This is a genomic window from Rhodococcus sp. NPDC003348, assembly GCF_053589375.1.
This window is the reverse complement of sequence record NZ_JBSFRT010000007.1, coordinates 57,263-113,802: the sequence shown is the minus strand read 5'-3', so window position 1 is coordinate 113,802 and position 56,540 is coordinate 57,263. Positions and strand designations below refer to the sequence as shown.

Genomic DNA, 56,540 nt, shown 5'->3' with positions numbered 1-56,540 from the left:
TGACGAAGGTCGGCCCGAGGAACTCGAACCCGTTGACCACGCCCTCGGACGCCGCATCTGCCCACCCCATTCCGCGGCGGGTGAACGGCTTGGTCACGGTCGCGTACAGGGCGCAGGCGAGCAGCACGACCCCGACCACCAGCGCCCGCCACAGCTGCGCCGGACCGAACCGGTCCAACTCGGGCACGTGGACGGACAGTGCGTCCGCGGGCGGCCCCGACGAATACGGGCCGACCGGGTGGGGCAGGGGTTCGGTCACGTTCACCTCGCTTCGGGTCCAGCCCGACACACTAGGCGGGCGACACGCGTACGTCGATGCCTGTTCGGCGGTTGGGGTCCGGATCGGGCACCCTGACACCCGAGGAGGTGCCGATGTCGAAGCGGGTTTCGGTGGTCGCGGCGGTGTTCGCGGTGGTCGCGGCGGGCGGAATGGTCGGGGGCGGGTCCGTCGCGGGCGCGCAACCGGTGGTCGGGACGGGGCCGTGCGCGTCCGATCCGCCGGTCACGCACGAGTCGGTGATCCCGAAGAAGCTCGACATCCCGATCCCGTACCCGTGGGTCGAACCGGTGCCCTACCCGGCACCGGAGCCCGCCCCCGTGCGGATCGATCCGGAGCCGCTGCCCGCGGACCCGTGCCAGAACCCGTGCCCGGACCTGACCGACGTCCCGGATCCGCCGGGCGGCCTGTCCAGTGCGATCGGGTTGCCGGAGATCGGCCTCGACTTCAATCCGTTCATCTTCGGGATCCCGGTGCCCGGACCCGACCAAGGCCCGCAGCCCGAACCGCCGGCGGAGGTGCACCCGCCGACCGAGACCGCGCCGCGGGCACCGCAGCGCCCCGCCCCACAGGTGCGCAACGTCAGCATGGTCGCGAAGGTCACCGGCGCGAGCTCCACCAACCGCACCGACAAGCGCTGGCAGGTCAACGGCACCGACCTCGGAATCATGTGGGAGAGCGAACCCGGAAAGGTGGCCGTCGCGTTCGGGGACACCGTCGGCCGCGGCTTCCACCCGCCGGGCGGGCAGGGGGAGGACTGGCGCAGCAACGTCCTCGGGTTCAGCACCGACCGGGAGTTGTCCGACGGCCTGACCATCGACACCTTCGTGCAGGACAGCCGGTGCCACGCCGCGGAGGTGCTCAGCAGCCGCAAGAAGGACAACGTGGAGATCACCACGATCCCCACGTCCGGCTTCGCGATCGGCTCGCGCCAGTACATGAGCTACATGTCGATCCGCACCTGGAACAGCATCCCCGCCACCTGGTTCACCAACCACGGCGGCATCGCGTACTCCGATGACGGCGGCCAGACCTGGACCAAGGATCCGTATGCCCGGTGGGACAACATTTTCGGGGTGTCCCAGTTCCAGGTCGCGGCGATGGTGCCGCAGGGCGGGTACGTGTACATGTTCGGCACCCCCAACACCCGGCTCGGTGAGGTCGGCCTGGCCCGGGTGCCCGAGGACCAGGTGCTGAACAAGTCCGCCTACCAGTACTGGAGCAACGGGAACTGGACCGCGGTCGGGGGCCCGCACGCGGCGACCCCGATCATCCGTGGCACCGCCGGCGAACTGTCCGTCGACTACGACGACGCCCGCGGCGTCTGGCGCATCGGCTATCTCGACACGCTGCGTACGGGCATCACCATGCGTGAGTCCGACGCGCCTCAGGGCACCTGGTCCGAGCCCGTGCGGATGGTGGGCGTCGAGTCGTACCCCGAGTTGTACGGTGGGTTCATTCATCCGTGGTCGACCGCCGAGGACCTGTACTTCACGATCTCGACGTGGTCCGACTACAACGTCTACCTGATGCGCGCAGAGCTGGACTGACTCGGCGCCCCGACCCGAGGAGTACCGCCGTGCAGCAGTGGCCTGCGGACTGGCCGCGTCCCGCGAAGGACATCGCTACCGGCACTTCCGACGCCGCCGCCGCGGCGACGGCCGGTGACGCCGCGGCGTACGTCGACGCCGTCGACCGGCTGCTCACCGCGGATCCCGATCAGGTGCGGTCGGTCCATTCGGCGATGGTCCGGGAGTTGCTCGAGGACACTCACGCCGACGGGTTGACGGGCGAGGCGGTGCAGGACGTGCTCGAACGCTGCGCCCGCGCCGCCGCGGTGTGGCTGCCGACCCTCGACGTCAGCGCGCTCGCGGTCGTGCTCACCGGATCGCTCGGCCTCACCGACTACGACGAGGACACAGTCCGCGTCGGCTGGCCCGTCGTCCTGCGGCACGCGCTGCTGGTGATCGCGGACCTGCTCGCCGTCGCGCAGGCGCCGGTGGACGGTTACCTGCGCCGCGCGATCGGGGAGATCGCCCGTGCCGAGACCGTCGAAATGCCCTGAGAAGCGAACTGTCTCGGCTGCCGGATGGGCCGAACCTAGGCGCGGTGTCGTTCCCTGGCGCGGCGTCGGTCACTGCTCGAGAACCATGCGGCTGCGCCCAGCACAGGAAACGCGATGACGAGTGTGGAACTTCCGCGGTTGGATGGTTGGTCTCGGCGGTGGCTTGGAACTAATTCCTCCTTATCGTCGGGCGTGCGATCGCAGGGTTCCTTGTACCGGTGTTGTTCCTGAGCACCCGCTGATTCGCGACGTTGGATCCTGGTCGCGGTCAGCTTCGGCCCGGCCTGGAGCTGGGCCAGCAGTTCCACGCTCGGATTCCTGGTCGGTGGCCTGGCGTTGCTCGTCGGTTGGTACATCTCCGCGCGCGCGGTGCGTGAGCCGCTGGTGGATCTCGACGTCCTCAAGGTACGGGGTGTGTACCTGACGACGCTCGGCGCCGGCCTCGCCTACGGCACCACCGGTCTCTTCACGATCCTGCTTCCGAAGCTGGTGATGACTCCCGCAGTGCTGGGCCTCGACTGCGGGTTCGGTGTCAGCCCTGAGGGATTCGCGATGTTCCAAGCCTCGCTCAGCGCAATGATCGTACATTCGCGCTGCCTCGCCGCGTCAAGCAGGTGGAAGTTCCGGCGGCGCTGTCGAGAGGATCGACGACGCTGTCCTCGTATCCGAGACCGGGGGTGGCTGCCCGACGAGAAGCAGACGCGGACAAACGATACCGTGAACCGAATCATGTTCAAGGGCACTCTCACTCGCGCGATCAGCAAACGTCCTCGGCGGACGATGGCTGATCAGCTACCGCGAACTGACCCGACTGCGTGAGGTCACGGCGCCGTCGTTCCACGAGTCCCGGTAGCCGCTGTGAACACGCTGTTCGCGAATCGGCACACTGAGCGGCACGGTTCTCCGCTGTCGGGCACTCATGCAGTCATGGTTGTGTGAAACGCAAAGATGCTCTGTACCAGAATCTTTCAAAGCTTGTCCGGGAATCGTGGGCGCTGGGTACGCTGGCGCCGCGCGCATTCGGGGTAGCGAAGAATCGCCGACCGGGGCGTTGCGACAGCCTTCCTCTCGAATGGAGTTTGCGTATGTCTGTTTCCACGATGCGGCGGTGTGCCTCCGTGGTGCTGGCTTTGGCGATGGTGGCCGGAGGTGTCGCGGTCGGGTCCGGGGCTGCGAGTGCAGCAGAGGCCACCGGGTTTTCGGACCGCTACCCCCGCTTCGAGAACGTCTTGGTCTCCAGGTCAGCGCCGAGCCGAACGCTCACCCCCAACAGTGTTATGGGTGAGGATTCGCCTTACGTCTATGCGGGTCAGGAGTTGAAGATCAGCACCTGGTTCACCATTGTGACTCCAGATGTCACGTACCCCGGGGACCGTCATGAGGAACGGGTGATCACCCGCATCACCGATCACGTGTATGCCGGCCTCGAGTACGTTCCGGGGACCGCAACGGTCGCGGTGGTTCGGGGTGGAGGCACGGGCGCGGTCCGGACGGTTCAGGACGTCGTGCCCGAGCTCGGGGACGGGACGGTCTCGGTGACTGCGCCTGAGGGTGGCTGGCACGTCTACACCAGCAAGAATGGGGCCTCCTACAGTTCCCAGGGGGTGTCCTTCACCGCGACGTACCGGGTGCCGGACAACGTCCCGGACGGTACCCGCTACCCGACCGGCATCACGTTCGGGGTGGACGGACACGGAGGCAGTGTGGGGTGGCCGGACCTCGATTGGGACGTCGTCGTCGGGCCTCCGCCGGTCGACACACCCCCGGACTTCTGGGGTAGCAGCGGCAGCAGCGGCGGGAAGGGCTACCCGCAGGGCAACCTGGAGTAGGTCGGCCCGTGGCCCGAGGCCCTGTGCGTGATCATTACTCTTACCAGGGTGAGATCACGCACAGGGTGTAAGCCGTGCAGCATGTTGGCGCCGGCCGGCGGTCATCGCCTCGATCGATGATTCGGTGGCGTCGGCGCCGAAGCCGAGCGCCCAGTGGCGCTGGCCGTCGTGTTCGCACAGCAGGAAGGTCGCGGTGCGGTCCGCGGCGATGTGCAGCTGGTGGAACGAGAGGATCTCCATCTGGAACCGGGCGATCGCGGTGCCATGACTACGAGATGGCCTGCTTCACGAGCGCGTGCAGCCTCTCCTCCACCGCATCGGTCACGGCGACGACGGCGAACGACGTCGGCCACATGTCGCCGTCGTCGAGGTTGGCCTTCTCGTCGAAGTTGACCGTCGGATACCGCGTGTCGAACTTGGACTTGGGCTGCACGAACATGACCACCTTGTCGTCGGCGTCCGCATAGGCCGGGAACCCGTAGAACGTCTTCGGCCGCAGTGCGGGAGCTTCCTCGGCGACGATCCGATGGAACGCCGTCGCGACCTCGCGGTCGATCCCCGCGAGCGCGTCGATCGCGTCGACGCATGCCTCGAGTTCGCGGGCCTGCTTCGCGGCACCCTTGAGGCCCTTCGTCGAGCGCAACTCGTCGGCACGCTGCTTCATCGCGGCCTTCTCGTCGGAGGAGAATCCCGAACCTTCACTGGTTGTGTTCATGACAATCACGCTACGTCGGGACGGCGCCGCCCGCTTCTCGAATCCTGATCGGTTCGTGGGGCGCAAGCGCAAGTTCCCTGATGTCACATTGGATCACCTGAGGTGACCCAATGTGACATCAGGGAACCAGGGAACGGCGGGCAGAGTGGGCAGCGTCAACCGCCGTGCACGGAGACGGCCTCCGGGTCCTCCTCGATCGGCCCGGTGAACTGGCTGACGTACAGGTCGCGGTAGGCGCCGCGGGCGGCGAGCAGTTCGTCGTGGGTGCCCTGCTCGACGATGTGGCCGTCCTCCATGACGACGATGACGTCGGCATCGCGGATCGTCGAAAGTCGGTGCGCGATAACGAAACTCGTCCGGTCGGTGCGCAGGTTCGCCATCGCCTTCTGGATGAGCAGTTCGGTTCGGGTGTCGACGGAGCTCGTCGCCTCGTCGAGGATGAGGACGACGGGCTTGGCGAGGAAGGCGCGGGCGATCGTGATGAGCTGTCGCTCACCGGCGCTCACTCCGCCACCCTCGTCGTCGAGGACGGTGTCGTACCCCTCGGGCAGGGTGCGCACGAAATGCTCGACGTGGCTGAGCTCCGCGGCCTCCATTACCTCCTCGCGAGTGGCGGACGGGTCGCCGTAGGCGATGTTCTCGTAGATGGTGCCGCCGAACAGCCACGAATCCTGCAACACCATGCCGGTACGTTCGCGCAGGTCGTCGCGGGTCATCTCCTGTGAGTCGACGCCGTCGACGCGGATCGTCCCGGTGTCGACGTCGTAGAACCGCATGATGAGATTCACCAGTGTCGTCTTGCCCGCACCGGTCGGTCCGACGATGGCGACCATGTGTCCGGGTTCGGCCACCAGCGTGAGGTTCTCGATGAGCGGCTTCTCGGGTACGTACCGGAACGAGACGTCCTCGAATTCGATGCGCCCGCAGTTGGTCTGCGGTGTCAGCGGCTGCGTCGGGTCGGGTGTCTGTTCTTCGGCGTCGAGGATGTCGAAGATCCGTTCCGCCGACGCCACGCCGCTCTGCAGGAGGTTGAACATGGCGCCGATCTGCGCGAGTGGCTGGGTGAACTGACGCGAGTACTGGATGAATGCCTGCACCGACCCGAGGCTGAGCGAGCCGGATGCGACCTGCAGTCCGCCGACGACGGCGACCGCCACGTAGTTCAGGTTGCCGAGGAACATGATCGCGGGCTGCACCAGACCCGAGATGAACTGGGCCCGCCAACTCGACTGGTAGAGCTTGTCGTTGCGTTCGTCGAACTCGTCCTCGACCTCACGCTGGCGGCCGAACGCCTGCAGGAGTTCGTGTCCCGTGAAGGCCTCCTCGACCTGTGCATTGAGCTTGCCGGTCGACGACCACTGCGCGGAGAAGTGCGGTTTGGACCTGCGCGCGATCAGCATCGTCGCGACGAGGGCCAGCGGGATCGTCACCAGCGAGATGAGCGCCAGCAGCGGCGAGATCGAGAACATCATCACGAGGATCGCGATGACGGTGAGCACAGAGTTCAGCAGCTGGGAAATGGTCTGCTGCAGGCTCTGCGAGAGGTTGTCGAGGTCGTTGGTGACGCGGCTGAGGAGGTCTCCGCGGGGGATCGTGTCGTAGTACCGCAGGGGGAGCCGGTGCAGCTTCGCCTCCACATCGGCGCGCAGTCGCCGAATCGTTCCGACGACGACGATGTTGAGGAGGTAGGCGCCGATCCACGACAACAGTGCCGACCCCACGTACAGGGCGAGGACGATCAGCAGGACCCGACCGACGGCGGTGAAGTCGACCCCGACACCGGGGATCACGTCCATCGAACTCACCATGTCCGCGTACGTGTCCTGGCCCTGTGTGCGGAGCCCCGCGACCGCCTGGTCCTTCGTGACGCCCGCCGGAAGGGTCTGTCCGATGACGCCGTCGAAGATGAGGTCGGTGGCGTGGCCGAGTACCCGCGGGGCGATCGCGGTGAGAACGACGGCCCCGACGATGGTCAGCAGGACGGTGACCATGAAGCCGCGGTAGGTGAGCAGCAGGTGCACCAGGCGTTTCATCGACGGTCCGAACGACCGTGCCTTCCGGACCGGCGCCGTCATCGGTCCCCGCGGGCCCGTCACGACTGCTCCGCGATCGCGAGCTGGGACTGGACGATCTCGGCGTACGTCGGACAGTCCGTGACCAGATCGTCGTGTCTCCCGAGGCCGACGATGCGCCCGCGGTCGAGGACGACGATCTGGTCGGCGTCCATGATCGTCGAGACACGTTGCGCGACGATGATCACCGCGGCCGTCATCGTCTCGGGTCGCAGTGCCGATCTCAGGCGGGCGTCGGTGGAGAGGTCGAGTGCAGAGAAGGAGTCGTCGAACAGGTAGATCGCCGGCCGGCGGACGACAGCCCGTGCGATCGCGAGGCGCTGACGCTGACCGCCCGAGACGGTGGTGCCGCCCTGGGCGATCGGGGTGTCCAACCCTTCGGGCATCGCCCGGACGAACTCGTCGGCCTGGGCGATGCGCAGCGCCTCCCAGACCTCGTCGTCCGTCGCGTCCGGTTTCCCGTGCCGCACATTGGAGGCGACGGTCCCCGAGAACAGATACGCCCGCTGTGGCACCAGGCCGATCACGGAACGCAGGACGTCGGGGTCGAGGCGGCGGACGTCGGTGCCGCCGACCGCGACAGAACCGGCGGTGGCATCGATCAGGCGCGGCACCAGTCCGATCAGCGTCGTCTTGCCCGATCCGGTCGACCCGACGATCGCCGTCGTGGTGCCGGGCTCGACACGGAAGGTCATGTCCTGCAGCACCGGAGTGTCGGCGCCGGGATACCGGAACTCCGCCCCCCGGAACTCCACGACACCGGGATTGCCGGTGAACCCGAGAGGGGTGACGGGGCGCACCACCGACGACTCCGTGTCGAGCACCTCGGAGATCCGCTCCGCGCAGACCGCCGCGCGCGGCGCCATCATCGCGAGGAACGACGCCATCATCACCGACATCAGGATCTGCATGACGTAGCTGATCATCGCGGTGAGTGCGCCGATCTCCACGGTGCCGTCGGCAACCTTGTGGCCACCGACCCAGATGATCGCGACGATGGTCACGTTCGTGATGAGCATGACGACGGGGAACATCAGCGCCATCATGCGACCGACGCTCAGGCTGGCGTCGGCGAGGGAGTCGTTGGCGACGGCGAACCGGCGCATCTCGTGGCGTTCCCGGACGAACGCGCGCACCACCCGGATGCCCGTGATCTGCTCGCGCATGACTCGGTTCACGTTGTCCAGGCGTGTCTGCATCGCCCGGAATCCGGGGATCATCACCCGGATGATCAGGGCCATCACGATTCCGAGCACGGGGACCGCCACCACCAGGATCCATGCCAGGCCGGGTGCTACGTGGAGACCCATCACGATCCCACCGATGCACATGATCGGTGCCATCACCAGGATCGCCGCCCCCATCACCAGCAGCAGCTGAATCTGCTGGACGTCGTTCGTGGACCGGGTGATCAGCGAGGGAGCGCCGAACGTGCCGACTTCGCGTGCCGAGAAGGTGTTCACGCGGTGCAGCAGGTCGTGCCGGAGGTCGCGGCCGACGCCGAGTGCGCCTCGGGCGCCGAAGAACTGGGCGATCACCATGCAGAGCACCTGCACGGAGGCGACCACGAGCATCCAGCCGCCGATTCGCAGGATGTACTCGGTGTCGCCCTTCGCGACGCCGTTGTCGATGATGTCGGCGTTGAGCGTCGGCAGGTACAGCATCGCGGCGGTGGCGATGAACTGCAGGACCACCACCGCGGCGACGTACCGTCGATAACGCGACAGGTACGTGACGATCAGATTGGTCAGCATGTCCGGGTTCCCCTTCCGGTCACTTCCACACCGCTCGCACGACGGCCTTGCGGATCTCCTCGATCACGACGATCGACGATGCCACCGCGATGGCGAACAGCCACTGGCTCCCCGTTGGAGACGAGTGCACTGATCGCCGCCGCGACCACGAGGACGAGGGCCATCTTGTCCGCGAGCGGACGAATGATCTTGCGCAGCGCCGACTCTCCGGCCTCCTCCTGCAGCACGTCCTCGCCGTACTCGGCGCGGCGGCGGCTCACCTCGGTGTCGGACAGGCCCCGGTCGACGTCGACTCCCAGCGATGCGAGGAGGTCCTGCGCGGTGGGAGTGTGGACGTCGTCGGGCGTGGTCGCGGTCATGCGTGCTCCTGCCGAAATGCCTACACGGGTGGGTCGGAGGGTGCAGGTTTCACTGTAGGAGCGGGGGAGTCGGGGCGCAGGAGGAGCGATGCGCGGCGCGTCGCCGTCAGCCGTGCAGCAGGTTCGCGCCCGCGATCATCGCCTCGATCGACGACTCCGTCGGGTCGGCGCCGAACCCGATCGCCCAGTGCCGGTGACCGTCGTGCTCACACAGCAGGACGGTCGCGATCCGGTCGGCCGCGATGTGCAGCTGATGGAAGGAGAGGATCTCCATCTGGAAGCCGGCGTCGTAGAGCATCGTGGTCAGCGCGGACACGGGGCCGGACGCGATCGTGGAAGCCTGTGCGATGGTGTCACCGATGCCGAGGGTGGCCTTGAACTCGCTGGTCCCGGCACCGAGTGGGGTCACCGACCAACTACCGAAGCGGATCGGACCGTTCGACGGCGAGTAGGTGGCGAGGAAGGTGCGCCAGCTCATGCCCGCGCAGTCCGCGCGCATCTCCCGGGGCAGCGGCATCCCGAATCGTGCCGAGAACGGGTCGGCGATGGGGTGGGTGGTGTTCGCGGTGGCATTCATGGGGGTGGTCTTCCTGAATGGAAAGGGAGGACCAACGCGTAGCTCAACGACCCGCAGCGAGGGGTCGGTCCGATTCAGACCCCGCTACGGCGGCGAACTACGAGAATGCGCGTCATAGCGCCCCACCTTAGGTATGCGAAGCGTTTCGTGCAACCCGCGCGCGGGCTGATCATCGGAATGATTTCCCCGAAAACGGACCTCTAGTTGGACGCTTGACCTATAAAGGGTGCGCGTGACGGGCGAATGGCCGAACGGACGGCAACTGGTCGCGTATCCGAGTGACATCTACTGGAGGATCTGCATGTCCCGTACTTCGCTTCGCCGCACCGCGTCCGCCCTGGCCGCGACCGCCCTGATCGCCGGCGGCCTCGCCGTCGGTGCAGGTCCCGCCGCTGCCGTCGGCTCTTCCGATCTGGGCAGCTCCAGCGAGGGCGCGGCTGCACCCGTCGAGCAGAAGCCGACCTCGGCGACCGCCGAGACCAGCAACCTGCGCATCACCAAGTCCGTCGTCGGCGACGGCACCGTCATCCCCGGTGGGCAGGTCACCTACCGGACCACGGTCTCGGTGCCGAGCGGCCTGGACCGCGGGATCACCAAGATCTCCGATATCCACCCGGCGGGGTTCAAGTACGTCGACGGCAGCGCGAAGCTCACCGCGTGGTACCTCGTCGGCGGTACGCAGACGTCGTCGGTCACTCCCACGGTGGCCGACGACGAGAACCGCGTCACCGCCGCGAACCTGCCGCTCGGCTGGATCGCCTCCTCCGCGGGCGCGAGCGTCACCCTCGAGGTGACCTACGAGGTGCCGGCGGATGCCACGCCCGGGACCGCCCTCGACAGCGGTGCGTCCTTCGACGTGCTGACCTTCGCGAGCACCCAGAAGTTCGATCCGATGGGCGTGTGGGTCACCGTGCGTAACCCCAACCTCGGTGAGGCCGTCGGCTCCGCCGAACTGGGCCTCGGCTCGTCCGATGGCGAGGACCCCGCAGCCTTCGTCACCGGCCTCCTCGGCAACGGCAGCTAGCTCCGGTTCCGCAACGCGAGGGCCGCCCGGGAAACCCGGGCGGCCCTCGTTTGTGTTGAACGCAATTATCCACGGCCGCAATTGTTTTGATACGTCAGTCGGATTGGTGTGGATGACCATAGGATCCGATGCGATCGGGGCGGAGCGCCCTGTCGTGAGCCGTGAGGGGTGGAGATGATTCGTTCGATTGTGGGTCGGGTGGTGGCGTCGGTCGCGGCGACGGCGCTGGCGGTCGGCGTGGGTGTGGTGGCCGGTGCCGGCACCGCGTCGGCTTCAGGAATATTCGATATGGGCGTATCACTCCAGCATGAGACGGTGGAGAATATTCTCGTCGAGAGGTACGCGTGGGGGAAGCCCACCGGCACGATCGCGAAGGGCACAATGGTTCGTGCCGGAGACGAGATCGTATTCACGACCTCATTCCGGCTGGTCGGCGAGCCGGATGAGCGGCTGGTCACCAGGATCACCGAGCACGGCCCGGACGGGTTCGAGTACGTCCCGGGGAGCGCCACACTCACGGCTGCGGATGCCGCCGGCGTGGACTACAGCGAAACCGTCACGCCCGAGGTGGGTGCGGACGGCATCACATGGAGGGCGCCCGGTGCCGGATGGTCGCTCGGCAACGTCAATATCAGTGTCAGGTATCGCGCCCCGCAGGTCGTGATTCCCTCGCGGGTGAAGGGCGGGGGGGTCACCTTCGACGTGGCCGGGCTGGGGGAGAATCTGGGCTGGCCGAAGATGGGTCCGTCGGTGCTGGTCTACTTGCCGGAGAGCGTCGACCCCTCGGGTTCATTGTCGTCGTGGGCCGGCCTGGCGCTCGGCAGCTCCGCCAGTTGACGGCTGCCGATCCGATCGTGGGCCGCCCGGGTATTCCGGGCGGCCCTCGTTTGTGTTGAACGCAATGTTGCACGGCAGCAATAGTTTTGAGATCTTCGGTGGGTTGGCGCAGGTGACTTCGGGATTCGGTGCGGCCGGGGCGGAGCACGCCCCGTCATGACCTCGGAGGGGTGGAGGTGACGACCGGCTCGTCACCAAGATCACCGATCACGGCCAGCCGGGTTCGAATACGTCGACGCCAGCCTCGTGTATTTCGATGCCGCCGGCGGGGACACAGAAATAGTCAATCCCTAGGTGGGTGCGGGCACCGTCACGTTCAGAGCGTCCGGGGCCGGATGGTCGCTCGGCAGAGTCATTCTGCATGTCAGGTATCGCGCCCCGCGACTCACGATCCCCTCCCAGGTGGACGGAGGTGGGGTCACCTTCGACGTGGCCGGTCTCGGGAAGATCTGGGGTGGACGAGCATGGGACTGCCGGTGGACATCGGCGTGCCGAGCATTGTCGACCCCTTCGGTTCGTCGCAAAACGCCTTCGGTAGCTGACGGCTGCTGATCCAATCGTGGGTCGCCCGAGTGTTTCGGGCGACCCTCGTTTGCGTTGAACGCAATTATGAATGGCCACAATTGTTTTGAATCGACGAAGGCTGGTGTGTGGGGGCTCTAGGATCTGGCGCAGTCGGGGCGGAAGCGCGCCTCGCCATGACCTCGGAGGGGTGGGAGTGATTCGTTCGGTGGTGAGTCGCGGAGCGGCTGCGGTCGCGGCCGCAGTCCTGTTGGTCGGTGTAGGTGTGGCGGCCGGGTCGGGTGTGGCGACGGCAGACCAGGCGTCGGGTTTTGCCAATGTGAGGAAGACCTTCGAGAACATCGATGTGGAGTGGTTCGGCCCGGGCAGCCGCATGGAGGGGAGTGCTTACGTCCAGGCCGGGCAGGAGATCAGGTTCCAGACGATGGTCCGTGTCCGCGAGGGTGCTGAACGGGTGCTCACACGCATCACGAGTCACGGCCCGGCCGGCTTCGAGTACGTCCCGGGCAGCGCACAGCTGAGCGTTTACGGACCTGAGGGGACGCCGCCGGGGTCGGTGACTCAGGAGATCGGTCCCGGGACGGTCTCGGTGGCGGCGCCGGAAGACGGGTGGTTGCTCACACCCACGGGCGGGACGATCAATCTCTTCGTCACCTACCGTGCTCCGCAGAAGATACCGACGGGCACCGAGTTCCGTACCGGAGTGACCTTCGACGTCGCCGGACACGAGGGCAGTGTGGGGTGGCCGGACATGGGCAAGGTCACCATAGTGGCAGATCCGGACCCGTTCGGTCTCGGATCGCTGGCTGACCCGTTCGGCAGCAGCGGCGGCAAGGGTTACCCGCAGGGCAATCTGTAGCCAGACGACGACGCTGCATGAAGCCTCGACGAAGGGCCTCCGGGATCGATTGTTGCCGGCGGCCATTCGCCGATCAGGCCAGGTCGTCCTCGTCCCCGGCGGCGACCTGCCGTAGCCCGCGGTACGCCTCCTCGGGGGTCCGGCGTCCGGCGATGACGGCCTCGACCTCGGCCGCGATCGGCATCTCCACATCGTGGTCGCGGGCCAGTTCCATCACCGTCGGCGCGGTCTTCACTCCTTCGGCGACCTGCCCGAGTTCGGCGACGGCCTGTTCGGTCGTCAGTCCCTTGGCCAGGTACTCGCCGACCCGCCGGTTGCGCGAGGACGGACTGATGCAGGTGGCTATCAGGTCGCCCACCCCGGTCAGGCCCGCAAAGGTGCGTGGGTGGGCGCCCATGGCCTCGCCGAGCCGGATCATCTCCGCGAGTCCCCGGGCGAGCACCATCGCGCGGGTGTTGTCGCCGACACCGAGCCCGTCGGCCATGCCCGCCGCGATCGCGACGATGTTCTTGAGGATGCCGCCGAGTTCGCAACCGAGGACGTCGGTGTTGCGGTACACGCGGAACACCGGGGACGCGAACAGCGGCTGCAGCGCCTCGGCCACGCGTTCGTCCTGCATCGCGACGACCGTGGCCGCGGCCTTGCCGTCGAGGATCTCCTTGGCGAGGTTCGGTCCGGCCATCAGCCCGACCGGATGACCGGGCAGGCATTCGGCGATCACCTCGGTGGGCCGCTTCCGTGTCCCGGGCTCGAGGCCTTTCGCCAGTGAGAGCACCGGCACCCAGGCCCGCAGGTCGTTGGTGATCTCGCTCAGCGTGGCCCGGACCGCGTGCGAGGGCACGCCCACGACGAGGACGTCGGCCTCGTGCGCGGCCTCGACGATGTCGGCGGTGGCCCGCAGGCCCTTCGGCAGTGGCCGGTCGCCGAGGTAGCGGGTGTTGCGGTGCGCGCGGTTGATCTCGTCGGCGACGTCGGGTTCCCTGGCCCACACCAGGGTCGGGGTGTTGCGCGTGGCCAGCGACGCCACCGTCGTCCCCCACGATCCGGCGCCCAACACGACCACCTGGACCGGCCGGGCCATCAGCGACCACCGCACGCGTTGGCAATCATCATTCCAGGCTCCCACCGGGATCACGGCGGCACGGGTGATTGATCGAATCGAGACCGGACCGGGTCAGAACGGTGCCACGACCCCCGCGATGGGGATCCGGCCCGCGACGGCCGTGCGGAAGTCCACCATCGCCCGCTGGAGGTGGTCGGGAGAGGTGACGACAACTGCGCTCGTGGCACCTCGCTGGGCGAGGATGCCGTTGGTGTTGCGGGCGTTCTCGACCGTCGATCGCGAGGTGTTCTCCTCGGTGATCCGGAACCAGGGAATACCGTTCGCTATCAGCCACGCCCGCATCGCGCCGGCCTCGGTGACGCCGGACTGCGGTACGCCGCCGCTGACGACGATCGGCGAGAGTGGGTACCGCCTGGCGACCTGGAGTGCCGCCTGCAGCCGGGAGACGAGCACCGGGCGCATCGTCCCGTCCGGGTACAGACCCGCTCCGAGCACGACAATGTTCGTGCCCAACTGGTTCAGATCGAGGACGACGGGGAACTGGGTCGTCAGGGTCTCCATCCGGGTGCAGCCGACGATCGTGTCGCGGACCGGACTCTGGCAGCCGCCGACGGTGGACAGGACACCGTTGATCAGGGTGGTGGGGGTGATGTCGGCCTGCGCGGCCGGGGCGACGGCGGTGCCGACGGCGGCGGTGGCGGCAGCGGAGACGAGCGCGGTGAGGGCGAGGCGACGGACCCGGGCGATGCGTGAACGCGGCGGCATGACACTCCTTTTCGTGTGGAAGACTCCCCGACAGGTGGTGGTCACCGTGATCGAGTGTGCCCCAGCGCGCACGATTTCGCACGGAGCACGAGAAGTGTGTCGGGGGTTGATCGACCGGATCCTTCGGCAACTGACGATCGCCGATTCGATCGTGAGCCGGGCGGAGGGGTCCGGGGGGACCTGGCTTGCGTTGAACGCAATGATGCCTGGCCGCAATGATTCTGAATCCTCCGTGGGTGAGCGCTGGTGACTCTACGATCCCGTGCGGTCGGGGCGAACCTCGTCCCGTCGTGAACCGTGAGGGGTGGAGATGATTCGTTCGGTTGTGGGTCGGGTGGCGGCGTCGGTCGCGGCGACGGCGCTGGCGGTCGGTGTCGGTGTGGTGGCCGGGGCCGGTTCGTCGTCCGCGGTCGCCATGGGCCCCACCTTTGTGGATGAAACGGTGGAAAACATCAGCGTCAGCAGATACGCCTGGGGCGAGCCCTACGGCCTGGGCGGCGGCGCGCAGGTCAGCATCGGCGGTGAGGTCACGTTCGTGACCAGTTTCCGGGTCAAGTCGGGGGACGAGCGGCTCGTCACCAGGATTACCGAGCACGCTCCGGCCGGGTTCGAGTACGTTCCGGGCAGCGCCACGTTCGGCTACTACGATGCCGCCGGCGTGGTCCGGAACGAACCCGTCACGCCGGAGGTGGGCGCGGGGACCCTCACGTGGAGGGCGCCCGCGGCCGGGTGGTCGACCGACGGGATTTCTCTCTCCGTCACGTATCGCGTTCCGATGTTCACGATTCCCTCCATCGTCGAGGGTGGCGGGGTGACCTTCGACGTCGAGGGGCTCGGGGAGAACATGGGGTGGCCGACCATGGGGCCGGACGTGAACGTCAACCTGCCGAGCAATATCGACTTCATGGGTTCGACGTCGGGGCTCGGAGCACTCGGTTCCGCGGCGCTCGGCTCCGCCGACTGACTGCCGGCGCTTCGATCGCGGGCCGCCCGGTATTCGCCGGGGGCCCGCGTCTCGTCGAACGCAATTGCCCACGGCCGCAACAAGTGAAATCTCCGTGAGTCGGCGTGGACTCTGGCACGCGCGGCGTGCCTCGAGAGCGGCGCCGGGTCAGCCTTCGCCGCGGGACAATGCGGAGGGCCACCAGATCGTCCGGCCGATGTCGTGGGAGAGCGCGGGCACAAGCACGCTGCGGACGACGATGGTGTCGAGGAGGACACCGAACGCGACCGCGAACCCGACCTCGGCGAGGAACACCAGCGGCAGCACCCCGAGCACCGCGAAGGTCGCGGCGAGCACGATGCCGGCCGACGTGATGACCCCGCCGGTGACGGCCAGGCCGCGCAGGACCCCGGCCCGGGTGCCGTGACGTTGGGCCTCCTCGCGCACCCGCGTCATCAGGAAGATGTTGTAGTCGATGCCCAGCGCGACCAGGAACACGAACGCGAACAGCGGGAACGAGGGGTCGGCTCCGGCGAAGTGGAAGACGTGCGTGAAGAAGAATCCGCACACGCCGAGCGTCGCCGCGAACGAGAGCACCACGGTCGCAATGAGAATCACCGGTGCCAGCAGTGCGCGAAGCAGTAGGGCCAGAACCACGAAGATGACCGCCAGCACGATCGGGATGATCACGTTGCGGTCCCGCACCGAGGCGGCCTGCACGTCCGCGGTGGCCGCGGTGCTGCCGCCGACCAGGGCGTCGGCGCCCGGCACCGCGTGCACGGCGTCCCGCAACCGGTCCACGGTCGCGAGCGCCTCCGGCGAGTCGTAGGAGTCCGCAAGCGTCGCGTTCACCACGGTGCGCCCGTCGATCGGCTGGACGGTCAGAATCGGTGGGGGACAGCCGGCCTGCGGTGCGGAACCGGCGCCGGCGCCGAGTTTGGCGAGCTCTGCCAGCTTGGCGTAGTCGATCTGCAGGCACACCGCTCCCGGCGCGGTCGAGACGCCGGGCGTGGCGGCCGCCGCGGCCATCACCGCGTCCACCTGATCCGCGTTGGTGACGATCACCGCGGGCGCTCCGGTTCCGGGATCGAAGTGGGTGTCGTAGATCTGCTGCCCGGTGACGGCGTCGGGGGTGTTGGTGAAGTTCTCGGCGGAGGTCAGGCCACTGGTGTGCAGGCTGCCGATCCCGACGGCGAACAGGACGACGAGCAGGGCGGTGGCGCCGACCCAGGCCGGGCGGTCGCGCCGCCCGACCGCGGCGGCGATCCGTCCCCACCAGCCGTGGGTGGCGAGGTCGGCGGCGTGGTCGACGTGCGGAATCCGCGGCCAGAACACCCAGCGGCCGACCAGGGCCAGGAACACCGGCAGGAACGTCATCATGACCACGTAGGTGCAGCCGATGCCGATCGCCGCGACCGGCCCGAGGCCCTTGTTCGAGTTCAGTTCGGAGAAGCCCAGACACAGCAGACCGAGAACCACGGTGAGGGCGGACGCGGTGATCGCCGGGGCGGATTCGCGCCAGGCCCGGATCATCGCGTCGAACCGATTCGGGAAGTGGTGCAGTTCCTCCCGGTAACGGGAGATCAGCAGCAGCGCGTAGTCGGTACCCGCGCCGAGCACGAGGACCATCAGGATGCCCTGACTCTGTCCGGTGAGCGTCAGTACCTCCGCCTTCGCGAGGAGATAGATCAGCATCGACGACAGCCCCAGCGCGAGGCCGGCCGAGACCAGGGGGAAGAACCACAGCACCGGGGACCGGTAGACGACGAGCAGGATCGCGATCACCACCAGCACCGCCGCGAACAGCAGTGTGCTGTCGAGGCCCTCGAACGCGTCGATGAATGCCACGAGCAGTCCGCCGGGACCGGCGGGCAGCACCTCGAGTTCGGCGGTCGCCGCGGCCTTCGCGGCGTCCATGACCTCCTGTTCGGTGGCAGCGAGTTGGTCGCCGGTGACATCGGTGCCGTCCTTCTTGGCGACCAGCGGGACGTACTGGGCGGCGGTGGTGCCGTCGGCCGAATACTGGGTCGGGGTCATCCCGGCCGCGTCGACGCCGTCCACCCCGGCGACCGCCTCGCCGGCGCGCGCGATCGAGGCCCGGTCCTCCGGGGTGAGTGGTCCGTCCCGGTGGTAGACCACGAACCCGGGGATGGTCTGCACGGTGACGAAGGCCGCCGCCTGGTTCGCGGCGATCGTGGACTCGGCGGACTCCGGCAGGAACGCGGCGTTGTCGTTCTTCTGGACCTCGGTCAGCTTGCCCTGGTAGGCGCCGCCCGCCCCGCCCACGAGGAAGACGAGCACGGCGAGCACCAGGACGGCGAGGACGGGCCACCCGCGGCGCGGGGCCGGCGGCGGGTACCGGGCGGGTTCGGTGTCGAGGTCCACGTCGGTCATCGGGTCCCTGGCATCTTTCGGTTCGGAATGCGCGGTTCGGGCTCCACCAATGCGGTCCAGTACACCACGCACGGGCGGCCTTCCGCGCGGTCGTCGAGGCGGCCGATCGGATCGGACCAATTTCGATGCCACCGGCCTCGAATGTGTTCTAAGTTGTCCCGCATGACTGCTCAGGAACTCTCCCGGCGGGGTTTCCTCGCCGCCGCGGCGGCGGGGGCCGCAGCGTTGACCACCCTCGGCTGGACACCTGCGTACGCGCTCTCGTCGAGCGATGCCCGGGTCACGCTCCCGCCGCTGCCCGCCTTCCCGGAGGGCATCCCCCTCTCGCAGCAGGGCTACGAGAACTGGGTGAAGGAGATCGTCTTCGACCAGGTGTGGACCTGTGCCCCCTCGACCGCGGAGGACGTCGTGCGGGTGGCCAACTGGGCGCACGCCAACGGCTACCGGCTGCGTCCGCGCGGCACCATGCACGGGTGGAGCCCGCTGACCCTGGTGCCGGGGCAGAACGTCGACAAGGTTGTTCTGGTCGACACCCTGAGCCACCTCAACCACGTCGTGGTCAACACGTCCGCTGAGCCGGGGCGCTCGACGGTCACCGCCGGCGGCGGGGCGATGCTCATGGCCGTGCTGACCGAGCTGGAGAAGCACGGTCTGGGCTGGGCGAACTCACCGGCCATCGGCGAGCTGTCGATCGCGGGCATCCTCGCGATCGACGCGCACGGGGCCACCCTGCCCGCGGACGGGGAGACGGCGCTCCCCGGCGCCTCGTTCGGATCGATCAGCAACCTCATCACGAAGCTGACCGCGGTGGTGTGGGACACCGGGCGCGGCGAGTACGTGCTGCGCGAGTTCACCCGGGCGGATTCGGGCATCCGGCCGCTGCTCACCCACCTCGGCCGCACCTTCGTCACCGAGGTGACCCTGCAGGCCGGACCGAACTACCGGCTGCGGTGCGAGTCGTCCACGGACATTCCGTGGCGTGAGCTGTTCGCGCCCGCCGGATCCGCGGGCCGGACCTTCGAGAGCTTCGTGGCGAAGTCGGGCCGGGTGGAGGCGATCTGGTTCCCGTTCACCGACACCCCGTACCTCAAGGTGTGGACCCCGACCCCCACCAAGCCGTCGAAGTCACGGGAGGTGACCGGGCCCTACAACTATCCGTACTCCGACTCGCTGCCGAAGCCGGTCACGGATCTGCTCGGACAGATCGTCAACGGCGCCGGTGCGCTGACCCCGCTGTTCGGTCAGACCCAACTGGCCACCTTCAAGGCCGGTCTGGCCACCACCAACGGCGCCGACCTGTGGGGCTGGTCCAAGGATGTTCAGTTCTACCTGAAGGCCACGACATTGCGGATGACGGCCGGTGGCGGCGTGGTGGTTACCAAGCGCTCCAACATCGCCCGGGTCATCAACGAGTTCGTCACCTGGCACAACAAGCGGCAGCAGGAGCTCAAGGCGCAGGGGAAGTACCCGATCAACGGCCCGTTCGAGGTGCGGCTGTGCGGCCTCGACGACCAGTCCGAGGTGACGGTGGAAACCGCGGGCCCGCCGACGATCTCGGCGCTGCGGCCGCGGCCCGACCACCCGGAGTGGGACACCGCGATCTGGATGAATGTGGTCAGCGTCCCGGGGACGCCGGGGATGGCCGCGTACTTCCGGGAGATGGAGCGCTTCATGCGCGAGAACTACAGCGGTGACTACGCCACGTTCCGCCCCGAGTGGGCCAAGGGCTGGGCCTTCACCGACCAGGCCGCGTTCGTGGACGGCGAGACCATCGGCACGGTCATCCCGCAGACCTATCGTGCCGGGGTGCCGTCCGGAGACAACTGGGATTCCGCGCGCGCGGCGTTCAACGAGTACGACCCGCACCGGATCTTCACGAATCCCCTCCTGGATCAACTGCTTCCGTAGCTTCCAGGGGTCGCCGCCTCCGAAGTCGCCCGGGCTCGCAGGGTGACTTCGGAGGCGGGTTGCTATCGAGCGCGCCTGTGCACGAGCGAAGCGGTCCGGCCCGCCGGCCGGCCGGTCAGCCCGCACAGCGTCGCCACCTGTCCGATGGTGAGGGTCACCCCGTCGTGCGCCGCCAGGGCGAATCGCCCGTCGGCACGGACCCGCACCGCGACGGCCGTCCCGCGGCGGCCCGCGTCGTCCGCCCGATCCAGCAGGTACTCGTCGCCGCCCACCGGGGCCGGCGTCACCGCCCGGACCGCACCGCGTGCGAATGCCTCTTCGATGAGACCGTCGATCATGACGCTGACTCCTCACGTGTCGGGCACCCTGCCCGCCGTGAGTGTATTAGGTACGCCTAACCTAATGTCAAGCGGGTGTGCAGGGGATTTCTCCGACGTTCCGGCGTGGGTGCGGAAGAAAATCCATACTGGAAGTGACGCCGATCGCGTCGCCCTGCCCCACCGAACTCGAGGTGATCGCCATGAGGATCGGAATTCCACGCGAACTCAAGAACCATGAGTACCGAGTCGCCATCACACCTGCCGGGGTCCACGAACTGGTCGGTCGCGGGCATCGGGTGCTCGTCGAGTCCGGTGCCGGTGCCGGCTCGTCGCTGCCCGACGACGACTACCGCGTCGCGGGCGCCCAGGTGGTGCCCGCCGCCGCCGAGGTCTGGGCCGATGCGGACCTGCTGCTGAAGGTGAAAGAACCGATCGCCGAGGAGTATTCGCGGCTGCGGGCGGGGCAGGTGCTGTTCGCCTACCTGCACCTGGCGGCGTCCCGGGAGTGCACCGACGCGCTGCTCGCCGCGCGGACGACCACGATCGCCTACGAGACGGTCCGGACCGCGGACGGATCGCTGCCGCTGCTGGCGCCGATGAGTGAGGTCGCCGGCCGACTCGCCCCGCAGGTCGGCGCCTACCACCTGATGGCCCACGCCGACGGTCGGGGCGTCCTGATGGGCGGGGTCCCCGGCGTGCGGCCGGCCGATGTGGTCGTGCTCGGCGGCGGCGTCGCCGGACGGAACGCGACCGCGATCGCGGTCGGGATGCGAGCCGACGTCACCGTGCTGGACGTCAACCCGGCCCGGCTGCGGGAGATCGACGACGGCTACCGGGGCCGGGTGCGTACCGTCGCATCAAACGGCTACGAACTCGAACGCGCGGTCCTCGGTGCCGACCTGGTGATCGGTGCGGTGCTGATCCCCGGTGCGCGCGCCCCGAAGCTGGTGTCGAACGAGTTGGTGTCACGGATGCGCCGGGGTTCGGTCCTGGTGGACATCGCAGTCGACCAGGGCGGCTGCTTCGAGGACACCCACCCGACCACGCACGACGCCCCCACGTTCCGGGTGCACGACTCGGTGTTCTACTGCGTCGCCAACATGCCCGGCGCGGTGCCCCGGACGTCGACGTTCGCGCTGACGAACGCCACCCTGCCGTACGTGGTGGCGCTGGCCGATCAGGGTTGGCGCCGGGCGACCGCCGCGGACCCGGCACTCGCGGCGGGCCTGACCACCCACGACGGTGCCGTGCTCTCCGCCGGTGTCGCCGAGGCCCACGGTTACCTCGTGCAGGCGGCGTAGCCGCTCGGGCGTGGATCCGGGGTCCCGGGACCCGCAGAACGCGCCCGCGCACCGGAGGTGCCTAGGGTTGGGCGCATGAGCGACGCGATCGAGATCCGGCGGGACGGCGACATCGTCACCTGGACACTGAACCGGCCGGAAACCCGCAACGTCATCTCCGAGCCGGACATGGTGGCGGCATTCGAGGAGGCCATCGCCGCCGTCAACGCCGACCGCGCCGTGCGGGTGGTGGTGCTCGCGGCGAACGGTCCCGCGTTCTCCTCCGGCGGCAACGTCAAGCACATGCGGGACAAGGCCGGCATGTTCGGCGGGGCGCCGGCCGAACTGCGCGACGGCTACCGGCAGGGCATCCAGCGCATCCCGAAGGCGTTGTACCACTGCGAGGTTCCGGTGATCGCGGCCGTCGGCGGCCCGGCGATCGGTGCGGGCTGCGATCTGGCACTCATGTGCGACATGCGGGTCGCGTCCACCGCGGCGAAATTCGCGGAGAGTTTCGTCAAGCTCGGCATCATCCCCGGCGACGGCGGCGCATGGCTGCTGCCGCGCGCGGTCGGGTTGGCACGGGCCGCGGAGATGGCGTTCACCGGCGACGCGATCGACGCGGAGACCGCACTCGACTGGGGCCTGGTGTCGCGCGTCGTCGACCCCGACGACCTGCTTCCGACCGCGCACGCGCTGGCGGCCCGGGTGGCGGCGAACCCGCCGCAGGCGCTGCGGATGACCAAGAAGCTGCTTCGCGAGGGCCAGCACCAGAGCCTCGAGTCGCTGCTCGAACTGTCGGCGGCGATGCAGGCGTTGGCCCACAGCACCCGCGACCATCAGGAGGCGGTGGCGGCGATGCTGGAGAAGCGTCCGCCGCGGTTCATCGGCGAGTAGGTGCCGCGGTCGCGGGCGGAGGGTGGGAGATTGGCCACCTCCGCCCCGTTTGTCGGTCGTTCACCGTAGAGTGTGCAACCGTGATCATCGTCAGTACGGACGGCTCCTGCCTGCGGAATCCGGGCGGCGCGATCGGCTGGGCCTGGGTGAATCATCACGGCCCCAGCCGGTCGGGTGGTGAACGGTCGGGCACCAACCAGATCGCCGAGTTGCGGGCGCTGCTCGAGGCCATCCTGGCGCATCCCGGTGACGAGCCGATGCTGATCGAATCCGACTCGCAGTACGCGATCAAGTGCGCGTCCGAGTGGGTGACCGGGTGGAAGCGGAAGGGGTGGCGCACCTCCTCCGGCGACCCGGTCAAGAACGTCGACCTGATCCGGGACATCGACCAGGCGCTGGCGGAGCGGTCCGGTCCGGTTCGCTTCCGCTGGGTTCGCGGACATGTCGGCAACCACTACAACGAGGAAGCCGACCGACTGGCCGGTGAGGCCGCTCGCGCGGTCGCGGCCAAGGCGGCGCACACACCTTCCCGCCCCGCCGCCGTGCACACCGCGACCGCCGCTGCCGCGACCACCGGGTCGCCGGCGAAGAAGACCCGCCAGGTGCGGCGGGCGCCGGCCCGGGTGGCCGAGCCCGAGCCCGCGCTGTTCGAGCTGCCCGCCGCCGACTCGAAGGAACTGACCCTCTTCTGACCCGGGATCGGGCCCGCCTGTCAGAGACCGAAGACGCGGGCGGCGTTGTCGTGGCAGACGCCGCGCAGCCACGCCTCCCCGAGGTCGAGACGGGCGACGGCGTCGAGCGCATGCACGTACGGGTAGGGGATGTTCGGGAAGTCGCTGCCGAACAGGATCCGGTCTCCGAGGTCGCGCAGCCGTCGTGAATCGGCCGGGTCGGACGGGGCCATGTCGCCGATGAAGTCGGTGAAGGCCATCGTGGTGTCGAGCAGCACCGACTCGTACCGGCCCGCCAGGTCCAGGAACGCGTTGTACTCCGGCATCCCCATGTGCGCGATGATCAGCGGCAGCCGCGGGTACCGGGCCATCAGCGTCTCGATCCGGTCCGGCCCGGTGAACCGTCCCGGTGCCGGGCCGGAGCCGCAGTGGATGACGATCGGTACTCCGGCGTCCTGGATCTGCCCCCACACCTCGTCGAGCAGCGGATCGTTCGGGTCGTAGTCGCCGACCTGGATGTGCGACTTGAAAACCCGGGTGCCTGCAGCGAGCGCGTCGGCCACGTAGCCGGGGGCGCTCGGCTCGGGGTAGAAGGTGCTGGTGTGCAGGCAGTCGGGGTTCCGGGCGGCGAACTCGACGGCCCACTGGTTCAGCCACGCGGCCATGTCCGGCCGGTGCGGGTAGATCATCGACGTGAACGCGTGCACCCCGTACGACCGCAGCCGGTCCAGCCGGACGTCCTCGTCGTGGCGGTACTGGATCGGCCAGACCACCCCGGTCAGCGGACCGGCGGAGTCGAAGTACGCCCACACCTTGTCCATCACGCGTTTGGGCATGAAGTGGGTGTGGACGTCGATGATGCTGTCCAGTCCGTGGTCCGCGCGGAACCGGGTGACCGCCTCAACATCGGCGTGCCGGTCGTCGTCCCGGGTCGCCTGCCCGGGACCGCTGTCCGCTTCGGGGATCTCGCACATGCCCCCACCCTGTCATGTTGCTGCCAACGTCCTTCGCCCGGTCGACATCGGGGCCGGCCGTCAATAGCGTGGCGGATGGTCCGGTCTTCTCGGGCCGGACGCAGTCACGACGAAAGGACGCTCATGCTCACCACCGCGATCAACTGGATCCTCGGCTCGGTCGGGACCGTCGCCGCGGGCAGCAGCGGCTACCAGATTCCGCCGGGGACCCTGCCGTTCGGCAGCTGACGCGCTCCTCGCCTGCCGAGTGAACGCTTCCGTTCACTCGGCAGGGGGAGGTCGCTCAGGGGCCTGGTCGTGTGTGGGCGTCAGAAGCCGTCCGCGACGCGGACGACGGTGCGGCCGGACCGGCCGCCGGCGCGGATCACGTCGAGCACCGCGGCGACGTCCCGAACCGGAACCTCCCGGGTGAGCGCGTCCAGGTGCCGCGGCCGCAGGTCGGTCGCGATGCGCTCCCACAGGGCGCGGCGCCGGTCGATCGGCAACTGCACCGAGTCGATGCCGAGCAGGTCGACGCCGCGCAGGATGAACGGCATCACGGTGGTGTGCAGCGCGGCGCCGCCGGTGAGGCCGCTGGCCGCGACCGCTCCGCCGTACCTGACCGTGCTCAGCACGTCGGCCAGCGTCGCCCCGCCGACGCAGTCCACCGCAGCCGCCCACTCCGCCTTTCCGAGGGCCCGCGGTGTGGCGTCCGGATCCGCGGGCAGCCGGCCGATCACCCGGGCCGCGCCGAGCGACGTCAGCAACTCGTGGGCCTCCGGCTTCCCGGTGGACGCGACCACCTCGAATCCGGCCGCCGCGAGCAGGTCGACGCTGACGCTGCCGACGCCACCCGACGCGCCGGTCACCAGCACCGGCCCGTCGCCCGGCGTCAGTCCCCGGTCCATCAGCGCCTGCACGCTCATCGCGGCGGTGAACCCGGCGGTCCCGACAGTCGCGGCCTCCCGCGGCGTCAGCGTCGACAGCTTCACCACCCAGCCCGCGGGAACCCGGGCGTACTCGGCGTAGCCGCCGTGCCGGGCGGTGCCGATGTCGTAGCCGTGCGCGACGACCCGGTCGCCCGGAGCGAAGTCGGGGGAGTCGGAGGCGACGACCTCGCCGGCGACGTCGATGCCCGGCACGATCGGGTATTCCCGGACGACGCCGCCGCGCGGGGTGACGGCGAGCGCGTCCTTGAAGTTCACGCTCGAGAAGTCCACGCGGATCAGGACCTCGCCGGCGGGCAGCGCGGTCTCGTCGAGGGTTTCGGGGGTCAGGGTGATCGCCCCGTCGGCTTCGCGGGCGACGAGAGCGGAGAAGGTGAGGGTCACGCCGAGAACACTAGGACGTGTCCGGCGATCCGTCCCGGCGCCGGCCGGGATCGGTCCTCATGCCTCCGGTCGCACCCCGAGCATCGCCGCGGCCAGGTCGGCGTACTGCGCGGCAAGGAGTTCCGGGTCGGTGTTGCGGCCCGGCTGGTACCACCGGGCCACGTCGATGCCCATCGACAGGATCGCCCGAGCCGCGGTGGCGACCGCGGGCACGACGAAGTCCCCGCTGTCGACGCCGGCCTGGATCTCCTGTCGCACGAACCGTTCTGTGTCCCGCCGGATCTCGGCGACCTCCGCGTAATGCTCCGCGGTGAGCGCCGCGATCTCGTACTGGGCGACGCGGCAGTAGGTGTGGTACTGGACGTGCCACGAGGTGAAGGCCCGCATCAGTGCCCGCACGCGTTCCGTCGGGGTCGACCCCGCGGCGGCCGCGGCGCGGATGGCGTCGAGGACGCCGAGGTGCCCGGCATGGCTGACCGCGTAGAGCACGGCTTCCTTGGATTTGAAGTGCACGTACAGCGCGGCCGGGCTCAGCCCCGCACCCTCGGAGATGTGCCGGGTGGTCGTGGCGTGGTAGCCGCGTTCGGCGAATGCCTGGACCGCGGAGCCGATCAGCCGGCGGGCGACCTCGGAGCCGACGTCCGGGAACAGTGCGGCGAGCTCGGTGCCGAGGGCGGGTTCGTCGACCTCGGTCGTGGTCGACGACGGCTTGCTCATCTCGGGCCTCTCGTGTGCAGGAATGTCTGGTGCCTTGACATCATGCACCATCACCGGTCTACTAAGTGAGCGCTTAGTAATCCCGTATTTCTCCCGAGAGGTGACGCGATGAGCAACATCTCGTTCGATTTCGCCGGGCGGACCGTCGTGGTCACCAGCGCCGCCCGCGGCGTCGCGATGTGACCGGCGGCGAACCGCCTGATTCGGAGCTGCCGCAGCCACTTTCCGGAAGGATGTACTCATGACCACCGCCCCGCTGTCACGTCGCGACCTCGACTTCCTGCTCTACGAGTGGCTCGACGTGACCACGCTGACCGAGCGCAAGCGCTTTGCCGAGCATTCGAAGGAGACCTTCGACGCGGTGCTCGACCTGAGCGCCGAGATGGCGATCAAGCACTTCGCCCCGCACAACAAGAAGGCCGACGCCAACGAGCCGCACATGCTGCCCGACGGCACGGTGGAGATGATCCCCGAGGTCGCCGACGCGCTCCGGATCTTCGGCGAGGCGGGTCTGATCGCCGGGCAGTTCGACGAGTCGTTCGGCGGCATGCAGCTGCCTGCGGTGCTCGCCCGCGCGTCGATGGCCTGGTTCCAGGCCGCCAATGCCGCCACTTCGTCGTATCCGTTCCTGACCATCGGCAATGCGAATCTCATTGTCGCGCACGGCAGCCAGGAGCAGATCGACACCTACGTCCGGCCGATGCTCGAGGGTCGGTTCTTCGGCACCATGTGCCTCTCGGAGCCGCAGGCCGGATCCTCGCTGGCCGACGTCACCACCCGGGCGGTCCGCCAGGGCGACGGCACCTACCGGCTCACCGGAACCAAGATGTGGATCTCCGGTGGCGATCACGAACTCACCGAGAACATCGTGCACCTGGTGCTGGCCAAGGTCCCGGGCGGTCCGGCCGGCGTCAAGGGCATCTCGCTGTTCGTGGTCCCGAAGAAGCTGGTGAACGCGGACGGTTCGCTGGGCGAGCGCAACGACGTCACCCTGGTCGGGCTGAACCACAAGATGGGCAACCGCGGCACCACCAACACGCTGCTGAACTTCGGCGACGGCACCCACACTCCCGGCGGTGAGGCCGGCGCGGTCGGCTACCTGGTCGGCGAGGAGAACAAGGGCCTGTCCTACATGTTCCACATGATGAACGAGGCCCGGATCGGTGTCGGTTTCCTCGCCATCTCGCTCGGCTACGCCGGATACCTGCAGTCGGTGGAGTACGCCGCGACCCGCACCCAGGGCCGCGCCGCCGACGACAAGGATCCGACGTCACCGCCGGTACCGATCAACCGGCATGCGGATGTGCGCCGAATGCTGTTGGCGCAGAAGGCGTACGTCGAGGGTGCGATGGCGCTCGGGCTGTACTGCAGCAAGCTGTTCGACGACCAGGAGACCGCCGAGGGCGAAGAGGCCACGCGGGCGGCACTGCTGCTCGACACCCTCACCCCGATCGTCAAGAGCTGGCCCTCGCAGTGGTGCCTCGAGGCCAACAGCCTGGCCATCCAGGTGCACGGCGGCTACGGCTACACCCGCGACTACGACGTCGAGCAGTTCTACCGGGACAACCGGCTCAATCCGATCCACGAGGGCACCCACGGCATCCAGGGACTGGACCTGCTCGGCCGCAAGGTGACCATGCGGGGCGGGGCCGGGCTGGCGCTGCTGGCCGAGACGGTGCACGCGACGATCGCGCGGGCCGACGCCGTCGGCGGGGCGGCGGCCGAGTATGCGGTGCAGCTCGGCAATGTGCTCGACCGCGTCGTGGCGACCACCGGGAAGCTGTGGGGCACCGGTGATCCCGCGATCGCGCTGGCCAACTCCTCCGCCTATCTGGAGGCATTCGGGCACATGGTCGTGGCCTGGATCTGGCTCGAGCAGCTGCTCGCGGCCGACGGCAGGAGCGGCGTCTTCTACGAGGGCAAGCGCGCCGCGGCCCGGTACTTCTTCCGCTACGAACTGCCGAAGACCGGCCCGCAACTCGACCTGCTCGACAGTCTGGACCGGACCCTGCTGGACGTGGACCCCGCCTGGCTGTGAGCGCGGCCCGATCGGTGACCGGTCCTGGCGGACACCGCTCGCGGAAATCGCCCGTGCGGACGACCTTCTGAGGTATGAACGACGAGAACTGACGTTCACTTCAGGAGGTCGTTTCGTGTACGTGGGGAACTTCGCCGCCACCACGCCGGACAAGCCGGCGATCATCCGTCCCGCCACCGGCGAACAGCTGACCTACCGCGAGCTGGACGAACGCTCCATCCGGCTGGCGAAGTATCTGCGCGCCGCCGGGGCACGGCGCGGGGACCACCTCGCGCTGATCTCCGGCAACGACCTGCGCGTGATGGAGGTGTACTGGGCCGCGCTGCGGTCCGGGCTCTACATCACCGTGGTCAACTGGCACCTCACGCCGGCGGAGGCGGCGTACGTCGTCGACGACTGCGGCGCGTCGATCCTGGTGGTCTCCGCGGACGCCGCCACCGCGATCGACGTGGCGCCGGGCGCATTCCCGAAGGTCACCCACCGCCTGGTGTTCGGCGGTGCACTGGACGGGTTCGAGGACTACGAGCAGGCGTTGTCGCGGTACGACGCGTCCCCTCTCGACGACCAGCCGCGCGGTCAGGACATGCTGTACTCGTCCGGCACCACCGGCCGACCGAAGGGCATCAAGCCCAGGCTTTCCGGCGGACAGGTGCACGACACCATGGACCCGTACACCGCGGTGTTCGCGCCGTTGTACGGCTTCGGCCCGGACACCGTGTACCTCTGCCCGGCGCCGCTGTATCACGCAGCGCCGCTGCGGTTCTGCGGCACCATCACCTCGGTGGGTGGAACGGTGGTCCTGATGGACCGGTTCGACGCGGAGCGGTCCCTCGCCCTGATCGAGCGGTACGGCGTCACGCACAGTCAGTGGGTGCCGACGATGTTCGTCCGGATGCTCAAGCTGCCACCCGAGATCCGGGACCGGTACGACGTGTCGAGCATGAGGGCCGCCGTGCACGCCGCGGCGCCCTGCCCGCCCGAGGTGAAGCGGGCGATGATCGACTGGTGGGGCCCGGTGATCCACGAGTACTACGCCTCCACCGAGGGTGCGGGCGCGACGTTCATCGACAGCGCGCAGGCGCTGGCGCGGCCGGGATCCGTCGGTCGGGACGGGGCGCTGGGGGTCGTGCACATCTGCGACGAACTCGGGGTCGAGGTGCCGGCCGGACAGACCGGCACCGTCTGGTGGGAGCGCGACGAGCGCCCGTTCGAGTACCACAACGCGCCCGCCAAGACCGAGGAGGCGACGCATCCCGCGCACCCCACCTGGACCACCAGCGGCGATATCGGACACCTCGACGAGGACCGGTTCCTCTATCTCACCGATCGGGCCGCGTTCACCATCATCTCCGGCGGCGTGAACATCTACCCGCAGGAATCGGAGAACGTTCTGACCCTGCATCCCAAGGTGTTCGACGCCGCCGTCATCGGGGTCCCGAACGAGGAGATGGGGGAGGAGGTCAAGGCCGTCGTACAGCTCGCGGCCGGTGTCGAGCCGGGCCCCGAGATCGAACGCGAACTGCTCGACCACGTCCGTGCCCGGGTCGCGCACTACAAGGCCCCGGTCAGCATCGACTTCACCGACGACCTGCCCCGCACGCCCACCGGCAAGCTGGTCAAGCACCGGCTGAGGGCGCGCTACCTGTCCGCGCCGCCGACCGGCTGACCGCACGGTGAAGAAGCCAAATATTCATTGATGGAAATGCGGTTCTCGCTGTAGTAACCTTGTTACTGAGCTCGACGGCACCTCTGCCCACCCGACAGCGACACGTGAACCGAAGGCGACCCGCGATGACCTCCACACCGATCCTGACCGACGTGATCGACGACCTCCGCAACCGTCGGGGAACCGGCGAGACGGTCCCGATCATCGACCCGGCGACCGAGGAGCAGATCGCCGAGTTCGCCGACGGCGGCGCGGATGCCGTCGACGAGGCCGTCGGGCGCGCCCGCAGTTCGTTCGACTCCGGTGTCTGGCAGGGCCTTCCTGGCAGCGAGAGGGCGAAGGTCCTGTGGCGCGTCGCCGATCTCATGGACGAGAGCGCGGACGACCTCGCGGAGCTCGACTCGGTCAACACCGGCATGCCGTACGTCCAGGCCCGGTCGATCACGACCACGTGCGCCGAGGTCTTCCGGTACTACGCGGGGTGGTGCACGAAACTCGACGGGATCGCGCATGACGTCCACATGGCCGGTGGTATCACCGGCGCGCATTCGAACATGCACGGGTACACGCTCAAGGAACCCTACGGCGTCGTCGGCCTCATCTTCCCGTGGAACGGACCGCTGTTCAACGCAGCCGCCAAGATCGCGCCCGCACTCGCCGCCGGATGCAGCAGCGTCGTCAAACCCGCCGAGGAGACACCGTTCTCGGCGGTCCTCCTGGACCGGATCCTCACCCGCGCCGGCGTCCCGGACGGGGTGGTCAATCTCGTGACCGGGAACGGTCACACGGCAGGCAAGGCGCTCAGCGAGCACCCCGACGTCGAGAAGATCGCCTTCACCGGGTCCACCGAGGTCGGCAAGCAGATCGTCCAGGCGTCCGCGGGGAACCTCAAACGTGTCATGCTCGAACTGGGCGGCAAGTCCCCGGTCCTCATCTACGACGACGCCGACCTCGACATGGCGATCCTGGCGGCCTCGATGGGGATCTTCATCCACTCCGGTCAGGGCTGCATCTGCGGGTCGCGGGTGTTCGTCCAGCGAGGCGTGTACGACCGCGTCCTCGAGGGCATGTCCACGATCGCGCACTCGCTCCAGCTCGGCGGCCCGAAGGACGAGGGTTCGCACATCGGGCCGCTCATCAGCCGAAAGCAACTCGACCGCGTCATGGGGTTCATCGACGGCGGCCGCAGCGACGGCGTCGAGGTCGTCGCGGGGGGCCACCGGCTCGACCGGCCAGGGTACTTCGTCCACCCGACGATCGTCACCGACGTCGACCCGGCGATGCGGTTGTACCAGCAGGAGATCTTCGGACCGGTCGTGGCGGTGCTGCCGTTCGACGACGACGACGAAGTGGTCGCGCTCGCGAACGACTCCGACTACGGACTCGCGGCCACGGTGTGGACCAAGGACGGTGCCCGTGCCCACCGCCTCGCGAAGCGCCTGCAGTCCGGCACCGTGACCCTCAACTGCCAGATGGTCTTCGACCACGCGATGCCGTTCGGCGGATACAAGCAGTCCGGCTGGGGCTACGAGTGGGGTCGCGCGGGTATCGAGAGCTACCTCCAGACCAAGACGGTGTTCACGCAGCTCTGAGAGCGGTCGGTCACCCCGGGCCGAGGGCGGTCCGCCGCTCCCGTGACTCCTGCGGCGCCTCGCGGCCGACCCTGCGCCGTTGGGGATCAGTGCAGCAGCTCGGCCAGCCGGGCCCGGTAGGTCTCGACGTTCGCCAGCTTGACGGACTCGTAGCCGCGGACCAGGTCCGGCAGCCCCGCGATCTCGACGGCCCGGTCGTACGAGTTGGCGGTCAGCGTGGCCGCCAGCTCGTGCACCGTCGCGGTGTAGTGGGCGAGTAGTTCCCGCTCGACCTTCCGGACGTGGGCGTAACCGAACGGGTCGAGCTTCGTTCCGCGCAGAACCTTCCCCCGGGCCAGCAGCTTCAGTGCCACATGGGACTTCGGTCGAAGACCGATCTTCTTGCTGCGTCCCAGGGCGCGCAGGGCGGGCGGGTGCAGCTTGTACGTGAGATTGGTGCCACCGGGGACCTGGGACTCGACTTCCGCGACGAACGCGGGATCGACCAGCAGTCGGGCGACCTCGTACTCGTCCTTGTAGGCCGTGAACTTGTACAGGCCACGCGCGACGGCCTCGCTGAAGTTCGTGCGGTCGGTGACGTCGCGTTCGGCCGCCCACGCGGACTGCACCGTCTCGACGTACCGGCGGGCGACCTTCTCGGACTGGAAGCCGACGAGCTGAGCGGCGCGCAGTTCCACCAGACGCCGGACCTCGCCGTCGAAGGTGCTGCCGGACAGCAGGTGCGCGGGCACCGGCTTCGGTGTGCGGTGCGCGGGCTGCGTCGCGTCCCGGAATGCGACCGGATCGGTGATCGCCGCGCGGCCCCACCGGAAGGCGGCGATGTTGGTGTCGACGGCCACCCCGTTGATGCCGATGGCCTCCTCGATCGAGTCGGCCGGCAGGCGCAGGCCACCGGACTGGACGGCCGCACCGATGAGCAGGAAGTTCGCGGAGGCGGTGCTGCCGAACAATTCCTGCGCGGCGGCGAGCGCGTCGAACGCCGTCAGCGACGCCGACACCGAACCCAGCCGGTCCAACAGGACTTCCTCGTCCGGGTGGTGAACGCTCTTGTCGTACACCATGTCCCCGGTCGGGGTTCGGCTCGTCGAGGCGATGACCGCAGTGCTCGCGGGGTCGCCGTAGCCGAGGTTCTTCGCGTCGGCGGCGGTGAGCAGGTCGAACGCGATGATGGCGTCGGCGCTGCCCGGGGTGAGCCGGTTCGACGGCTCGAGTGCCCCGGTGGAGAAGCGTAGGTGGGAGACCACCGGACCCGCCTTCTGGCTCAACCCGATCTGGTCGAGGGACTCGACCTCGTAGCCGGCGCGCAGCGCGGCCGTGGCCAGCACCTGGTTGACGGTGACGATTCCCGTACCGCCGATGCCCACGAGGAAGACGTTCCGGGTTCCGGTCGGTTCAGGGACGCTCGGCGCGTCGACGGGGGGCGGCTCGGGGCGGGTCCGCTTGGCGGTCTTGGTCTTTCCCGGCACCTGCTCGACGGTGACGAACGAGGGGCAGTCTCCGTCCAGGCAGCTGTAGTCCGTGTTGCAGGATGTCTGGTCGATCCGGGTCTTGCGCCCGAACTCGGTGTCGACCGGCTGCACGGACAGGCAGTTGGACTTGGTGCCGCAGTCGCCGCAGCCCTCGCACACCGCCTCGTTGATCACGACGCGGGTGGTGCGGACCGGGAGCGTGCCGCGCTTGCGCTGCCTACGTGCGTCGGCGGCGCAGTGCTGGTCGTAGATCAGCACCGTGACACCCTCGATGTCCCGAAGCAGCCGCTGCGCCTCGTCGAGGCGGTCCCGGTGCCAGAGCAGGGTGCCCTTGGCGAGCTGCTTCTTCTTGTGCCGTTCGGGTTCGTCGGCGCAGATGACGATCTTCCTGACGCCCTCGGTGGTGAGCTTGTGGGTCAGTTGCGCGACGGTGAGCATGCCCTCGGCGTCCTGGGCACCGGTCATCGCGACGACCTCGTTGTAGAGCAGCTTGTAGGTGATGTTGACGCCGGCCGCGACACACGCCTGGACCGCGAGCTGGCCGGAGTGGAAGAAGGTGCCGTCCCCGACGTTCTGGAACAGGTGCGGGATGTCGGTGAACGGGGCCTGGCCGATCCACTGGCTGCCTTCGCCGCCCATCTGGGTGAGCCCGGTGACCTTGCTGTCCTCCCGGTTCGAGATGGTGACCATGGTGTGGCAGCCGATGCCGCCGCCGCCGATGGAGCCCTCGGGCAGGGCGGTGGACCGGTTGTGCGGGCAGCCGCTGCAGAAGTACGGGGTTCGCTTGGTTGGCAGTACCTCCAGCGAGAGCTGCGGCGGCAGTGGCCTCTTCAGCTCCACTACGTCGCGGAGCACCCGCCGCAGCGGTCCGAGCAGCCGCCCGGCGGTCAGTTCCCCGTCGACCGGCATCAGCGGCCGTCCGCCGTCGTCCCGCTTGCCGACGATGCGCGGCGTGTTGTCGGTGCCGTAGAGGATCTCGCGGATCTGCGTCTCGACGAACGCGGTCTTGTCCTCGACCACCACGAGCCGTTCGAGGCCTGCGGCGAATTCGCGCACCCGGTCGGGCCCGAGTGGAGTCGGCATCCCGATGCGCAGCAACCGGATTCCGGCGCGGTGCATCGTCTGCTCGTCGACGCCGAGGTCCAGCAGGGCCTGCCGGAGCGCGTCGAAGGTGGTGCCGGTGGCGGCGAACCCGATTCGCGCGGACCGGGGATCGACCTCGATGACGTCCAGGTCGTTGACGGCGCCGTAGGCGCGCACCACTTCCGCGCGCGGTCCGTACAGGTCGGCCTCGGCGATCACGCTGTCCGTCGGGACCGCCATCGGGCGCTGCCGGTAGGTGAACGGCCTTCCCTCCCATTCGATCTCGGGGACGGTGATGTCGAGGTCCGAGACCGAGCCGTCGACGGACCATGCGCCGTCGGCGAGGTCCGCGACGATCTTCAGTGCGACGATGCACCCGGATGCGCGGGACAGTGCGATCCCGTGCATGCCCATCGTCACCAGTTCGGCGGCGTTGCGCGGGAACAGGACCGGGATGCCGAGTGCGGCGAGGGAACGTTCGCTGACGGCCGGGACGGTGGACGACTTGGACGCCGGGTCGTCGCCGACGAGCAGCAGCATGCCACCCCGGCCACTGACGCCGTACATGTTGGCGTGTCGCAGCGCGTCGGTCGCGCGGTCCACGCCGGGCCCCTTGCCGTACCAGACGCCGACGACGCCGTCGTGGGTGGCGGTGCCGCCGAACGCGGCCAGGTCGGCCTGGCTGCCCCACACGGAGGTGGCGGCGAGCTCCTCGTTCAGGCCCGGGACGAAGGTGATGTCGTGCTCGGCGAGCACGGTCGGCATACCGTGCAGCATCTTGTCGACGCCGCCGAGGGGGCTGCCCTGGTAGCCCGAGACGAACGTCGCGACGCGGCGCCCGGCGCGCAGGTCGCGCATGTGCTGCTCGACGAGCAGGCGTGCGATCGCCTGGACGCCGGTCAGTAGGACCGGGCCGGCGCCGGGACGGTAGCGGTCGTCGAGGTCGTAGGACGTCGCGACGGAGGTGCCGGCGTTGACGGTGGCACCGGTGTCGACGGAGGTACTGGGGCGGTCGGCAAGTTCGGTCATCGCTGGCACCCTGTCCTTCGGCACTGGATCGTCACTGCCGAAATATCGGTCGTTCGGTGCAGCAATAGTCGGCTGAGGTGCCAGCAGCGTCAACAGTTGAAGTAATAGCGTGGCATGATGATCAGTTGTGACCCGCATCACCCCCTGGAGGTCAGCATCGTGATCAGCATCGACAAACTCGACGCGGCCCTGCTGCAGCTGCTCGGCGACGACCCGCGCGCGCAGATCATGGACCTGGCCACCCGACTGGGCGTCTCCCGCAACACGATCGCCTCCCGGATGCGGCGCCTCGAGGAGACCGGTGTGGTCACCGGCTACCGACCCGAGGTCGACCTGCCGACACTCGGATTGCCGGTGCAGGCGTTCGTCGGTGCGGAAACCGTGCAGGGGCGGATCCAGGCGGTGATCGAGGACCTGCGTGAGGTCCCGGAGGTGCTCGAAGTCCACACCACCACCGGCCGTGAGGACCTGCTGATCCGCATCGCGGCCCCGTCGCACGAGGAGCTGCTGCATGTGCTCGAACGGATCCTGGGAGTCGACGGCGTCGCGCACACCTCGACCACTCTTGCCCTGACCACCCCGATCAAGTACCGCACCCAGCCCCTGGTCGACCACATCACCCGCGAGGCGGGGCACGGCCGGTCCGCGGCGACCTACCGGGACGCGGCGGACTGAAGCAGCGAATCCTCGGGTACCGCCGCATCATTCGGGAGAAGGTGGATGAGGCGGGCCGGGGCGGTTCGGAATCCTTCGCGCCCCACGGCGATCGGTTCGGACCCCGGGCGGTTCGAGGTCGCGATCCGGGTCAGCACCGCCTGCCGGTCCGAGCCCTCGACGTGGGCCAGGTCGACGCCGGCCCGGATGCCGTGCCGGTCGTCGCAGACGCGGGCGTCGTCCGCGCACTGCGCGCGCACCGGGCAGCCGACGCACAACGCCGCGACCCGGGTGGTCGACTCCCGGGAGGCGCGGAGCGGCGGAAACCACCAGGTTTCAGGTGTTTCCGCGCAGTGCCGTTCCGGGTCGAGATACCACGCCTTGCCGCGTAGTCCCTTGTTCACAGTGCCACCTCGTTCACACCTTCGATCCACCCCGCGCCCTCGCAGGCCTCGGCATCCACTTTCCGGTACAGGCGATCCCGGCGAAAGGGTCGAACGTCCCGGGTTGGACGCCGAATCGCATGACCTCCGCCACTGCGCGCCCGGCCGCGCCCGGGGCGGGCCTATCGTTGGGGCCATGACCGTCCCCGCCGTCGCGTCCGGCGAGGCCGACGCGCCGCTGGACACCGTCCACCGCAGCGACCGGCCCCTGCTGCTGACCGCGTCGCTGGCCACGCTCGGTCGTGGGCGCGGGGACCCCTGCCATCGTGTCACGCCGGACGGCGCGCTGTGGCGGACGACGCTGATGCCGACCGGTCCGGTCACCTACCGGCTCACCCAGCTGGACGCGACGTCCGTGCGGTGCCGGGCCTGGGGCGACGGGGCCGCCGAGTTCACGCGCACCCTCCCGGATCTGCTCGGGGAACGCGACGCGGCAACGGATTTCGCGCCCGAGCATCCGAAGTTGATGGAGGCGCATCGGCGGCTGCCGGGACTGCGGATTCCGCGCACGGGGCGCGTCTTCGAGGTGCTGGTGCCGACGATCCTGGAACAGAAGGTGCACGGGGTCGCGGCCCGTGCGTCGTGGCGTCGGCTCGTCACCGCGTACGGCGCCGTCGCTCCCGGGCCTGCGCCGGCAGGGATGAGGGTGCCGCCCCCGGCCGAGGTGTGGCGCCGCATCCCGTCCTGGGAGTACCACCGGGCCGGCGTCGACCCGAAACGGTCCCGCACGATCGTCACCGCCGCCGCCGTCGCGGGCAGGCTCGAGGAGACCGTCGCGATGACGCCGGCGCAGGCGCAGGCGCGGCTGCGGGCGGTGCCGGGGATCGGGGTGTGGACGGCGGCGGAGGTGGCCCAGCGGGCCCTCGGCGACGTCGACGCGCTGTCCGTGGGTGACTTCCACCTCGCCGCGATGGTCGGCTGGTCGCTGCTCGGGCGCCCGCTCGACGACCCCGGCATGGTCGCCTACCTCGAACCGCTGCGGCCGCACCGCTACCGCGCGATCCGCCTGCTCGAGGTCAGCGGGCAGGCCGTCAAACCCAAGTTCGGACCCCGGACCGCGGTCACCGATCACCGCCGCCACTGACCCGCCGAGGCCGGAGTGGACCACATCTCCACACCGATGCGGAAACTGTGGAGAGTTTCTCCGTGGTGGGCGTCGCGGTGGCTTCGTAGGGTTCCCCACGGTCACGGGTGATGTCCGCTTCCCCGTCGCGTTCTCCAGGAGCCACACCCATGACGACCGCCGCCGCCCCGGCTGCAGGGCACGACGACACCGCGCTCGAACAGCGCGTGGTGCGCAAGGTCGCGCGCCGCCTGATCCCGTTCCTCGCGGTGCTGTACTTCGTCAACTACCTCGACCGCACCAACATCGGGTTCGCCAAGCTCACCATGAGCGAGGAACTCGGCATGACCGCGACGATGTTCGGCCTCGCGTCCGGCCTGTTCTTCGTCGGCTACCTGATCTTCGAGGTGCCGTCCAACCTGGCGCTGCACCGCTTCGGTGCCCGGATGTGGATCGCCCGCATCATGTTCACCTGGGGCATCCTCGCGGCCGCGATGGCTTTCGTGCCCAACGTCGGCAGCCTGTACGTGGTGCGCATCCTGCTCGGCATCGCCGAGGCCGGTTTCTTCCCCGGCGTGCTGCTGTACCTGACGTTCTGGTTCCCCGCGAAGTACCGGGTGCGGCTGATGGGCATCTTCCTGCTGACGCTGCCCGCGTCGTCGGCGATCGGCGCCCCGCTCTCGACCGCGATCATGCAGTTCGGCGACGGCCTGTTCGGACTCTCCGGCTGGCGGCTGATGTACCTCGTCGAGGGGCTGCCCGCGGTGCTGCTCGCGGTCGTCACCTGGTTCTATCTCACCGACAAGCCGCACCAGGCCAAGTGGCTCGACGACGAGGAACGCGACTGGCTGGTGCGGACAATGGAGGCCGAGAAGGCGTCCACGGCGGACGAACACGGCACCCCGGTGTGGAAGACGCTGCGCAACCTGCGGGTGATCGCGCTCGGCATCGTGTACTTCGGCGTCACCTACGGCCTCTACGCGCTGAGCTTCTTCCTGCCGACGATCGTGGCCGGCTTCAAGGAAACCTTCGACACCGACTTCACGGTGTTCGAGACCGGGCTGATCGTCGCCGTGCCGTTCGTGATCGGCGGCATCGCGATGGTGCTGTGGAGCCGGCACTCCGATCGCACCGGCGAACGGGTCTGGCACGTCGCCGCGCCCGCCTTGCTCGCCGCCGTCTCCATCCCGGTCGCGTTGTACCTGAACTCGCCGTTCGCGGTGATGGCCGTCGTCTCGCTGACCGCGATCGGCGTGCTGTGCGCGATCCCCGTGTTCTGGTACCTGCCGACCACGTTCCTGTCCGGGGTCGCGGCCGCCGCGGGCATCGCGATGATCAACTCGATCGGCAACCTGTCCGGGTTCGGCGCCCCCTACGTCACCGGCTGGCTCACCGACCTGACCGGCAGCGCCAAGGCCGGCCTCTGGGTGGTGGGCGCTGTGCTTCTGCTCGCCGCCGTCCTCGTCGTCACGCTCAGTCGTCGTGACGCGGTGGCTGCCCGCCGAGACGCTGCGCACCCGCTCGGAGCCGAAGCAGCAGCTGCAGGTCCAGTGCCAGATCCGGGTCACGCCACTGCTTCCCGATGAGCCGGTCGATCGACTCGAGCCGCTGGTAGAGGGTGTTGGCGTGGATCCCGAGATCCGCTGCCGTCGCCGCGTGCCTGCGGTTGTGTTCCAGATAGGACGCGAGGGTGTCGGGTAGCGGCACCCCGCGCTGCTCCTGCTCGCGTATCAGCGGGCCCAGCATCTGCTCGGTCACCGCGGCCAGCTCCTCACGGCCCGTGCGGCTGAGCAGGATCCGGTAGATCCCCAGCCGGGACGCGGGTGCGATCTGCGAGCCGCGGCCCAACGTCTCGAGCACGTCCACCGTCTGCTGTGCCTGCGTGTACGCCCGCGCCAGCGCCTGCCCTCCGCGGGCCGGGTCGGACACCCCGACCGTCGGGTCGGTCTCGGGCTGCACCCAGCGCTCGAGCACCCCGTCGGGGTCGAGACCGGGGACCACGGCGATCACCCGCGAACCGTGCTCGGCGACCACGGTTCCCGACGGCAACCCCATCTCCTCGATCCGGGCACGGGTGCGGGCGACATCGGTCTCCGGGCGCGCCACCACCACCGTGTACGGGCGGTCCGGGTTCACCCCGGCCAGCCGGAACTGCTGCTCGACCTCGGCCGGTGTCGGGGCGGGCCGGGTGATCAGATCCACGAGCAGCGCGTCGCGGGCGCGGCGGCCGGCCTCGGTGGCCGCCCGTTCCCCGACCAACGCCAACGCGATCGCCGGTGCCGCGCGCTCGAGGATCAGCATCACCGGGGCCCCGGGGTCGGTGGGCGCGAGCAGCAGCAGCACGCCGAGCCGGTCCCCGGAGGCCCGGACCTCGCGTCCCACCAGCGTGCGGCCGCCTGCGGTCGCGGCGGCGGCCTGCTCCGTTGCCGCGCCGAGGCTGCTCGCGCCGGATACCGCCGGGCCGGATGCGGCCGAGTCGAGGGCGGCGAACACCGCCTCGACCGCGTCGGCGTCCAGTGCGGCGGGCCGTTCGCCGGGTTGCGTCACGAAGTACGCCGGGCAGCCCGCCGACGCGGACACCTCGGCGACCAGGTCGCGGACCCCGCCGCCGCGCAGGACCACCTGGGTCAGCGCCCGGTCCCAGCGCAGCGTCCGCTCCAGCAGGTCGGTGCGGCGGGCGAGCTCGGCGTTCGCGGTCTCGAGCTGGGCGACGGTCTCCTTCGAGCGGACCATCGTGCGGGCGTTGTCGATCGCCACCGCGGCGTGCGCGGCCAGCGCGGACAGCAGCATCACCTCGTCGTCGCTGAACGACCGCTCCTGCCGCTTGCAGGCGCACACCGCGCCGAGCAGGGTGCCGCCGCGCCGCAACGGCACCGCCAGCAGGCCGCGCATGTTCTCGGCCCGGGCGGCGACGTCGGCCGGTCCGGTGTGCGGGAACGTCGGGTCGGCGCGGTAGTCGGGTGTCCAGGCGGGCGCGTCCTGGGTCATCACCCGCCCCATCAGCCCCTCGGTCCGGGACAGCGACAGCCCGATCAGCTGGGAGGTGTAGGCACCGCTTGCGACCTCGATCACCAGGTCGTCGCCGTGGAGCAGGCCGATGTAGACCAGGTCGACGCCGAGCAGCCTCCGCGCCTGCGCCGCTATCTCCGTCAGCAGGGTCGACGGGTCGTGCAGGGTGGTCAGCTGGGCGGCGATGTCGTTGAGGGCGGCGAGTTCGGTGGCCCGCTGCCTGCGCTGCTCGAGCAGCAGATGCAGCCGGAACGCGGCCTGGGTGTCGTGTTCGATCGCGGCCGGGTGCGCGGGCTCCGCGGCGAGCAGCCGGTCGCGGTGTGCGATCAGTTGGTCCGGGGTCGCGTCGTCGAGGAGTAGGTGCAACCAGTCGTCCCGCATCGCGCCTCTCATTTCTTCGTCGACCGAACCGTATGGAGACATCATCCACCATTCTGCGTGGGCCACGGAGATTCGGTCCATCGATTCGGCTTCGTCACCGGACTAGCGTCGAGAGCATGACTGTCGACGCCACCTCGATCCGCATCACCGAGCTCGCGGACGAGTTGACGTCCGCGATTCCCGCCGACCGGGTCGCCACGGACCCCGATGTGATCGAGCCGTACCTGCACGACGAGGCCGAGTGGGCGCCGTACGGCACCCCGCTGCTCGTGGTCCGGCCGCGCACCGCGCAGGAGGTGCAGGTCGTGGTTCGCGCCTGCATCGCGCGGAGTGTGCCGATCGTCAGCCGCGGCGCGGGCACCGGACTCTCCGGTGGGGCCAACGCGACCGACGGCTGCGTGATCATCTCCTTCGACAAGATGAACGCGGTCAAGGAGATCAACCCACTCGAACGGCTCGCCGTGGTCGAACCGGGCGTGGTCAACGACGACCTGCGCGCCGCGTGCGCGAAGGAGGGGCTCTGGTACCCGCCGGACCCGTCCAGCGCCGCGTGGTCGACGATCGGCGGCAACGTGTCCACCAACGCCGGTGGCCTGTGCTGCGTCAAGTACGGCGTCACCCGCGACTACGTGCTCGGCATGCAGGTCGTCACCGGAACCGGTGAGCTGGTTCGGCTCGGGCGGCGCACCGCGAAGGGGGTCGCAGGCTACGACCTCGCCGGCCTGATGGTCGGCGCGGAGGGCACCCTCGGCGTGATCACCGAGATCACCGTCAAACTGCGCCCCCTGCAGGAACCGCAGCGCACCATAGTCGGCTACTTCGACTCCACCGTTGACGCCGGACGCGCGGTGCGGGCGGTCGCCGAGGACGGGTTGACCCCGTCCGCGCTGGAGCTGATCGACCGGCAGTGCCTCGTCGCCGTCGACGCCTGGAAGAACATGGGTCTGTCCGCGGACGCGAACGTGCTGCTACTCGGGAGGATCGACACGCCCGGCGCCGTCGGGGACGCAGAGGCCGAGCGGATGCTCGCCTGTTTCGATCGTGCCGGTGCGACGTGGAGCGCGCAGTCCACCAACCAGCAGGAGGCGGACGCGCTGTTCCTCGCCCGCAGGCTCGCGTATCCGGCTATGGAGCGTCTCGGTCCCGTGCTCACCGAGGACATCTGTGTCCCGAAAGCCGTTGTGCCGGAGATGCTCGAACGCATCGAGGAGATCGGGCGGCGGCACGAGACGACGATCGCGTCCATCGCGCACGCCGGGGACGGGAACCTGCATCCGCTGCTGATCACCCCCCGCGACGACGACGCCGCCCGGATTCGCGCCCAGGCCGCCTTCGCCGAGATCATCGACGCGGCAATCGAATACGGTGGCACCGTCACCGGTGAGCACGGTATCGGCCTGCTCAAGATGGACGGTCTGGCGCAGGAACTCGATCCCTTCGTGATGGACATGCACCACGCGGTCAAGCTGGCCCTCGATCCGCACGGAATCATGAACCCGGGCAAGGTCATCCGGTAGGCGGCTACGCCGGACAGGCGCCTACGGCGCCTGGAGCAGTGCGAGGGTCGTGCTGATCAGTTCGTGCTCGAGATAGGTCAGGGCCTGTGCGCTCTCGCCCTCGCGCTCCCAGGCGGCCAGCGCGGCGATGACGTACCGCGCCATCAGCGCCACCCGCCGGGTGCGGGCCGGGTACTCGAGGTGGGTCAGCGTGTCGGCGATGTCGATGAACAGGTTGTGCACCACCGTCATCGCCTCGGCGCGCGGCTGTCGTGCCACGGCCGCGTCGTCGAGGGTGAAGATGTCCAGGGCGATCGTGGCGAGCCACTGCTCGTTGAACCGGGCCCAGTAGCTCGGCTGGTGGCGGCCGAGTTCGGCGACCAACGGCCGCACGTACGCCTCGACCATCGTCGGCAGGTCGTAGTCGCCGCGGTCGACCGCGCCGGCGATGATCACCGCGCGATCGATGCTCACCGGTTCGGTGTGGCGCTGCCAGACGGCTTCGAGCAGTCCCTGCCACGACCCGAAGTGATAGCTGACGGCCGAGTTGTTCTTGTGTCCGGCGGCCTTGACGACCTCGGCGACGCGGACTCCGTGCAGGCCACGCTCGGCGACGAGCCGCTCGGCGGCGTCCACGAGCGAGTCCCTACCCCTTGACGGCTGCGCTTTCGGCACGGTACTAAGAAACCCTTCTTAAACGTTTGCGAGGCGTCGGCCTCGTTGCAATCTTTCCGGAGGCATCATGCGCCAGGCTCGACCCACTGTTCCGTTCCGCATGATAGGGGGACTGGCAGTCGCCGCGGTGGTCCTGAGTGGCTGCTCGTCGAGCGACACCGACGATTCCCCGGCCGCCCCGAAGCCCGGCGACCTGCTCTCCACGGCGCCGCTCACCAACGCCGCCGCGCTGCCCAGTGCCGCCCGAAACGAACTGGTCACCTACGCGTCGGAGAACGGCGACGGCAAGCCGATCGTCGTCTCCGGGACGATCGCGATCCCGTCCGGCACCGCCCCCGAGGGCGGCTGGCCGGTGGTCAGCTGGGCGCACGGCACGACCGGTATCGCGGACACCTGTGCTCCCTCGGGCGACACCGTCGACGGTGCCGCGCACGACTACGTCTCGCGCACCGCGCCCTCGCTGGACCGGTGGCTGCAGCAGGGCTACGCGGTGGTCCGCACCGACTACGAGGGCATGGGCACCCCCGGCGACCACACCTACCTGAACGCGCAGTCCGAGGTGAACGCGATGACCGACCTCGTGCTGGCCGCCCGCCATCTCGACGATTCGGTCGGGGACAAGTGGATTGCGGTGGGGCACAGTCAGGGTGGTGCCGCCGCGGTGAGCGCGTCGGATCTGGGCACGCAGCGGGCGCCGGAGCTCGACCTGGTCGGCGCGGTCTCGCTGGCCCCCGGCAGCGGACTGAGTCAGACCCCGCAGTACATCAAGGGCGGCAACCAGGCCGTGGCACCCATCCTCGCGTTCCTGCCGATCACCCTGCTCGGCGCGGCGGCCGCGGACCCGGCCGTGGTGCCCGACGAGATCGTCACGCCCGCAGCCGAACCGCTGCTGAAGGCGGCGCGGACCGGCTGCATGGCCGACGTGCGGGCCGCGATCGGTGACATCCAGGTCAACTCGGTGATCCGGCCGGACGCCGATCTGGGTCCGTGGACCGACTACCTGAAGAAGCAGGAACCGGAGAACGCAACGCCGGCGGTGCCGCTGCTGGTGCTGCAGGGCACGGCGGACGTCCTCGTGGCGGCGCCGCAGACGGACGGGCTCGTGAAGACGCTGTGCGGCAAGGGCGCTCCGGTCCAGTACAAGAAGTACGAGGGCGCCGACCACCGCGCCGTCATGGATGCCTCCTTCGACGACGCCGAAGCCTTCGCCTCGGCGGTACTTGCGGGCGACGAGGTCCAGCCGAGCTGCTGATTCTCGACGACGAAAACGGGCCCCTGCGTGTGAACTGGTCCCCGATTGTTGGACTGGCTAATCGGAAGCCTAGGCGGTGAGGGCCTGAGCCCGGTATTGAACCGGGCTCAGGCCCTCGAGCTTTGTCGAGATACGGTCGGTGTTGTACCAGTGGATGTACTCGTGCAACGCGGCCGTGAGTGCATCGACGGTCAGGTACCGGACGTGGTGGAACAGTTCCTCTTTGAGATGGCCGAAGAAGTTCTCGATCACGGCGTTGTCGTAGCAGTTTCCCTTGCGGGACATCGACTGGGTCGCACCGGCGTCGGCGAGCAGGCTCCTCCAGGACAGGTGCTGGTACTGGAATCCCTGGTCCGAGTGCACCGTGGGTGTCCTTCCCTCGCTGAGGGTGGCAATCGCATCACGCAGGGAACTGTTGGTCAGCTGCAGGTTCGGCGACGTGCCGACCGAGTAGGCGATGATCTGTCGATCGAACAAGTCCATCACCGGCGACAAGTACAGCTTCTTGTCACCGATACGGAACTCGCTCACGTCGGTGACCCACTTCTGATTCGGTGCGTCGGCTTCGAAGTCGCGCTCCAAGAGGTTCGGAGCGATCATCCCGACTTCCCCCTGATACGAGTTGTATCTTCGCCTCCGGCGCACCCGGCAGAGCAATCCGAGCGCACGCATCAGCTTCAGCACGGTCTTCTTCGCCACCTTCCACCCGGCGTTGACCAACACACGGTGGACACGGCGATGCCCGTAACGTCGGTGGTTGTCTTCGAACACCTCGGTGATCGCGGTCTTCAGTTCCGCGTCCGGATCCGGTTCCCGCAGCCGGGCCTGGTGATAGAAGAACGTCGACCGTGCAAGCCCGGCAACGTCGAGCAACACGTCCAGGCGGTACTGTGCCTTGAGGGAGATGACAGCGCGGACCCTCACCGTCGTTCCTGCACCCTCAAGGCACGCAATTTTCCCAGGTACGCAACCTGGGCCCGCAACCGTTCGTTCTCCGCCCGCAGCCGCTCCAGCTCACTGCGCTCGGTCGGCTCGGAGTCGATGGACTTCGGTGGACGTCCCGACCGCTTCGGGCGTAACCCGTCCTCGCCCTCGTTGCGATACTTCCGCGCCCACGATTCGATCAGCTTCGGTGTCGACAGGTCGAACTCGCGGGCAAGCTCGACTTTCGTCTCGCCGGCAAGGAAACGCTGCACCACAACGAGTTTGAACTCGAACGAGAACGACCGCTTGTCCGGTTTGGCCACCAACGCTCCCATGCCTCGAACCCGCCACCGGTCATAGAGACCTTCGATGGCCGAACCGCTGACACCCAACTGAGTCGTGACCGCGCGATAGCCCCAACCGGCCTCGAACAACGCTACCGCCTCGGCCCGCTGATCCTCAGAAAGCGAACTTCGCACATGCATAGAACTGCTCCCCGTAAGTCGGAACTGAATTTCTCAGTCCAACTTCCGGGGAGCAGTTCAGTGAGCAGGGGCCCGTTTTCGTCCGGATCGGCGCGGCCGCGCTCAGCGCAGCTTGATGCTGCCGCCGTCGACCATCAGGGTCTGGCCGGTCATGTAGCTCGCGTCCGCGCTGGCGAGGAACACCGCGACCCGGCCGATGTCGGACTCGGGGTCACCGAACCGGTGCAGCGGGGTCTTCGCCAGCAGCACCTCCTCGACGCCGGGGTTGGCCTCGATGTACGCCTTGACACCCTCGGTCGCCGCCAGCGGCGAGATGATGTTGACGTTGACGTTGTCGACCGCCCACTCGTTGGCGGCGACCCGGCTGATCGCTCGGATGGCCTCCTTCGCGGCGGCGTACGACCCCTGGGTCACCTGGCCCTCGATGCCGGCACCGGACGCGAAGTTGATCACCGATCCCTGGTTCGCGGCCAGCTGGGCGTGCGCGGCCTTCATCAGCCAGAACGTCGGGTAGAACCCGGTCCCGAACGACAGGTCGAGCATCTCCTGGGTGGTCTCGAGCAGCGGCGCCTGCCGGGACGCGTGCGCGTTGTTGACCAGGACGTCGACCTTGCCGAACGCCTCGATCGCGGCCGCGACGATCGCGGCCGCGTTCTCCTCCTTGGAGATGTCGGCGTTCAGGAACTTCCCGGCCCCGCCGAGTTCGTTCTCCAGTGCCGCGCCGGCGTCGTCGTTGATGTCGACGAACAGGACCTTCGCGCCCTCCTTGGTGAACGCCCGGACGATGCCACGACCGATGCCGCCGGCACCGCCCGTGACGATCGCGACCTTGTCCGCAAGCCTCATGTCACGCTCCTTCGAAGTCGAGCCGAGATTGACTGGGGTTGATCAGTCGACGGCCAGCGCGGGCTTCTCCAGCTCCGCGACGCTGTACGCAGAGTACGTGTCGTACTTCCCGCGACCGGTGAAGTAGGACGAGAGCTGCTGATCGAGCTCCTCGACGGTGAACGCGGAACCGGCTGCGTCGAAACGGTTCTCCACCTTCGGCGAATCCATCAGCGCGACCATCTTGCCGTACACGACGAACACCTGACCGGTGATCTCGTGGGAGGCGGGGGAGGCCAGGTAGGCGACCAGGGTGCCGACGCGCTCGGGCGCGAGCGGGTCGAGCCCGGTGGCGGCGGCGTCGGCGTCACCGAATGCCTCGGCGGTCATCGCGGTCCGCGCGCGCGGGCAGATCGCATTGGCGGTGACGCCGTAGCGGGCCAGGCCCTGGGAGGTGGACAGGGTCAGCGCGGTGATGCCGGCCTTGGCGGCGGAGTAGTTCGGCTGTCCGGCGGAGCCGAACAGGAACGCCTCGGAGGAGGTGTTGACGACGCGGCCGTAAACGGGGGCGCCGGACTCCTTGCTCAGGTTCCGCCAGTACTGGGCGGCGGCGACCGAGGTGGCGGCGTGGCCCTTGAGGTGGACGCGGAGGACGTCGTCCCAGTCCGACTCGGTCAGGTTGAAGATCATCTTGTCGCGCAGGATGCCGGCGTTGTTGACCAGGATGTCGAAGGAGCCGAAGTTCTTGACGGCCTCCTCGATCATGCGGCCGCCGAGCGACCAGTCGGAGACGTCGCCGGTGACGGCGATCGCCTGGCCACCCGCCGCGCGGATCTCCTCGGCAACCGCGTGGGCGGCATCGCCCATGTCGTTGACGACGACGGCGGCGCCGGCCTCGGCGAGCGCGAGGGCCTCGGCGCGGCCCAGGCCCGCCCCGGCGCCCGTGACGATGGCGGAGCGGCCGGCCAAGCTGACAGATTCACCCATGGAATGTCTCCCGTGTTCGGTTGCCGCGGTTCGTCCGACGGCCCATGAACCGAAAACTAGTATTCATTCTAGTTCCTTGCAAGGGCGCATCCCACTACGGCGGCAGTCCCGTTGTTCGGGAGTGACGCGCGCCACTCGCTCCCGTTTCGTGGGACCGTGTGCGACGCCGATCACACCCGCGTCAGAAGGACTCTGGATGTCGCTCAACCTTGCAGATCTGTTCGAAGCCGCCGCGGACGCCGTTCCGGACCGCGCCGCCATCGTGTGCGGGGATGTCCGCCTCACCTACGGCGAGCTCGACGCCGGTGCCAACCGGCTCGCCCACCACCTGACCGGCGCGGGTGTCGGACCCGGTGACCACGTCGGCATGTACATGCGCAACAGCACCGAGTTCGTCGAGGCGCTGCTCGCGTGCCTGAAGATCCGGGCCGTGCCGGTGAACATCAACTACCGCTACGTCGACGCCGAACTGACCTACCTGTTCGGCAATGCCGAACTCGTCGCGGTGGTCGCCGACGGCGAGTTCGCGGCCACCACCGCCGCGGTGCTGCCGCACACCCCGACCGTGCGGCACGTGGTGACCGTCGGTCCGGTCGCCTCCGCGGACCTGGACTGGGGGAGCGTCACCGCCGTCGACTTCCACGTGGCCGTCGCCGCGCAGCCCGCCGACCGCGGCTTCCCCGAGCGCAGCAACGACGACCTGTTCATCATCTACACCGGCGGCACCACCGGTATGCCGAAGGGCGTGATGTGGCGGCAGGAGGACTTCTTCCACGCCGCGCTCACCGGCGGCAACCCGTTCGGTGAGCCGTACAGCGGTGCGGAGGCGGTGGCCGCCGCGGTCCCGCACATCCCGGAGATGACCTGGATGCTGACCGCGCCGCTGATCCACGGCGCGGCGCTGTACTCGCTGTTCACCGCCTTCTGCATCGGGACGACCCATGTGCTGATGCCGAAGTTCGACGCGATCGAGGCCCTCGCACTGATCGAACGCGAGCGCGTGATGACGCTGACCGTGGTCGGTGACGCCATGGCCCGCCCGCTCGCCGACGCCATCGCCGAGCACGGCGCCGAGTACGACCTCGGCTCGCTGATGGTCGTCGGGTCCGGCGGCGCACTGTTCTCGAAGGGCGTGCGCGACCAGCTCGTCTCGCATCTGCCCAACCTGACCGTCCGGGACGGGTTCGGGGCGTCCGAGTCCGGCGTCGACGGGAACCTCGAGATCGGCGCGGACGGCCTGATGCGGATCGCCGCCAAGCCGACCGTGCGGGTCGTCGACGAGCGGATGCGTCCGATCGAACCGGGTTCCGGCGAGGTCGGTTACATCGCCCGGTCCGGCAACGTGCCGCTCGGCTACTGGGGTGACGCGGAGAAGACGGCCGCGACGTTCCCCGTCGTCGACGGGGTGCGGATGTCGATCCTCGGCGACATGGGCCGGGTCGAGCCGGACGGCGCCATCGTGCTCCTCGGCCGCGGGTCGATGTGCATCAACACCGGCGGGGAGAAGGTGTACCCGGAAGAGGTGGAGATGGCCATCAAGAGCCATCCGGCCGTGATGGACGCCCTGGTCGCCGGCGTCGACGACGAGCGGTACGGGCAGCGGGTCGGCGCGGTCGTGCAGCCCCGCGACGGCCACGAGGTGCCCGACCTCGACGAGCTGATCGACCACGTCACCACCCAGGTCGCCCGCTACAAGGCGCCCCGGATGGTCGTCGGGGTCGACACGATCGTCCGCTCTCCCGCGGGCAAGGCCGACTACCGCTGGGCCAAGGCGACCCTGCAGGAGCAGGCCACCCGCGCCTGATCCTCCACGCCCCCACGAAAAAGCTGAAGGTCACCTTCATGCATGCGCGTGAAGCGCACGAAGGTGACCTTCAGCCGGAAATGGGGGCGTTCAGACGCCGGAGGAGAGGATGCCGCGGCCCTCGTCACCGCCGTTGAGCACCCGGCCCACCCGGCGGGTGACCTTCCACTCGCCGTCGATGCGGGAGAGCTCCCACCGGTTCGCGGTGATCCGCGCGACCCCGTACGCACCGGTCTCGGTGTCGCGCAGCACCAGCTGCGAGTGGCAGGTCGCGACCGCGGTGTCGCCGTCCAGCTTGATGTGCGGCGGGTAGAGCAGGTGACCGCTGCCGCCGTGGATGTAGGACTGGTGGTTGCGGGAGTGGACCATCGCCTCGATCTCACCGCGGCCGTGCATGGCGCCGGTGTCGACGTCGTACAGGCCGTCCTCGGTCCACAGGCCGGAGACCTTCTCCGCCTGGCCGCTGTCGACGGCCGGGCCGTACGAGCTGATGAGGTTCATGATCGCCAGCTTGTCCTCGAGCAGCTGGACGCGGTCGGCGAGCCGTGCGACGAGTTCGGCGGTGTCGGTCATCTGTGGGGCCTCTCTGTTGTCGATCGGTACTGCGGTGGATCAGTCGAATTCGATGCCGAGGGGGCGGGCCAGCTCGGCCAGTGTCGCGAGCTGATCGCAGTAGTGGTCGACGCCGGTCGCGTCGATCGTGACGCCGGCGATCGTGGCGCCGGCATCCCGCAGTCGGGTCAGGGCGCGCGCCGCGCCCTCGGGGGCGCCAGCCGGGTCCAGCGGTCGGCCGGCGGCGAGCACGATCTCCATGCCCTCTGGGGCGGGGGTCTTGGCGAGCATTGCGGTCAGGTCGTCCAGGCGCAGACCGAACGGCACCCAGCCGTCGCCCAGTTCGATCGCGCGGCGCAGCGACCGCGGCGTGCGGCCACCGATCCACAGCGGCATCCGGTCCTGGACCGCGTGCGGTTCCACGACCATCTCGGCGAAGTCGTAGAACTCGCCGTGGTACTCGGGGGTCGGACGGCCCAGCGCGGCCCGCAGTGCGCGCAGTGCGTCGTCGGCGCGGGCGCCGCGGCCTTCGAACGGCGCGCCGAGCAGGTCGAACTCCTCGCGCAGGCTGCCGACTCCGAGGCCGAGGGTGACGCGGCCGCCGCTGATCCGGTCGAGGGTGCCGTACCGCTTGGCGATCTCGAGGGGGTGGTGATAGCCGAGGACCAGGACCTGGGTGAGCAGCCTGATCCGGGAGGAGTGGGCTGCGAGGAACCCGAGGGTGGCGAGGGGATCCCAGTAGGTGCCGCCGCGCTCGGCGGCGATCTCGACCGGGACCGCGACATGCTCGCTGCACGTCACGTGGTGATACCCGAGCCGGTCCGCGGCGGCCGTTATGGTGGCGACGTCGCCGATGCCCGCACCGATTTCCCAGTCCGCGCGGGTGGCGGGGTGCTGGATGAGCACCGGGGTGACGATCCCGATTCGCATGACCTTCTCGCTCCCGTCTGTCGGGGGACTTCGGGTCCCGCGACCGGTTTCTACATCACCCGGGGTGTGCGTGCGGGGACCCTCTCGGTCACCGGGACCGGTGATTGGAGTGGGGTGTTCCACATCACTGTCCGGTTTTGCTACAGTTTCAGAATTGATTTCAGTTTTGGATCGGATGGTCGATCCACCGGACCTTCAGGAGTCGTCATGACGGTCGTCACCGAAGCGCCAAGCCGCAAGACCCCCCAGGGCGGTCGCGAGGTTCCGCCCTCGATGGTCGAACGCATGACGTTGATCCTCGATGCGTTCGACGGCCGCGCCGCCCGGCTCACGCTCGAGGAGGTCGCCTGCCGCTCGCAGCTGCCGCGCTCGACCGTCCACCGCATCCTCGACTCGCTGGTCAAGCTCAACTGGGTCGAGCACGCCTCCTTCGGCTACCGGCTCGGCCGCCGGGCACTCGGCACCGGCGGGGACGGCGGGCACGCCGAGATCCGTGAGGCGGCCGCACCCCTGCTGCACGAACTGCACCTGCAGACCGGCATGGTCGTGCACCTGTCCTTCCTCGACGGCCACGAGATGGTCTACCTCGACAAGGTCGGCGGGCGCATGGCGAGCGCGATCCCGTCCCGTGTCGGCGGTAGGGTGCCCGCGCACTCCACCGCCGCGGGCAAGGCGTTCCTCGCCTGGCTCGACCCCGAGCGGGTGGACGCCGTGTGCACCGGCCGGCTCGCCCGGGCCACCGCGAACACGATCACCAACCTCGGCACCCTTCACCTGGAACTGAACCGGATCCGGCAGCGTCGCGGGCTGGCGTTCGAGCGCGAGGAATCGGCCCGGGGAGTCGCGTGCGTGGGCGCCGCCATCCGCGGTCCCGAGGGGCCGGTCGCGGCGCTGTCGCTCAGCGGTGACGTGCGCACCGCCTCCCTCGAGCGGGTTGCGCCGCTGGTCGTCGACGCGGCACGGGAGATCGGCCGCACCCTGTACCCGGAACTCGGAGCCACCCGTCGTGCCGTGCAGCCGGCGGTTCCGGTCCCGGCGGACACCTGGTCGCCGGAGGCGCGGACCCGGGTGCTCGGTGGCCGCGCGGGCGGCTGGATCTAGGACGGACGGAACTCGGGCCCGGTCACGAGTGGCGTGACCGGGCCCGAGTGCTGAAAGCCGGTGGGCGTCAGCGGTTGTCTTTCGCCGCCTGACGACGGTCGCCGGCGGCGATGGTGGAGGCCTCGTACTTCATCCGGCCCGGGGACTGCCGCGTCTGGTCGACGCGCTGGACCCCGGCGGAGGACACCTTCCCGGTGTCGGTGTCGACGCCACCGAACGACGGCGCCTCCTTGCGGGCCCGCGCCAGCCGCTCCTGCTTGAGCTCGAGTGCGGTCTGCTCGGCCACGACCGCCAGCCGCCGACTGACCCGGGCCAGGGCGTCCTCGAAGAGTTCGGCCTTGCGGGCGTTGATCTTGTTGGCCCTCTTGCCTGCGCCGCGTCCGCCCTTCTCCACGACCTTCTTCGCGCCCGCGCGGCGGTACTTTCCGACGTACTTGTTGCGGGCCTTGCGGATCCGGCTGTGCAGGACGATCAGGTCGTCCTCGTCGAGGTCGGCCATCTCGGTCTTCTTGGTCTCACGAATCAGCAGGAATTCTGCTTCGTCCAGGGACTTCAGTGCTTTCGCCATGTCTACTCCCGTTCCGGGTCGTGGTGTGGGTCATGCTAGTCCCGGGTGGCAGGTCGTGAGGGCCATCGCCACGCCGGTCGGGCGGCGCCCGACAATCTCGCTGATCGGGAAAGTCACTCCCAGCGGGATGCCTGACCTGGCACCGTCGGGTCCATGACGAGCGAACTGACCTACGAGGGCACCAAGCGGGAGGTCGCCACCGACCTCGGCGTGCTCCGATACCACGAAGCCGGTGACGGCCCGCCGTTGCTGCTCCTGCACGGTTCCGGCCCCGGCGTCACCGGCTGGCGCAACTACCGCGGCGTCCTCGGCGATTTCGCCGAGCACTTCCGCTGCCTCGTTCTCGAGTTCCCCGGCTTCGGCGTCAGTGACCCGGGCGACGGGCACCCGATGGTGATGGCCGGCGCGTCCGTGGGGACGTTCCTCGACGCGCTCGGCATCGACGAGCCGGTGCACATGATCGGCAACTCGATGGGCGGCATCGTCGCCACCAACGTCGCCATCAACGCGCCGCAGCGGGTGAACAAGCTGGTCACCATCGGTGGCATCGGCAAGAACGTCTTCGCCCCCGGGCCCGGTGAGGGCATCAAGTTGCTGATGGAGTTCACCGACAACCCGACCCGTGAGGGCCTGATCCGGTGGCTGCACTCGATGGTCTACGACCCGGCCGTGGTCACCGAGCAGCTGATCGAGGAGCGTTGGGCGCTGGCCACCGAGCCGCTCACCCTCGAGATCGCCGCCCGGATGTACAGCAGCAAGGCGTTCGCCGCCAATGCCGCCGCCGCGAAGGCCTCCGGCGCCACCCCGTACTGGGCGCAGCTGCACAAGGTGCAGGCCCAGACGATGCTCACCTGGGGTCGCGACGACCGGGTCAGCCCCGTCGACATGGCGATGCTGCCGATGCGCGACATCCCGAACGCCGAACTGCACGTGTTCCCGAACTGCGGGCACTGGACGATGATCGAGGCCAAGGAGGCCTGGACTTCCGCGGTGCTCGCCTTCCTGACCCGCAAGGACAGCTGAGAATGACCACCGACCAGAACTGGGACACCACCGTCGACTTCCTGATCGTCGGCAGCGGCGGCGGCGGCATGTCCGCCGGCGTCACCGCCGCCGAGCTGGGCCTGAACACCCTGATCATCGAGAAGGGCAAGAAGTTCGGCGGCTCCACCGCCATCTCCGGCGGCGGCATCTGGATCCCCAACGCCCCCACCCTCACCCGCAAGGGGCAGGTCGACGACCCCAACGAGATCAAGGGTTACCTGCGCACTCTGACCAAGGGCTCCGGTGTCTCCGACGCCCGGATCGACGCCTACGTCGACAACGGCCCGAAGCTGATGGAGCTGCTGGACCGCAACAAGAACATGAAGCTGTACTGGGTGAAGGGCTACTCCGACTACCACCCGGAGGAGAAGGGCGGCAGCGCCCTCGGCCGCACCATCGAGTGCCTGCCGTTCGACACCCGGAAGCTGAAGGAGGACGAGCAGTTCCAGCGTCCCAACAGCATGAAGGGCCCGCTCGGCCTGTGGGTGACGTCGAAGGACTACCACGACCTGGCGCTGGTCAAGCGCACCTGGGCCGGACGCCGCGCGTCGCTCGTCGCCGCGTGGCGCGTCGCGTCGAACACGGTGCGCCGCAGGCACATGTCCACCGGCGGCCGGGCCCTGGTCGCGCGGATGCGGATGGTGCTCAAGGACTACGGCGTCCCGCTGTGGCTGCGCACCGCGATGACCGAGCTGGTCACCGACGCCAACGGCACTGTGATCGGTGTGGTCGCCGAGCGTGAGGGCAAGACGGTCCGGATCCGCGCCACCCGTGGCGTGCTGCTCGCGACGGGCGGCTTCGACCACAACCAGGAGATGCGCGACAAGTACCTTCCGGAGCACGGCCGCGCGAACGCCAGCGCTGGTGCCCGGGAACTCAAGGGTGACGGCATCCTGGCGGGTCAGAAGCTCGGTGCCGCGGTCGACCTGATGGACGACGCCTGGTGGATGCCGTCGGTGTTCCACCCGATGGGCGCGGTGATCCCGCTGGTCTCCGAGCGGTGCATCCCGCCGTCGGTGATCGTCAACGCGCAGGGCGAGCGGTTCACCAACGAGTCGTCGCCGTACGTGAACTTCGTGCACGACCAGCTCGAGGGCGGTCACGTCCCGGCCTGGTTCGTCATGGACACCAAGGCGAAGAACCGCTACCCGTTCGCGCAGGTGCTGCCGAACATGCCGTTCCCGCAGGGCTTCTACGACTCCGGTGTCATCCACAAGGCCGACACGCTGCGTGAGCTCGCCGAGAAGATCGGGGTCCCGGCCGACAAGCTGCTCGCGACCATCGACCGGTTCAACGGCTTCGCCCGATCCGGCAAGGACGAGGACTTCGGCCGCGGCGACAGCGCCTACGACCGGTACTACGGCGACCCCACCATGAAGAACCCCAACATGGACGAGATCGTCAAGGGCCCGTTCTACGCGATCAAGTGCGAGGCCGGTGACCTCGGCACCAAGGGCGGTCTCGTCACCGACGAGAACAGCCGGGTGCTGCGCGGCGACGGCTCCGCCATCGCGGGCCTGTACGCGACCGGCAACACCACCGCATCGGTGATGGGCAACGAGTACGCGGGCGCGGGCGCCACCATCGGCCCGTCGATGGTGTTCGGCTACCTCGCCGCCAAGTACGCCGCCGCGAACACGCTCCCACTGAGCGAGAGCAGCGAAGCCGCGTCCGCCTGAGGCTGGGACGTTCAGACACAAGAGGCGGCCCCGCCGCCGGATCATCAGCAGAGATGAGGGAAGTCATGGGAGAGGTCCTGGACCGGATCATGCAGCACGCGGACGAGATCCGCGAAGGCGGCATCGAGGGCGAGAAGCTCATGCGTCTGTCGGACGGCAACGCCAAGCGGCTGCGTGACTCCGGCGTCATCCGCATGCTGCAGCCGAAGGAGTTCGGCGGCCTCCAGGCGCACCCGCGTGAGTTCGCAGAGACCGCGATGGGCATCGGTGCCATCGACGGCTCCACCGGCTGGGTCTCCGGCATCGTCGGCGTGCACCCGTGGGAGATGGCCTTCTTCGATCCCAAGGCCCAGCAGGAGGTGTGGGGCGAGAACGTCGACACCTGGATCGCGTCGCCCTACGCACCCATGGGTGTCGCGGTCCCGACCGACGGCGGCTACATCCTCAACGGCCGCTGGTCGTTCTCGACCGGTAACGACCACTGTGATTGGGTCATGATCGGCGCCGCCCTCGGCGACAAGGACGGTAAGCGCACCGGCAAGAACCTGCACGTGCTGGTTCCGAAGTCGGATTACACGGTCGACGACGACAGCTGGAACGTCGTGGGCCTGCGCGGCACCGGCTCGAAGGACTTCGTCGTCAAGGATGCGTTCCTGCCCGAGTACCGCACGATCGACGCCGACATCGTCCTGCAGGGCAACGGCGCCGCGCACGCCGGACGCGACGAGACGCTGTACAAGTTCCCGTTCTCGTGCATCTTCCCGCTCGGCATCTCCTCGTCGCTGATCGGTATGGCGGAGGGCGGTCTCGGGCTGTACATCGCCATGCAGAAGGAGCGGGTTGCGGTCACCGGCGTCCCGATCAAGGACGATCCGTACGTCATGTACGCCATCGGTCAGGCCGCGGACGAGATCAACGCGTCCCGTGTGGCGATCCTCGAGACCGTCGATCGCTTCTGGGACAAGACCGAGAAGGGGCAGGAGATCACCTTCGAAGAGCGTGCGATCGGTCGCCGCACCCAGACCAACGCCGCATGGCGCGCCGTGAGCGCCCTCGACGAGGTCTTCGCCCGCGCCGGTGGCGGTGCGATGAAGGTGACGCTGCCGCTGCAGCGTTTCTGGCGTGACGCACACGTCGGCCTGTCGCATGCGATCCACGTGCCCGGTTCGATCAACCACGCATCGGCCCTGACCCAGCTCGGCGGTGAGCCGCAGGGCATCCACCGCTCGATGATCTGATTCCGGAAGGATTGGGAAGAGACATGACCGACATCCACTCCCTCGGGTACCTGCGGGTTCAGTCGCAGGATCTGGCCCGTTGGCGCGAACTGGTGATCGACGGACTCGGCATGGCCGAAGGCACCGGACCGGACGAGAACGGCCTGTACCTGCGCGTCGACGAGCGCACGTCGCGACTGCAGGTGCTGCCCGGCGACGTCGACAAGGTCCTCGCCGTCGGCTGGGAGGTGCGTGACCAGTTCGCGCTCCAGGCGGTGCGCGAGAAGGTCGAGAAGGCCGGCATCGAGGTCCGCGAGATGACGCAGGACGAGGCGGACCACCTGCGCGTCGAGCGGGCGATCACGTTCCAGGATCCGTCCGGCACGGTCGCCGAGGTCTTCTTCGGTCCGGTCCTCGACCACAGCCCGGTCGTCACCCCGCA

The 56,540-nt window shown here is 68.9% G+C and carries 51 protein-coding genes (2 of these 51 running past the window's edge); 26 read left to right on the top strand and 25 right to left on the bottom strand.

The features are described from left to right. Window positions 1-247, bottom strand: the 5' portion of a protein-coding gene (locus ACWDU4_RS07025; RefSeq protein ID WP_450113214.1) for an ABC1 kinase family protein. Its footprint begins 1,196 nt before the window's first position; the window shows 247 of its 1,443 coding nt (coding positions 1-247); it begins with the start codon at window positions 245-247; its stop codon lies beyond the left edge, outside the window. A 125-nt stretch (window positions 248-372) separates the two neighbouring features. Between ACWDU4_RS07025 and ACWDU4_RS07020 the strand changes: the two genes are divergently transcribed. The 4 genes from ACWDU4_RS07020 to ACWDU4_RS07005 all read left to right on the top strand — a co-directional run bounded on the left by ACWDU4_RS07020 (window position 373) and on the right by ACWDU4_RS07005 (window position 4,171). Next, window positions 373-1,827, top strand: coding sequence for a DUF4185 domain-containing protein (locus ACWDU4_RS07020; RefSeq protein WP_450113151.1), 1,455 nt, complete (start codon window positions 373-375; stop codon window positions 1,825-1,827). 29 nt (window positions 1,828-1,856) lie between these two features. After that, complete coding sequence (locus tag ACWDU4_RS07015; RefSeq protein WP_450113150.1) at window positions 1,857-2,342, top strand: hypothetical protein; 486 nt, start codon at window positions 1,857-1,859, stop codon at window positions 2,340-2,342. Window positions 2,343-2,711: 369 nt separating this feature from the next. Continuing rightward, window positions 2,712-3,161 carry a hypothetical protein gene (locus ACWDU4_RS07010; protein ID WP_450113149.1) on the top strand — a complete coding sequence of 150 codons (450 nt, stop codon included), beginning with the start codon at window positions 2,712-2,714 and terminating at the stop codon, window positions 3,159-3,161. Window positions 3,162-3,730: 569 nt separating this feature from the next. After that, window positions 3,731-4,171 carry a hypothetical protein gene (locus ACWDU4_RS07005; protein WP_450113148.1) on the top strand — a complete coding sequence of 147 codons (441 nt, stop codon included), beginning with the start codon at window positions 3,731-3,733 and terminating at the stop codon, window positions 4,169-4,171. Window positions 4,172-4,225: 54 nt separating this feature from the next. Here ACWDU4_RS07005 and ACWDU4_RS07000 read toward each other — a convergent pair whose 3' ends face one another. The 6 genes from ACWDU4_RS07000 to ACWDU4_RS06975 form a co-directional block, all read right to left on the bottom strand. After that, on the bottom strand, window positions 4,226-4,411 hold the full coding sequence (locus tag ACWDU4_RS07000; RefSeq protein WP_450113147.1) for a hypothetical protein: 186 nt from the start codon (window positions 4,409-4,411) through the stop codon (window positions 4,226-4,228). Between the two features lie 28 nt (window positions 4,412-4,439). After that, entirely contained in the window at window positions 4,440-4,886 is a 447-nt protein-coding gene (locus ACWDU4_RS06995; protein WP_450113146.1) for a hypothetical protein, read from the bottom strand. Between the two features lie 155 nt (window positions 4,887-5,041). Then, complete coding sequence (locus ACWDU4_RS06990) at window positions 5,042-6,982, bottom strand: ABC transporter ATP-binding protein (RefSeq protein WP_450113145.1); 1,941 nt, start codon at window positions 6,980-6,982, stop codon at window positions 5,042-5,044. Next, window positions 6,979-8,712 (bottom strand): ABC transporter ATP-binding protein, encoded by a 1,734-nt coding sequence (locus tag ACWDU4_RS06985; protein WP_450113144.1) that lies wholly within the window; start codon window positions 8,710-8,712, stop codon window positions 6,979-6,981. The genes ACWDU4_RS06990 and ACWDU4_RS06985 overlap by 4 nt, the downstream gene beginning before the upstream one ends. Then, window positions 8,706-9,071 carry a cation-transporting P-type ATPase gene (locus ACWDU4_RS06980; protein WP_450113143.1) on the bottom strand — a complete coding sequence of 122 codons (366 nt, stop codon included), beginning with the start codon at window positions 9,069-9,071 and terminating at the stop codon, window positions 8,706-8,708. Before ACWDU4_RS06980 ends, ACWDU4_RS06985 begins: the two co-directional genes overlap by 7 nt. Window positions 9,072-9,177: 106 nt before the next feature. After that, a complete protein-coding gene (locus ACWDU4_RS06975) occupies window positions 9,178-9,648 on the bottom strand; it encodes an alpha-isopropylmalate synthase regulatory domain-containing protein (protein WP_450113142.1) in 471 nt (156 codons plus the stop codon). Window positions 9,649-9,949: 301 nt separating this feature from the next. Between ACWDU4_RS06975 and ACWDU4_RS06970 the strand changes: the two genes are divergently transcribed. The 3 genes from ACWDU4_RS06970 (at window position 9,950) to ACWDU4_RS06960 (ending at window position 12,890) form a co-directional block, all read left to right on the top strand. Continuing rightward, window positions 9,950-10,672, top strand: coding sequence for a hypothetical protein (locus ACWDU4_RS06970; protein WP_450113141.1), 723 nt, complete (start codon window positions 9,950-9,952; stop codon window positions 10,670-10,672). A gap of 174 nt (window positions 10,673-10,846) precedes the next feature. Then, the gene (locus ACWDU4_RS06965; RefSeq protein ID WP_450113140.1) at window positions 10,847-11,509 is read left to right on the top strand and encodes a hypothetical protein; all 663 of its coding nucleotides are present in this window, start codon (window positions 10,847-10,849) and stop codon (window positions 11,507-11,509) included. An 805-nt stretch (window positions 11,510-12,314) separates the two neighbouring features. Beyond that, window positions 12,315-12,890, top strand: coding sequence for a hypothetical protein (locus tag ACWDU4_RS06960; protein WP_450113139.1), 576 nt, complete (start codon window positions 12,315-12,317; stop codon window positions 12,888-12,890). A 73-nt stretch (window positions 12,891-12,963) separates the two neighbouring features. Here ACWDU4_RS06960 and ACWDU4_RS06955 read toward each other — a convergent pair whose 3' ends face one another. Together ACWDU4_RS06955 and ACWDU4_RS06950 are read right to left on the bottom strand one after the other, a co-directional pair. Then, window positions 12,964-13,971, bottom strand: coding sequence for an NAD(P)H-dependent glycerol-3-phosphate dehydrogenase (locus tag ACWDU4_RS06955; RefSeq protein WP_450113138.1), 1,008 nt, complete (start codon window positions 13,969-13,971; stop codon window positions 12,964-12,966). 93 nt (window positions 13,972-14,064) lie between these two features. Next, window positions 14,065-14,718: a YdcF family protein gene (locus tag ACWDU4_RS06950; RefSeq protein WP_450113137.1), complete on the bottom strand. Its 654-nt coding sequence runs from the start codon at window positions 14,716-14,718 to the stop codon at window positions 14,065-14,067. A 310-nt stretch (window positions 14,719-15,028) separates the two neighbouring features. On the opposite strand from ACWDU4_RS06950, the gene ACWDU4_RS06945 reads away from it, so the two are divergent. Then, complete coding sequence (locus tag ACWDU4_RS06945; protein ID WP_450113136.1) at window positions 15,029-15,682, top strand: hypothetical protein; 654 nt, start codon at window positions 15,029-15,031, stop codon at window positions 15,680-15,682. Window positions 15,683-15,829: 147 nt separating this feature from the next. Here the strand turns inward: ACWDU4_RS06945 and ACWDU4_RS06940 are convergent, their stop codons facing one another. After that, window positions 15,830-18,055, bottom strand: coding sequence for an MMPL family transporter (locus ACWDU4_RS06940; RefSeq protein ID WP_450113135.1), 2,226 nt, complete (start codon window positions 18,053-18,055; stop codon window positions 15,830-15,832). A gap of 162 nt (window positions 18,056-18,217) precedes the next feature. Here ACWDU4_RS06940 and ACWDU4_RS06935 point away from each other — a divergent pair, with 162 nt between their 5' ends. After that, window positions 18,218-19,963, top strand: coding sequence for a cholesterol oxidase substrate-binding domain-containing protein (locus tag ACWDU4_RS06935; RefSeq protein ID WP_450113134.1), 1,746 nt, complete (start codon window positions 18,218-18,220; stop codon window positions 19,961-19,963). Window positions 19,964-20,025: 62 nt separating this feature from the next. On the opposite strand, the gene ACWDU4_RS06930 is transcribed toward ACWDU4_RS06935, so the two are convergent. After that, window positions 20,026-20,301, bottom strand: a complete 276-nt coding sequence (locus ACWDU4_RS06930; protein WP_450113133.1) for a hypothetical protein — start codon at window positions 20,299-20,301, stop codon at window positions 20,026-20,028. Between the two features lie 182 nt (window positions 20,302-20,483). Between ACWDU4_RS06930 and ald the strand changes: the two genes are divergently transcribed. From ald to ACWDU4_RS06915, 3 genes are all read left to right on the top strand, one after another. Beyond that, window positions 20,484-21,584, top strand: coding sequence for an alanine dehydrogenase (gene ald / locus ACWDU4_RS06925; RefSeq protein ID WP_450113132.1), 1,101 nt, complete (start codon window positions 20,484-20,486; stop codon window positions 21,582-21,584). Between the two features lie 75 nt (window positions 21,585-21,659). Further along, entirely contained in the window at window positions 21,660-22,460 is an 801-nt protein-coding gene (locus ACWDU4_RS06920; protein WP_450113131.1) for a crotonase/enoyl-CoA hydratase family protein, read from the top strand. Window positions 22,461-22,540: 80 nt separating this feature from the next. Next, complete coding sequence (locus ACWDU4_RS06915) at window positions 22,541-23,152, top strand: ribonuclease H family protein (RefSeq protein ID WP_450113130.1); 612 nt, start codon at window positions 22,541-22,543, stop codon at window positions 23,150-23,152. Window positions 23,153-23,172: 20 nt separating this feature from the next. On the opposite strand, the gene ACWDU4_RS06910 is transcribed toward ACWDU4_RS06915, so the two are convergent. The 3 genes from ACWDU4_RS06910 to ACWDU4_RS06900 all read right to left on the bottom strand — a co-directional run bounded on the left by ACWDU4_RS06910 (window position 23,173) and on the right by ACWDU4_RS06900 (window position 26,132). After that, complete coding sequence (locus ACWDU4_RS06910; protein ID WP_450113129.1) at window positions 23,173-24,105, bottom strand: amidohydrolase family protein; 933 nt, start codon at window positions 24,103-24,105, stop codon at window positions 23,173-23,175. Window positions 24,106-24,413: 308 nt separating this feature from the next. Further along, on the bottom strand, window positions 24,414-25,415 hold the full coding sequence (locus ACWDU4_RS06905) for an oxidoreductase (protein WP_450113128.1): 1,002 nt from the start codon (window positions 25,413-25,415) through the stop codon (window positions 24,414-24,416). Window positions 25,416-25,472: 57 nt separating this feature from the next. Then, entirely contained in the window at window positions 25,473-26,132 is a 660-nt protein-coding gene (locus tag ACWDU4_RS06900) for a TetR/AcrR family transcriptional regulator (protein ID WP_450113127.1), read from the bottom strand. A gap of 241 nt (window positions 26,133-26,373) precedes the next feature. Between ACWDU4_RS06900 and ACWDU4_RS06895 the strand changes: the two genes are divergently transcribed. The 3 genes from ACWDU4_RS06895 (at window position 26,374) to ACWDU4_RS06885 (ending at window position 31,428) form a co-directional block, all read left to right on the top strand. Continuing rightward, complete coding sequence (locus ACWDU4_RS06895) at window positions 26,374-28,170, top strand: acyl-CoA dehydrogenase (protein WP_450113126.1); 1,797 nt, start codon at window positions 26,374-26,376, stop codon at window positions 28,168-28,170. Between the two features lie 115 nt (window positions 28,171-28,285). Continuing rightward, window positions 28,286-29,836, top strand: coding sequence for an AMP-binding protein (locus ACWDU4_RS06890; protein WP_450113125.1), 1,551 nt, complete (start codon window positions 28,286-28,288; stop codon window positions 29,834-29,836). Between the two features lie 125 nt (window positions 29,837-29,961). Then, window positions 29,962-31,428: an aldehyde dehydrogenase family protein gene (locus ACWDU4_RS06885; protein ID WP_450113124.1), complete on the top strand. Its 1,467-nt coding sequence runs from the start codon at window positions 29,962-29,964 to the stop codon at window positions 31,426-31,428. An 86-nt stretch (window positions 31,429-31,514) separates the two neighbouring features. Here ACWDU4_RS06885 and ACWDU4_RS06880 read toward each other — a convergent pair whose 3' ends face one another. Beyond that, entirely contained in the window at window positions 31,515-35,009 is a 3,495-nt protein-coding gene (locus tag ACWDU4_RS06880; protein WP_450113123.1) for an indolepyruvate ferredoxin oxidoreductase family protein, read from the bottom strand. A gap of 159 nt (window positions 35,010-35,168) precedes the next feature. Between ACWDU4_RS06880 and ACWDU4_RS06875 the strand changes: the two genes are divergently transcribed. Continuing rightward, window positions 35,169-35,684, top strand: coding sequence for an Lrp/AsnC family transcriptional regulator (locus tag ACWDU4_RS06875; RefSeq protein WP_450113122.1), 516 nt, complete (start codon window positions 35,169-35,171; stop codon window positions 35,682-35,684). Here ACWDU4_RS06875 and ACWDU4_RS06870 read toward each other — a convergent pair. Then, window positions 35,663-36,067 carry a WhiB family transcriptional regulator gene (locus tag ACWDU4_RS06870; protein ID WP_450113121.1) on the bottom strand — a complete coding sequence of 135 codons (405 nt, stop codon included), beginning with the start codon at window positions 36,065-36,067 and terminating at the stop codon, window positions 35,663-35,665. The genes ACWDU4_RS06875 and ACWDU4_RS06870 overlap by 22 nt on opposite strands. 175 nt (window positions 36,068-36,242) lie before the next feature. Here ACWDU4_RS06870 and ACWDU4_RS06865 point away from each other — a divergent pair, with 175 nt between their 5' ends. Both ACWDU4_RS06865 and ACWDU4_RS06860 read left to right on the top strand, forming a co-directional pair. Then, a complete protein-coding gene (locus tag ACWDU4_RS06865) occupies window positions 36,243-37,190 on the top strand; it encodes a DNA-3-methyladenine glycosylase family protein (protein WP_450113120.1) in 948 nt (315 codons plus the stop codon). Window positions 37,191-37,339: 149 nt separating this feature from the next. Next, on the top strand, window positions 37,340-38,755 hold the full coding sequence (locus ACWDU4_RS06860; RefSeq protein ID WP_450113119.1) for an MFS transporter: 1,416 nt from the start codon (window positions 37,340-37,342) through the stop codon (window positions 38,753-38,755). Here the strand turns inward: ACWDU4_RS06860 and ACWDU4_RS06855 are convergent. Next, the gene (locus ACWDU4_RS06855) at window positions 38,643-40,559 is read right to left on the bottom strand and encodes a GAF domain-containing protein (protein ID WP_450113118.1); all 1,917 of its coding nucleotides are present in this window, start codon (window positions 40,557-40,559) and stop codon (window positions 38,643-38,645) included. The genes ACWDU4_RS06860 and ACWDU4_RS06855 overlap by 113 nt on opposite strands. 116 nt (window positions 40,560-40,675) lie before the next feature. Here ACWDU4_RS06855 and ACWDU4_RS06850 point away from each other — a divergent pair, with 116 nt between their 5' ends. Beyond that, window positions 40,676-42,076, top strand: a complete 1,401-nt coding sequence (locus ACWDU4_RS06850; RefSeq protein ID WP_450113117.1) for an FAD-binding oxidoreductase — start codon at window positions 40,676-40,678, stop codon at window positions 42,074-42,076. 21 nt (window positions 42,077-42,097) lie between these two features. Here the strand turns inward: ACWDU4_RS06850 and ACWDU4_RS06845 are convergent, their stop codons facing one another. Next, window positions 42,098-42,691 (bottom strand): helix-turn-helix domain-containing protein, encoded by a 594-nt coding sequence (locus ACWDU4_RS06845; protein ID WP_450113116.1) that lies wholly within the window; start codon window positions 42,689-42,691, stop codon window positions 42,098-42,100. Between the two features lie 139 nt (window positions 42,692-42,830). Between ACWDU4_RS06845 and ACWDU4_RS06840 the strand changes: the two genes are divergently transcribed. Continuing rightward, window positions 42,831-43,982: a lipase family protein gene (locus ACWDU4_RS06840; protein ID WP_450113115.1), complete on the top strand. Its 1,152-nt coding sequence runs from the start codon at window positions 42,831-42,833 to the stop codon at window positions 43,980-43,982. A 69-nt stretch (window positions 43,983-44,051) separates the two neighbouring features. On the opposite strand, the gene ACWDU4_RS06835 is transcribed toward ACWDU4_RS06840, so the two are convergent. The 4 genes from ACWDU4_RS06835 to ACWDU4_RS06820 all read right to left on the bottom strand — a co-directional run bounded on the left by ACWDU4_RS06835 (window position 44,052) and on the right by ACWDU4_RS06820 (window position 47,203). After that, entirely contained in the window at window positions 44,052-44,906 is an 855-nt protein-coding gene (locus ACWDU4_RS06835; protein WP_450113114.1) for an IS3 family transposase, read from the bottom strand. Then, window positions 44,903-45,391 (bottom strand): helix-turn-helix domain-containing protein, encoded by a 489-nt coding sequence (locus tag ACWDU4_RS06830; RefSeq protein ID WP_450113113.1) that lies wholly within the window; start codon window positions 45,389-45,391, stop codon window positions 44,903-44,905. Before ACWDU4_RS06830 ends, ACWDU4_RS06835 begins: the two co-directional genes overlap by 4 nt. A 102-nt stretch (window positions 45,392-45,493) precedes the next feature. Beyond that, window positions 45,494-46,237: an SDR family NAD(P)-dependent oxidoreductase gene (locus ACWDU4_RS06825; protein WP_450113112.1), complete on the bottom strand. Its 744-nt coding sequence runs from the start codon at window positions 46,235-46,237 to the stop codon at window positions 45,494-45,496. 42 nt (window positions 46,238-46,279) lie between these two features. Continuing rightward, a complete protein-coding gene (locus tag ACWDU4_RS06820; RefSeq protein ID WP_450113111.1) occupies window positions 46,280-47,203 on the bottom strand; it encodes a 3-oxoacyl-ACP reductase in 924 nt (307 codons plus the stop codon). A gap of 196 nt (window positions 47,204-47,399) precedes the next feature. On the opposite strand from ACWDU4_RS06820, the gene ACWDU4_RS06815 reads away from it, so the two are divergent. Next, window positions 47,400-49,007: an acyl-CoA synthetase gene (locus ACWDU4_RS06815; protein WP_450113110.1), complete on the top strand. Its 1,608-nt coding sequence runs from the start codon at window positions 47,400-47,402 to the stop codon at window positions 49,005-49,007. 90 nt (window positions 49,008-49,097) lie between these two features. Here the strand turns inward: ACWDU4_RS06815 and ACWDU4_RS06810 are convergent, their stop codons facing one another. Beyond that, window positions 49,098-49,580: a nuclear transport factor 2 family protein gene (locus ACWDU4_RS06810; protein ID WP_450113109.1), complete on the bottom strand. Its 483-nt coding sequence runs from the start codon at window positions 49,578-49,580 to the stop codon at window positions 49,098-49,100. Between the two features lie 39 nt (window positions 49,581-49,619). Further along, window positions 49,620-50,489, bottom strand: coding sequence for an LLM class F420-dependent oxidoreductase (locus tag ACWDU4_RS06805; RefSeq protein WP_450113108.1), 870 nt, complete (start codon window positions 50,487-50,489; stop codon window positions 49,620-49,622). Window positions 50,490-50,696: 207 nt separating this feature from the next. Here ACWDU4_RS06805 and ACWDU4_RS06800 point away from each other — a divergent pair, with 207 nt between their 5' ends. Next, window positions 50,697-51,590: an IclR family transcriptional regulator gene (locus ACWDU4_RS06800; RefSeq protein ID WP_450113107.1), complete on the top strand. Its 894-nt coding sequence runs from the start codon at window positions 50,697-50,699 to the stop codon at window positions 51,588-51,590. Window positions 51,591-51,657: 67 nt separating this feature from the next. Here the strand turns inward: ACWDU4_RS06800 and ACWDU4_RS06795 are convergent, their stop codons facing one another. Beyond that, the gene (locus ACWDU4_RS06795; protein ID WP_450113106.1) at window positions 51,658-52,158 is read right to left on the bottom strand and encodes a hypothetical protein; all 501 of its coding nucleotides are present in this window, start codon (window positions 52,156-52,158) and stop codon (window positions 51,658-51,660) included. A gap of 153 nt (window positions 52,159-52,311) precedes the next feature. Here ACWDU4_RS06795 and ACWDU4_RS06790 point away from each other — a divergent pair, with 153 nt between their 5' ends. The 4 genes from ACWDU4_RS06790 to ACWDU4_RS06775 form a co-directional block, all read left to right on the top strand. After that, window positions 52,312-53,181 carry an alpha/beta fold hydrolase gene (locus ACWDU4_RS06790; RefSeq protein ID WP_450113105.1) on the top strand — a complete coding sequence of 290 codons (870 nt, stop codon included), beginning with the start codon at window positions 52,312-52,314 and terminating at the stop codon, window positions 53,179-53,181. 2 nt (window positions 53,182-53,183) lie between these two features. Continuing rightward, window positions 53,184-54,881: an FAD-binding protein gene (locus ACWDU4_RS06785; RefSeq protein ID WP_450113104.1), complete on the top strand. Its 1,698-nt coding sequence runs from the start codon at window positions 53,184-53,186 to the stop codon at window positions 54,879-54,881. A 65-nt stretch (window positions 54,882-54,946) separates the two neighbouring features. Next, entirely contained in the window at window positions 54,947-56,119 is a 1,173-nt protein-coding gene (locus ACWDU4_RS06780) for a hydroxylase (RefSeq protein ID WP_450113103.1), read from the top strand. A gap of 23 nt (window positions 56,120-56,142) precedes the next feature. Then, window positions 56,143-56,540, top strand: partial view of a VOC family protein gene (locus ACWDU4_RS06775; RefSeq protein WP_450113102.1) — the start only. The gene runs 523 nt beyond the window's last position; only the first 398 of its 921 coding nucleotides appear in the window; its start codon is at window positions 56,143-56,145; its stop codon lies off the right edge, out of view.

Excerpts from the sequence above, each read along its gene's own strand:
- ACWDU4_RS07020 (WP_450113151.1), top strand. The coding sequence starts at position 373 with ATGTCGAAGCGGGTTTCGGTGGTCGCGGCGGTGTTCGCGGTGGTCGCG.
- ACWDU4_RS07000 (WP_450113147.1), bottom strand. The coding sequence starts at position 4,411 with ATGGAGATCCTCTCGTTCCACCAGCTGCACATCGCCGCGGACCGCACC.
- ACWDU4_RS06995 (WP_450113146.1), bottom strand. The coding sequence starts at position 4,886 with ATGAACACAACCAGTGAAGGTTCGGGATTCTCCTCCGACGAGAAGGCC.
- ACWDU4_RS06985 (WP_450113144.1), bottom strand. The coding sequence starts at position 8,712 with ATGCTGACCAATCTGATCGTCACGTACCTGTCGCGTTATCGACGGTAC.
- ACWDU4_RS06980 (WP_450113143.1), bottom strand. The coding sequence starts at position 9,071 with ATGACCGCGACCACGCCCGACGACGTCCACACTCCCACCGCGCAGGAC.
- ACWDU4_RS06975 (WP_450113142.1), bottom strand. The coding sequence starts at position 9,648 with ATGAATGCCACCGCGAACACCACCCACCCCATCGCCGACCCGTTCTCG.
- ACWDU4_RS06970 (WP_450113141.1), top strand. The coding sequence starts at position 9,950 with ATGTCCCGTACTTCGCTTCGCCGCACCGCGTCCGCCCTGGCCGCGACC.
- ACWDU4_RS06965 (WP_450113140.1), top strand. The coding sequence starts at position 10,847 with ATGATTCGTTCGATTGTGGGTCGGGTGGTGGCGTCGGTCGCGGCGACG.
- ACWDU4_RS06955 (WP_450113138.1), bottom strand. The coding sequence starts at position 13,971 with ATGGCCCGGCCGGTCCAGGTGGTCGTGTTGGGCGCCGGATCGTGGGGG.
- ACWDU4_RS06950 (WP_450113137.1), bottom strand. The coding sequence starts at position 14,718 with ATGCCGCCGCGTTCACGCATCGCCCGGGTCCGTCGCCTCGCCCTCACC.
- ACWDU4_RS06945 (WP_450113136.1), top strand. The coding sequence starts at position 15,029 with ATGATTCGTTCGGTTGTGGGTCGGGTGGCGGCGTCGGTCGCGGCGACG.
- ACWDU4_RS06940 (WP_450113135.1), bottom strand. The coding sequence starts at position 18,055 with ATGACCGACGTGGACCTCGACACCGAACCCGCCCGGTACCCGCCGCCG.
- ACWDU4_RS06935 (WP_450113134.1), top strand. The coding sequence starts at position 18,218 with ATGACTGCTCAGGAACTCTCCCGGCGGGGTTTCCTCGCCGCCGCGGCG.
- ACWDU4_RS06930 (WP_450113133.1), bottom strand. The coding sequence starts at position 20,301 with ATGATCGACGGTCTCATCGAAGAGGCATTCGCACGCGGTGCGGTCCGG.
- ald (WP_450113132.1), top strand. The coding sequence starts at position 20,484 with ATGAGGATCGGAATTCCACGCGAACTCAAGAACCATGAGTACCGAGTC.
- ACWDU4_RS06920 (WP_450113131.1), top strand. The coding sequence starts at position 21,660 with ATGAGCGACGCGATCGAGATCCGGCGGGACGGCGACATCGTCACCTGG.
- ACWDU4_RS06910 (WP_450113129.1), bottom strand. The coding sequence starts at position 24,105 with ATGTGCGAGATCCCCGAAGCGGACAGCGGTCCCGGGCAGGCGACCCGG.
- ACWDU4_RS06900 (WP_450113127.1), bottom strand. The coding sequence starts at position 26,132 with ATGAGCAAGCCGTCGTCGACCACGACCGAGGTCGACGAACCCGCCCTC.
- ACWDU4_RS06895 (WP_450113126.1), top strand. The coding sequence starts at position 26,374 with ATGACCACCGCCCCGCTGTCACGTCGCGACCTCGACTTCCTGCTCTAC.
- ACWDU4_RS06885 (WP_450113124.1), top strand. The coding sequence starts at position 29,962 with ATGACCTCCACACCGATCCTGACCGACGTGATCGACGACCTCCGCAAC.
- ACWDU4_RS06880 (WP_450113123.1), bottom strand. The coding sequence starts at position 35,009 with ATGACCGAACTTGCCGACCGCCCCAGTACCTCCGTCGACACCGGTGCC.
- ACWDU4_RS06865 (WP_450113120.1), top strand. The coding sequence starts at position 36,243 with ATGACCGTCCCCGCCGTCGCGTCCGGCGAGGCCGACGCGCCGCTGGAC.
- ACWDU4_RS06860 (WP_450113119.1), top strand. The coding sequence starts at position 37,340 with ATGACGACCGCCGCCGCCCCGGCTGCAGGGCACGACGACACCGCGCTC.
- ACWDU4_RS06855 (WP_450113118.1), bottom strand. The coding sequence starts at position 40,559 with ATGCGGGACGACTGGTTGCACCTACTCCTCGACGACGCGACCCCGGAC.
- ACWDU4_RS06850 (WP_450113117.1), top strand. The coding sequence starts at position 40,676 with ATGACTGTCGACGCCACCTCGATCCGCATCACCGAGCTCGCGGACGAG.
- ACWDU4_RS06840 (WP_450113115.1), top strand. The coding sequence starts at position 42,831 with ATGATAGGGGGACTGGCAGTCGCCGCGGTGGTCCTGAGTGGCTGCTCG.
- ACWDU4_RS06830 (WP_450113113.1), bottom strand. The coding sequence starts at position 45,391 with ATGCATGTGCGAAGTTCGCTTTCTGAGGATCAGCGGGCCGAGGCGGTA.
- ACWDU4_RS06825 (WP_450113112.1), bottom strand. The coding sequence starts at position 46,237 with ATGAGGCTTGCGGACAAGGTCGCGATCGTCACGGGCGGTGCCGGCGGC.
- ACWDU4_RS06820 (WP_450113111.1), bottom strand. The coding sequence starts at position 47,203 with ATGGGTGAATCTGTCAGCTTGGCCGGCCGCTCCGCCATCGTCACGGGC.
- ACWDU4_RS06815 (WP_450113110.1), top strand. The coding sequence starts at position 47,400 with ATGTCGCTCAACCTTGCAGATCTGTTCGAAGCCGCCGCGGACGCCGTT.
- ACWDU4_RS06810 (WP_450113109.1), bottom strand. The coding sequence starts at position 49,580 with ATGACCGACACCGCCGAACTCGTCGCACGGCTCGCCGACCGCGTCCAG.
- ACWDU4_RS06805 (WP_450113108.1), bottom strand. The coding sequence starts at position 50,489 with ATGCGAATCGGGATCGTCACCCCGGTGCTCATCCAGCACCCCGCCACC.
- ACWDU4_RS06800 (WP_450113107.1), top strand. The coding sequence starts at position 50,697 with ATGACGGTCGTCACCGAAGCGCCAAGCCGCAAGACCCCCCAGGGCGGT.
- ACWDU4_RS06795 (WP_450113106.1), bottom strand. The coding sequence starts at position 52,158 with ATGGCGAAAGCACTGAAGTCCCTGGACGAAGCAGAATTCCTGCTGATT.
- ACWDU4_RS06790 (WP_450113105.1), top strand. The coding sequence starts at position 52,312 with ATGACGAGCGAACTGACCTACGAGGGCACCAAGCGGGAGGTCGCCACC.
- ACWDU4_RS06785 (WP_450113104.1), top strand. The coding sequence starts at position 53,184 with ATGACCACCGACCAGAACTGGGACACCACCGTCGACTTCCTGATCGTC.
- ACWDU4_RS06780 (WP_450113103.1), top strand. The coding sequence starts at position 54,947 with ATGGGAGAGGTCCTGGACCGGATCATGCAGCACGCGGACGAGATCCGC.